Annotated in this window: 56 protein-coding genes, 1 rRNA gene and 1 pseudogene (1 of these 58 running past the window's edge); 19 read left to right on the top strand and 39 right to left on the bottom strand. The window is 65.0% G+C overall.

Annotated elements, in window-relative coordinates; translation table 11 throughout:
• Positions 1 to 362 carry the beginning of a DUF4185 domain-containing protein gene (locus CH291_RS17680; RefSeq protein ID WP_094688184.1) on the bottom strand. 907 nt of this gene lie to the left of the window's left edge, so 362 of the gene's 1,269 nt are visible here — the first part of the coding sequence; its start codon is at positions 360 to 362; the stop codon falls past the left edge of the window.
• Between the two features lie 142 nt (positions 363 to 504).
• The gene (locus tag CH291_RS17675; protein WP_094688183.1) at positions 505 to 918 is read right to left on the bottom strand and encodes a DUF6992 family protein; all 414 of its coding nucleotides are present in this window, start codon (positions 916 to 918) and stop codon (positions 505 to 507) included.
• Between the two features lie 107 nt (positions 919 to 1,025).
• On the opposite strand from CH291_RS17675, the gene CH291_RS17670 reads away from it, so the two are divergent.
• Positions 1,026 to 1,358: a hypothetical protein gene (locus CH291_RS17670; protein WP_094688323.1), complete on the top strand. Its 333-nt coding sequence runs from the start codon at positions 1,026 to 1,028 to the stop codon at positions 1,356 to 1,358.
• Positions 1,358 to 1,798 carry a hypothetical protein gene (locus tag CH291_RS17665; protein ID WP_094688182.1) on the top strand — a complete coding sequence of 147 codons (441 nt, stop codon included), beginning with the start codon at positions 1,358 to 1,360 and terminating at the stop codon, positions 1,796 to 1,798. The genes CH291_RS17670 and CH291_RS17665 overlap by 1 nt, the downstream gene beginning before the upstream one ends.
• On the opposite strand, the gene CH291_RS17660 is transcribed toward CH291_RS17665, so the two are convergent.
• Complete coding sequence (locus CH291_RS17660; protein ID WP_094688181.1) at positions 1,799 to 2,365, bottom strand: peptide deformylase; 567 nt, start codon at positions 2,363 to 2,365, stop codon at positions 1,799 to 1,801. It lies immediately after the preceding gene.
• Between CH291_RS17660 and CH291_RS27235 the strand changes: the two are divergent.
• The 3 genes and pseudogenes from CH291_RS27235 to CH291_RS27225 all read left to right on the top strand — a co-directional run.
• Positions 2,349 to 2,516: pseudogene (locus CH291_RS27235) on the top strand (DUF2256 domain-containing protein); the annotation flags it as partial. The gene CH291_RS17660 and the pseudogene CH291_RS27235 overlap by 17 nt on opposite strands.
• Positions 2,517 to 2,531: 15 nt before the next feature.
• Positions 2,532 to 2,783 (top strand): DUF3253 domain-containing protein, encoded by a 252-nt coding sequence (locus tag CH291_RS27230; protein ID WP_255183390.1) that lies wholly within the window; start codon positions 2,532 to 2,534, stop codon positions 2,781 to 2,783.
• Between the two features lie 45 nt (positions 2,784 to 2,828).
• On the top strand, positions 2,829 to 4,829 hold the full coding sequence (locus CH291_RS27225) for a DUF222 domain-containing protein (protein ID WP_256980887.1): 2,001 nt from the start codon (positions 2,829 to 2,831) through the stop codon (positions 4,827 to 4,829).
• A 7-nt stretch (positions 4,830 to 4,836) separates the two neighbouring features.
• Here CH291_RS27225 and CH291_RS17640 read toward each other — a convergent pair whose 3' ends face one another.
• The gene (locus tag CH291_RS17640; protein ID WP_094688180.1) at positions 4,837 to 6,333 is read right to left on the bottom strand and encodes an acyl-CoA synthetase; all 1,497 of its coding nucleotides are present in this window, start codon (positions 6,331 to 6,333) and stop codon (positions 4,837 to 4,839) included.
• An 89-nt stretch (positions 6,334 to 6,422) separates the two neighbouring features.
• On the opposite strand from CH291_RS17640, the gene CH291_RS17635 reads away from it, so the two are divergent.
• A complete protein-coding gene (locus CH291_RS17635; protein WP_094688322.1) occupies positions 6,423 to 6,962 on the top strand; it encodes a DUF2231 domain-containing protein in 540 nt (179 codons plus the stop codon).
• A 1-nt stretch (position 6,963) separates the two neighbouring features.
• Here CH291_RS17635 and CH291_RS27220 read toward each other — a convergent pair whose 3' ends face one another.
• Complete coding sequence (locus CH291_RS27220) at positions 6,964 to 7,425, bottom strand: hypothetical protein (RefSeq protein WP_256980886.1); 462 nt, start codon at positions 7,423 to 7,425, stop codon at positions 6,964 to 6,966.
• Between the two features lie 173 nt (positions 7,426 to 7,598).
• Here CH291_RS27220 and CH291_RS17625 point away from each other — a divergent pair, with 173 nt between their 5' ends.
• Positions 7,599 to 9,896 (top strand): ATP-binding cassette domain-containing protein, encoded by a 2,298-nt coding sequence (locus tag CH291_RS17625; protein ID WP_094688179.1) that lies wholly within the window; start codon positions 7,599 to 7,601, stop codon positions 9,894 to 9,896.
• A 74-nt stretch (positions 9,897 to 9,970) separates the two neighbouring features.
• Positions 9,971 to 10,897, top strand: coding sequence for an ABC transporter substrate-binding protein (locus CH291_RS17620; protein WP_094688320.1), 927 nt, complete (start codon positions 9,971 to 9,973; stop codon positions 10,895 to 10,897).
• Positions 10,898 to 11,061: 164 nt separating this feature from the next.
• Here the strand turns inward: CH291_RS17620 and CH291_RS17615 are convergent, their stop codons facing one another.
• The 9 genes from CH291_RS17615 to CH291_RS17575 are packed head-to-tail and all read right to left on the bottom strand — an operon-like array spanning position 11,062 to position 20,418.
• On the bottom strand, positions 11,062 to 12,252 hold the full coding sequence (locus tag CH291_RS17615; RefSeq protein WP_068282244.1) for a CaiB/BaiF CoA transferase family protein: 1,191 nt from the start codon (positions 12,250 to 12,252) through the stop codon (positions 11,062 to 11,064).
• Positions 12,249 to 13,715, bottom strand: coding sequence for a dihydroorotase (locus CH291_RS17610; RefSeq protein ID WP_094688319.1), 1,467 nt, complete (start codon positions 13,713 to 13,715; stop codon positions 12,249 to 12,251). Before CH291_RS17610 ends, CH291_RS17615 begins: the two co-directional genes overlap by 4 nt.
• A 20-nt stretch (positions 13,716 to 13,735) precedes the next feature.
• On the bottom strand, positions 13,736 to 15,109 hold the full coding sequence (locus CH291_RS17605) for an FAD-dependent oxidoreductase (RefSeq protein WP_094688178.1): 1,374 nt from the start codon (positions 15,107 to 15,109) through the stop codon (positions 13,736 to 13,738).
• Complete coding sequence (locus CH291_RS17600; protein ID WP_094688177.1) at positions 15,106 to 15,738, bottom strand: hypothetical protein; 633 nt, start codon at positions 15,736 to 15,738, stop codon at positions 15,106 to 15,108. The genes CH291_RS17605 and CH291_RS17600 overlap by 4 nt, the downstream gene beginning before the upstream one ends.
• Before the next feature lie 13 nt (positions 15,739 to 15,751).
• On the bottom strand, positions 15,752 to 16,456 hold the full coding sequence (locus tag CH291_RS17595; RefSeq protein WP_176460542.1) for an ABC transporter ATP-binding protein: 705 nt from the start codon (positions 16,454 to 16,456) through the stop codon (positions 15,752 to 15,754).
• A complete protein-coding gene (locus CH291_RS17590) occupies positions 16,453 to 17,175 on the bottom strand; it encodes an ABC transporter ATP-binding protein (RefSeq protein ID WP_094670779.1) in 723 nt (240 codons plus the stop codon). Before CH291_RS17590 ends, CH291_RS17595 begins: the two co-directional genes overlap by 4 nt.
• Entirely contained in the window at positions 17,172 to 18,215 is a 1,044-nt protein-coding gene (locus tag CH291_RS17585; RefSeq protein ID WP_094639865.1) for a branched-chain amino acid ABC transporter permease, read from the bottom strand. Before CH291_RS17585 ends, CH291_RS17590 begins: the two co-directional genes overlap by 4 nt.
• Positions 18,212 to 19,201 carry a branched-chain amino acid ABC transporter permease gene (locus tag CH291_RS17580; RefSeq protein WP_094670731.1) on the bottom strand — a complete coding sequence of 330 codons (990 nt, stop codon included), beginning with the start codon at positions 19,199 to 19,201 and terminating at the stop codon, positions 18,212 to 18,214. Before CH291_RS17580 ends, CH291_RS17585 begins: the two co-directional genes overlap by 4 nt.
• On the bottom strand, positions 19,198 to 20,418 hold the full coding sequence (locus tag CH291_RS17575) for an ABC transporter substrate-binding protein (protein WP_068051173.1): 1,221 nt from the start codon (positions 20,416 to 20,418) through the stop codon (positions 19,198 to 19,200). The genes CH291_RS17580 and CH291_RS17575 overlap by 4 nt, the downstream gene beginning before the upstream one ends.
• A 210-nt stretch (positions 20,419 to 20,628) precedes the next feature.
• Here CH291_RS17575 and CH291_RS17570 point away from each other — a divergent pair, with 210 nt between their 5' ends.
• Positions 20,629 to 21,417: an IclR family transcriptional regulator gene (locus tag CH291_RS17570; RefSeq protein WP_068051171.1), complete on the top strand. Its 789-nt coding sequence runs from the start codon at positions 20,629 to 20,631 to the stop codon at positions 21,415 to 21,417.
• Entirely contained in the window at positions 21,414 to 22,241 is an 828-nt protein-coding gene (locus CH291_RS17565) for an HpcH/HpaI aldolase/citrate lyase family protein (RefSeq protein WP_094688176.1), read from the top strand. The genes CH291_RS17570 and CH291_RS17565 overlap by 4 nt, the downstream gene beginning before the upstream one ends.
• A gap of 67 nt (positions 22,242 to 22,308) precedes the next feature.
• Here the strand turns inward: CH291_RS17565 and CH291_RS17560 are convergent, their stop codons facing one another.
• Together CH291_RS17560 and CH291_RS17555 are read right to left on the bottom strand one after the other, a co-directional pair.
• Entirely contained in the window at positions 22,309 to 23,736 is a 1,428-nt protein-coding gene (locus CH291_RS17560) for an MmgE/PrpD family protein (protein ID WP_094688175.1), read from the bottom strand.
• A complete protein-coding gene (locus CH291_RS17555; RefSeq protein WP_068051189.1) occupies positions 23,733 to 24,545 on the bottom strand; it encodes a cyclase family protein in 813 nt (270 codons plus the stop codon). Before CH291_RS17555 ends, CH291_RS17560 begins: the two co-directional genes overlap by 4 nt.
• 178 nt (positions 24,546 to 24,723) lie before the next feature.
• Here CH291_RS17555 and CH291_RS17550 point away from each other — a divergent pair, with 178 nt between their 5' ends.
• Complete coding sequence (locus tag CH291_RS17550) at positions 24,724 to 26,091, top strand: MmgE/PrpD family protein (protein ID WP_094688174.1); 1,368 nt, start codon at positions 24,724 to 24,726, stop codon at positions 26,089 to 26,091.
• On the opposite strand, the gene CH291_RS17545 is transcribed toward CH291_RS17550, so the two are convergent.
• From CH291_RS17545 to CH291_RS17530, 5 genes are all read right to left on the bottom strand, one after another.
• Positions 26,088 to 26,618 (bottom strand): LpqN/LpqT family lipoprotein, encoded by a 531-nt coding sequence (locus CH291_RS17545; protein ID WP_179276590.1) that lies wholly within the window; start codon positions 26,616 to 26,618, stop codon positions 26,088 to 26,090. The genes CH291_RS17550 and CH291_RS17545 overlap by 4 nt on opposite strands.
• Positions 26,615 to 27,532: a hypothetical protein gene (locus CH291_RS26845; protein WP_179276589.1), complete on the bottom strand. Its 918-nt coding sequence runs from the start codon at positions 27,530 to 27,532 to the stop codon at positions 26,615 to 26,617. The genes CH291_RS17545 and CH291_RS26845 overlap by 4 nt, the downstream gene beginning before the upstream one ends.
• Positions 27,529 to 28,536, bottom strand: coding sequence for a hypothetical protein (locus tag CH291_RS17540; RefSeq protein ID WP_094688172.1), 1,008 nt, complete (start codon positions 28,534 to 28,536; stop codon positions 27,529 to 27,531). The genes CH291_RS26845 and CH291_RS17540 overlap by 4 nt, the downstream gene beginning before the upstream one ends.
• Complete coding sequence (locus CH291_RS17535; protein WP_082898564.1) at positions 28,533 to 28,832, bottom strand: type VII secretion target; 300 nt, start codon at positions 28,830 to 28,832, stop codon at positions 28,533 to 28,535. The genes CH291_RS17540 and CH291_RS17535 overlap by 4 nt, the downstream gene beginning before the upstream one ends.
• Before the next feature lie 211 nt (positions 28,833 to 29,043).
• Positions 29,044 to 29,718 (bottom strand): GntR family transcriptional regulator, encoded by a 675-nt coding sequence (locus CH291_RS17530; RefSeq protein ID WP_094639859.1) that lies wholly within the window; start codon positions 29,716 to 29,718, stop codon positions 29,044 to 29,046.
• 199 nt (positions 29,719 to 29,917) lie between these two features.
• On the opposite strand from CH291_RS17530, the gene CH291_RS17525 reads away from it, so the two are divergent.
• Positions 29,918 to 31,336 (top strand): MFS transporter, encoded by a 1,419-nt coding sequence (locus CH291_RS17525; protein ID WP_094639858.1) that lies wholly within the window; start codon positions 29,918 to 29,920, stop codon positions 31,334 to 31,336.
• Positions 31,337 to 31,339: 3 nt separating this feature from the next.
• Positions 31,340 to 32,005 (top strand): aspartate/glutamate racemase family protein, encoded by a 666-nt coding sequence (locus CH291_RS17520; RefSeq protein ID WP_068051156.1) that lies wholly within the window; start codon positions 31,340 to 31,342, stop codon positions 32,003 to 32,005.
• Between the two features lies 1 nt (position 32,006).
• On the opposite strand, the gene CH291_RS17515 is transcribed toward CH291_RS17520, so the two are convergent.
• From CH291_RS17515 to CH291_RS17470, 10 genes are all read right to left on the bottom strand, one after another.
• Positions 32,007 to 32,633 carry an SRPBCC family protein gene (locus CH291_RS17515; protein WP_068051155.1) on the bottom strand — a complete coding sequence of 209 codons (627 nt, stop codon included), beginning with the start codon at positions 32,631 to 32,633 and terminating at the stop codon, positions 32,007 to 32,009.
• The gene (locus CH291_RS17510) at positions 32,630 to 33,133 is read right to left on the bottom strand and encodes a (2Fe-2S)-binding protein (protein ID WP_094639856.1); all 504 of its coding nucleotides are present in this window, start codon (positions 33,131 to 33,133) and stop codon (positions 32,630 to 32,632) included. Before CH291_RS17510 ends, CH291_RS17515 begins: the two co-directional genes overlap by 4 nt.
• The gene (locus tag CH291_RS17505; protein WP_256980885.1) at positions 33,130 to 35,496 is read right to left on the bottom strand and encodes a xanthine dehydrogenase family protein molybdopterin-binding subunit; all 2,367 of its coding nucleotides are present in this window, start codon (positions 35,494 to 35,496) and stop codon (positions 33,130 to 33,132) included. The genes CH291_RS17510 and CH291_RS17505 overlap by 4 nt, the downstream gene beginning before the upstream one ends.
• Positions 35,493 to 36,344 (bottom strand): FAD binding domain-containing protein, encoded by an 852-nt coding sequence (locus CH291_RS17500; RefSeq protein WP_094639855.1) that lies wholly within the window; start codon positions 36,342 to 36,344, stop codon positions 35,493 to 35,495. Before CH291_RS17500 ends, CH291_RS17505 begins: the two co-directional genes overlap by 4 nt.
• Entirely contained in the window at positions 36,344 to 37,774 is a 1,431-nt protein-coding gene (locus CH291_RS17495) for an MFS transporter (protein WP_256980884.1), read from the bottom strand. The genes CH291_RS17500 and CH291_RS17495 overlap by 1 nt, the downstream gene beginning before the upstream one ends.
• Positions 37,771 to 39,030 (bottom strand): FAD-dependent monooxygenase, encoded by a 1,260-nt coding sequence (locus CH291_RS17490; RefSeq protein WP_094639854.1) that lies wholly within the window; start codon positions 39,028 to 39,030, stop codon positions 37,771 to 37,773. Before CH291_RS17490 ends, CH291_RS17495 begins: the two co-directional genes overlap by 4 nt.
• A gap of 1 nt (position 39,031) precedes the next feature.
• Positions 39,032 to 40,063 (bottom strand): hypothetical protein, encoded by a 1,032-nt coding sequence (locus tag CH291_RS17485; RefSeq protein WP_094688171.1) that lies wholly within the window; start codon positions 40,061 to 40,063, stop codon positions 39,032 to 39,034.
• Positions 40,041 to 40,934 (bottom strand): carbon-nitrogen hydrolase family protein, encoded by an 894-nt coding sequence (locus tag CH291_RS17480; protein ID WP_179276588.1) that lies wholly within the window; start codon positions 40,932 to 40,934, stop codon positions 40,041 to 40,043. Before CH291_RS17480 ends, CH291_RS17485 begins: the two co-directional genes overlap by 23 nt.
• Complete coding sequence (locus tag CH291_RS17475; RefSeq protein ID WP_094639851.1) at positions 40,931 to 41,563, bottom strand: flavin reductase family protein; 633 nt, start codon at positions 41,561 to 41,563, stop codon at positions 40,931 to 40,933. Before CH291_RS17475 ends, CH291_RS17480 begins: the two co-directional genes overlap by 4 nt.
• A 159-nt stretch (positions 41,564 to 41,722) precedes the next feature.
• Positions 41,723 to 42,757, bottom strand: a complete 1,035-nt coding sequence (locus CH291_RS17470) for a formamidase (protein WP_068051181.1) — start codon at positions 42,755 to 42,757, stop codon at positions 41,723 to 41,725.
• A gap of 112 nt (positions 42,758 to 42,869) precedes the next feature.
• Here CH291_RS17470 and CH291_RS17465 point away from each other — a divergent pair, with 112 nt between their 5' ends.
• Positions 42,870 to 43,925, top strand: a complete 1,056-nt coding sequence (locus tag CH291_RS17465) for a LacI family DNA-binding transcriptional regulator (protein ID WP_094688169.1) — start codon at positions 42,870 to 42,872, stop codon at positions 43,923 to 43,925.
• Here CH291_RS17465 and CH291_RS17460 read toward each other — a convergent pair.
• Genes CH291_RS17460 through CH291_RS17445 form a run of 4 tightly spaced genes read right to left on the bottom strand, consistent with a single transcriptional unit; the run spans position 43,896 to position 48,084 of the window.
• Entirely contained in the window at positions 43,896 to 44,819 is a 924-nt protein-coding gene (locus tag CH291_RS17460; RefSeq protein WP_218829040.1) for a PfkB family carbohydrate kinase, read from the bottom strand. The two genes, CH291_RS17465 and CH291_RS17460, sit on opposite strands and share 30 nt — an antisense overlap.
• Positions 44,816 to 46,282 (bottom strand): purine-cytosine permease family protein, encoded by a 1,467-nt coding sequence (locus CH291_RS17455; RefSeq protein WP_094669253.1) that lies wholly within the window; start codon positions 46,280 to 46,282, stop codon positions 44,816 to 44,818. Before CH291_RS17455 ends, CH291_RS17460 begins: the two co-directional genes overlap by 4 nt.
• A 29-nt stretch (positions 46,283 to 46,311) precedes the next feature.
• Positions 46,312 to 47,313, bottom strand: a complete 1,002-nt coding sequence (locus CH291_RS17450) for an ADP-ribosylglycohydrolase family protein (RefSeq protein ID WP_094688168.1) — start codon at positions 47,311 to 47,313, stop codon at positions 46,312 to 46,314.
• A 33-nt stretch (positions 47,314 to 47,346) separates the two neighbouring features.
• Entirely contained in the window at positions 47,347 to 48,084 is a 738-nt protein-coding gene (locus CH291_RS17445; protein ID WP_218829039.1) for a GntR family transcriptional regulator, read from the bottom strand.
• A gap of 291 nt (positions 48,085 to 48,375) precedes the next feature.
• Here CH291_RS17445 and CH291_RS17440 point away from each other — a divergent pair, with 291 nt between their 5' ends.
• Together CH291_RS17440 and CH291_RS17435 are read left to right on the top strand one after the other, a co-directional pair.
• Positions 48,376 to 50,127, top strand: coding sequence for a pyruvate dehydrogenase (locus CH291_RS17440; RefSeq protein ID WP_094688166.1), 1,752 nt, complete (start codon positions 48,376 to 48,378; stop codon positions 50,125 to 50,127).
• Between the two features lie 117 nt (positions 50,128 to 50,244).
• A complete protein-coding gene (locus CH291_RS17435; RefSeq protein ID WP_094615559.1) occupies positions 50,245 to 50,949 on the top strand; it encodes a TerD family protein in 705 nt (234 codons plus the stop codon).
• Here the strand turns inward: CH291_RS17435 and CH291_RS17430 are convergent, their stop codons facing one another.
• A complete protein-coding gene (locus tag CH291_RS17430; RefSeq protein ID WP_094688165.1) occupies positions 50,950 to 52,017 on the bottom strand; it encodes a DNA polymerase IV in 1,068 nt (355 codons plus the stop codon). It abuts the gene before it with no gap.
• A gap of 34 nt (positions 52,018 to 52,051) precedes the next feature.
• Between CH291_RS17430 and CH291_RS17425 the strand changes: the two genes are divergently transcribed.
• On the top strand, positions 52,052 to 52,480 hold the full coding sequence (locus CH291_RS17425; protein ID WP_217901147.1) for a DoxX family protein: 429 nt from the start codon (positions 52,052 to 52,054) through the stop codon (positions 52,478 to 52,480).
• Here the strand turns inward: CH291_RS17425 and CH291_RS17420 are convergent.
• Positions 52,474 to 53,466: an isopenicillin N synthase family dioxygenase gene (locus CH291_RS17420; protein WP_094688164.1), complete on the bottom strand. Its 993-nt coding sequence runs from the start codon at positions 53,464 to 53,466 to the stop codon at positions 52,474 to 52,476. The genes CH291_RS17425 and CH291_RS17420 overlap by 7 nt on opposite strands.
• An 87-nt stretch (positions 53,467 to 53,553) precedes the next feature.
• Here CH291_RS17420 and CH291_RS17415 point away from each other — a divergent pair, with 87 nt between their 5' ends.
• Both CH291_RS17415 and CH291_RS17410 read left to right on the top strand, forming a co-directional pair.
• Positions 53,554 to 54,222, top strand: a complete 669-nt coding sequence (locus CH291_RS17415; RefSeq protein ID WP_094688315.1) for an SIMPL domain-containing protein — start codon at positions 53,554 to 53,556, stop codon at positions 54,220 to 54,222.
• Positions 54,223 to 54,245: 23 nt separating this feature from the next.
• Entirely contained in the window at positions 54,246 to 54,995 is a 750-nt protein-coding gene (locus CH291_RS17410; protein ID WP_256980883.1) for a YqjF family protein, read from the top strand.
• Here the strand turns inward: CH291_RS17410 and CH291_RS17405 are convergent.
• Together CH291_RS17405 and rrf are read right to left on the bottom strand one after the other, a co-directional pair.
• Positions 54,974 to 55,594, bottom strand: coding sequence for a DUF6188 family protein (locus tag CH291_RS17405; RefSeq protein ID WP_179276587.1), 621 nt, complete (start codon positions 55,592 to 55,594; stop codon positions 54,974 to 54,976). The genes CH291_RS17410 and CH291_RS17405 overlap by 22 nt on opposite strands.
• Before the next feature lie 519 nt (positions 55,595 to 56,113).
• A 5S ribosomal RNA gene (gene rrf, locus CH291_RS17400) occupies positions 56,114 to 56,210 on the bottom strand; the annotation flags it as partial.

Here is a 56,210-nt window from a genome sequence, read left to right as displayed (position 1 = left end):
CAGTCGCCGAACGTGTCACCGAACGCCATCAGGATCTGGCCGGCACCGTTGTCCCAGCTGATGCCGAGGTCGGTGCCCGACATCGCAAGGTCGTTGTAGGTGTTGTTCACACTTTGCGGACCGGTGACCCAAGCGATGCTCTGCGTGTTGCCGGTGATCCGAGGAAGCGGCCCTTGTGGACCCTGCGGGTTCTTACCCGACATGCCCGCGCTGCCCGACGACCCGAACAGCGGAGACGAGCCCGGCCCGCCGAGCCCACCGCACGGTTCGGCCGACACGGTGGGCGCAGTCAAAGCGCTGAGTCCGCTCACTGCCAGCGCCAGGACAGTCCCGACAGCGATCTGCCGACTACGTACACGCATAGACGAACCCACCGTTTCCCGTGTGACCCACGATACTGATGTGACTGATGGGACGAGTGTTACGCAAATCTATTGATCACGCAACAAATCGGACGTGTCGGTACTTGACAAAACGCCTACGGCGAGAATGACACTCGTGTGATTAGCCGGCAATCATGCGGGCGTGAGTGGTGTCCAGCGCGAGCAGCGCAGCGCCCTGCACGACGACGGCAGTGCCGTGACCCACGGCCTGGTCAGCGGTGATCCGGCCGCCGAACCGAGGCTTCCTGACGGCGATGTGCGCACCGGTCGCGATGTAGAGAACGTCGAGACCGGCATTGATCCACAGCAGCCGGCTCAAACTCGCGGCCGTCGGGGGCTTCGAGCTCAGCGCGCCTGCACCCGCGATCGCCAGATCGATCGCGCCCCACCCCGCCGTCTGCAACCCGAACGCCCGCCGGGCAGGCCACGACCCGCGCAACGCCAACACCGTTCCGGCGAGCACACTTCCACCGCCCCACACCGCGAGGCGACGGCCGAGCTGCTGGGCAACGATGGGCGCTTCGAGTGCTGTCATGCACTCCAGTGTGCCGCGCTCGAGGACGAAGCGGTTCGTAACGCGCGGTCGGTTGCGGCCGATCCCAAGAGCACCGGGTACTCGTGCTCGAAACGAACGGAGCCACCATGCTGAAGAAGGTCCTCGCCGGAGTCGCGCTGGTGATCGGCGGAGCGGTGCTTCTGGCGCCCACAGCCTCCGCAGCACCCGACGACAACCCGTTCGGACCCAAGGACTCGACCGCGAACTTCGTGAGCGCCTTCGACCCTGCGGCATACGGTGCAGCGAGCGCCACATCGTTGATCGCCAGCCCGTTCGGCACGAGCCGGCAGATCGATTGCTGGTCGTTTCACGCCCGCGGTTCGTGCTCCCAGAACGGCCGGGTCCTGACGGAGATCCGAATCCCGGCCGGATCGTCGGAATGGGACTACCGGACGCTCCACGTCTACAACCCGTTCTGATGATCGCCGGCCGCGTCCAGTGCGGACTGGCTCTCATCTCCCTCACCGGTTGCGCTGCAACGCAACCCGAGCAGACCATCGAGGCGGCGGTGAACGTTGCGCCGTCGTCGTTCCCGGCACCTCCTCCCTCCGTCGCACCCTCCGCCATCCCGACCCCGGACGAGGCGACGGCCATCTTCCGCACCGTCTTCGACTGGACCGCCGAGCGGTCCGACCGCGCCGACGCGCTCGGGGGATCTGCCGAGGAAAACGCCGCGGTCTTCGACAGCGGTGGGATCATGTCCGAGGCGTCGTTCGACCGCATCGACGTCGTCGCACCCGGCCAGGTCGAGGCGAGCGGAACGTCCGTCGGGCAAGTGTCCTCGATCGGCTTCGTTGTCTCCGAGGGCCGTTGGAAGCTGGAACGCTCGACAGCGTGCGCTGTCACCGGGGTCTGTTAGTCACCGCCCGAACGGATCAGAGTCGGATCCGGGCAGCCAACTGGTGCCGGGTCCGACCCATCCACGCGACTTGATCATCTTCTTCGCTGCGCGCTGATTGCGGCCGATCAGACGGTCGAGGTACAGGTGACCGGCCAGATGGTCGGACTCGTGCTGCAGACACCGCGCCAGGTAGCCGTGACCCTCGACCGTCACCGGACTGCCCTCCACATCGACACCGGTCACGCGGGCCCAGTCCGCACGGCCGGTCGGGTACCTCTCCCCCGGGACCGACAGACACCCCTCACCGTCCTCGGGGTCCGGCATCGTCTCCGGGATCGCCGATGTCTCGAGCACTGGATTGACCACGTGCCCGCGATGCCGGACTCCGCCGTCCTGCAGGTCGTAGACGAACACCGCACGCGGATCACCGACCTGGTTGGCGGCAAGACCGGCACCGTGCGCCGCTGTGTTGGTCTCGAACAGGTCCTCCACGAACGCGGCCAACTCCGCGTCGAACTCGGTGACGGGAGCGGCACAGGTCGTCAAACGAGGGTCGCCGGCAACGAGGATGGGTCGAATAGCCATGCGAGAAGGTTACTGTCGAAGCATGGCTCATTCCCGTCGCTCCCCCACGGCTCACCCCGCGGACAAGGTCTGCGCGTCGTGCGGACGGCGAATCGAATGGCGCAAGAAGTGGGAGAAGAACTGGGATGACATCAAGTACTGCAGCGACGCCTGCCGGCGGCACAAGGTGAGCACCACCGACAAGGAACTCGAAGACAAGATCCGTTCCCTGCTCGACGCCCGGTCCCGCGACTCCACCATCTGCCCTTCCGACGTCGCACGAGCCTTGTCCGACGACAATTGGCGGGAGTTGATGGAACCGGTTCGCCGCGCCGCCCGCCGGATGGTCGACGCGGGAGAAGTCGAGATCACCCAGAAAGGATCCGTCGTCGATCCGTCGACCGCGAAGGGGCCCATCCGCATCCGATGGACGCGCTGACCTGCGACACAGAAGTTGTCGGTGGCTGGGTATAGCTTTCGTGGTGTGAAGGCATGGGGGGATGTGTTCGGGCTCGGTGACCAGGATTTGGTCTCCGAGCTCGCTGGCGTGTCTTCCCTCGAAAACGAGCTCGCTGCAACGCGATTGACGCTGCTGGCGGAAATGGACCGCCGCGGTCTGGCCATGAAGCTCGGGTACTCGTCGGTCACCCGGTGGTACGCGCGATCGGTGCGTATCACCGACGGGTCCGCGGCCCGCCAGATGGAGCTGGGGCAGTGGCTCACCGACCGGCCCAACGTGTTGAACGCCCTCGCAGGTGGTGACATCCACGCCGCGCACGCCTCGGCGATCGCCGACGGCTACGCCACCGTGGTGGTCGCCGACCCCACCCTCGACGAACAACACCGCGACGCTGTCGTCGCCGAACTGCTCGAAACCGCCATACGCAGCACCGCCGGGCAAGTCGCCTCCCGCGCGCAGGCACTGGCGCATTCCGCGGCGGACGACGCCAGAGCCCGCCACGAGCAGGCAGAGAAGCAACGACAAGAACAGGAGCGGGAGCAAGAGCGGGACCGGGCGAGCCGAGCTGATGCAGGTGGCGCGGGTGATTCCGGCGGCACGGGTGACGCAGCTGGCTCGGGTGACGCAGGCGGCGCGGGTGACGCAGGCGGCTCGGGTGAGCCCGAACCTGCTCGGCCCGAACCTGTTCCAGCTGGACCGCCGCCCATACCGGTGTCGGAGAACCCGGAGTTGAACCGCTTCGATGTTCACCCGCTTGCCAGTGGCCGCTTCCAGATGGGCGGCAACGTCGACCGGCTCCTGGCCGAGAAGCTGCTCACCGCGCTGTCGGCGTTGACCGCGCCGCAGCCCGGCCCCGGTGGTGAACGCGATCCACGTGGTGCGTCGAAGCGGCGGGCCGATGCCCTCGATCGGATCCTCGACCGGCACCTGAGCGGTGGTGGCCGCGGATCGGCGGGCGGGTCGCGGGCATCGGTGCACCTGATCGTCCCGCTGCGTGACCTGCTCGCCGACCGCGGACACACGCAATCGAACAGCGCAACAACGGGTTCGACGGCCTCCGGTACCGGCGGCAACTCACGGACCGGTAGTGCCGACACGCGTCCCGACAATGCTGGCGGCGCTCACCACGTCAGCAAGAGCAGTGCCGGTTCCGATGCCAGTTCACCGACCGGCGATACCAACGGCGGTCCCGATCGTGGCACTGGTCGTCGGGTCAGCGAGAGCAATGCTGGTGCCGGCGGCAACTCACGGGCCGGTGATACCGAGGCCGGTCCCGATCGTGGCACTGGTCGTCGCGTCAGCGGGAGCAGTGCTGGTGCGGGCGACAGTTCACGGAACGGCGGTACCGACGCCGGTCCCGACGATGCTGGCGGCGGTCCCTACGCCAGCGAAAGCAATGCTGGTGCCGGCGGCAACTCACAGACCGGGTATGCCGTCACGCCTCCCCTTGCTCGCGCTGACGGCGGGCACCACGTGAGTGGGAGTGTCGGTGCCGGTTCACGGACCGGTGATACTCGCAGCGATCGTGACGGTCCCAGCGCTGGTGCCGGTGACCATCGCGGACAGAAATCGGCACCCGAGCGCGGTGATGCCGACTGGCCGTTCCACTTCGACTGGACCGGGCCGATGAGCCGCGCCTTCGCCGAACTTCTCACCTGCGACGCCGACCTCACCCCGGTCATCGTCGACCACCACGGCGTCCCCCTCGCCCTCGGCCGCACCACCAGACTCGCCAGCGACGACCAACGCATCGCCCTGACCATCCGCGACCGATGCTGCGTGATGTGCGGCCGCCCCGCACAGTGGTGCCAAGCCCACCACGTGAAGTTCTGGGAACACGGCGGCCGCACCGACCTGAACAACCTCGCGCTGGTCTGCGGAGAATGCCACCGCCTCGTCCACCACGGTGACTGGCAATTGCTCATGGGCGACGACGGACACCCCTACGCCATCCCACCCGAATCCATCGACCCCACACGACAACCCATCCCCAGCTACCACCGCCGAAAACGGCGCGCAGCATGACAACAGGTCAGCTGCGCAACTCACGCTTGAGCAATTTTCCGCTCTGATTGCGCGGCAATTCGTCGACGAAGGTGACGGTCTTGGGCACCTTGAACGGCGCTATCCGACCCTTCACGTGGTCGATCAACACCTGCGACGACAGCTCACTTCCGTCCTTGAGCACGACGACGGCCGTCACCGCCTCGATCCACTTGTCGTCGGGCGTCCCGATCACCGCGACCTCGGCGACCGCCGGATGGGTGTAGATCGCATCCTCCACCTCGCGGGACGCGACGAGGATGCCACCGGTGTTGATGACATCCTTGATCCGGTCGACCACGGTGATGAACCCCTCGGCGTCGCGTGTCACCAAATCACCGGAATGAAACCACCCATCCGAGAACGCATCTGCCGTCGCCTCCGGCTTGTCCCAGTAGCCGTCGCACAGCTGAGGAGAACGGTAGAGAATCTCACCGGGTTCGCCGTCCGGCACATCGTTGCCGTCGGCATCGACGACGCGGGTCTCGACGAAGAACACCGCACGTCCACACGACGCCGGCCGCGCCTCGTGCTCCTCGGGCTGCAATACCGTTGCCAATGGCCCGATCTCGGACTGCCCGAAGCAGTTGTAGAACTCGATGTCCGGGTACCGCTCACGCAGCCGAGTGAGAACTGTGACGGGCATGATCGAAGACCCGTACTGCGCCTTCTTCAACGACGAGAGATCGCGCGTCGCCAGATCGGGGTGATTGGCGAGCGGAACCCACACCGTCGGCGCCAGGAACAGAGACTTGATCTTCTCCGCTTCGATGCGGCGCAGGATCTCCGGAACGTCGGGCCTGCGCATCAAGCGGACCGTGGCACCCACCGACAGGTACGGCAGCATGAACACGTGCATCCCCGCCGAGTGGTACATCGGCATCACCAGAAGCGGGTCGTCGTCCTGGGTGAACCCGAGCGCGATGACGCACGAGACGTACTCCGCGACCAGTGCGCCGTGAGACATCATCGCGCCCTTGGGTTTCGACGTCGTCCCGGAGGTGTAGAGCAACTGAGCGAGGTCGGTCGCATCGGCGACGGGGTCGAGTTCGGAGCCGTCGCCGTCCGTGCCCAGCACGTCGGGAAGGGAGACCACGTGCTCGATGCTGAGCTCGCCGCGAACCGAATCGAGCGTGCCCGCCAACTCCGGGTCGACCAATACTGCCCGAGAACCCGATTGCTGCAACAGGTATTGCAATTCGTCGCCCACGAGCGCGTAGTTGATCGGGACGTGCACCAATCCGGCTCGCGCACAGGCGAGGAACGCGACGACGTACGCGTCGGAGTTGACGCCGTACGCCGCCAGGCGGTCGCCCTTGTTCAATCCCAACGCGATCAGCCGTCGAGCGGCGCGGGTGACCGCGGTATCGAGTTCTGCGTAGGTGTGACTGCGTCCCTCGAATGTAACGGCGAGGCGGTCGGGGAATTTCGCGGCCGACCGTCGCAGGACGCCGTCGACGGTGTTCACTCGTGTTCCGCTGCTCATCACCCGACGTTATAGGACGTCCAAGCATCTCGTGCCGTGTTTGGCTGCCCTCAGGGTTCGATCGATGCCATTGGGGCATGCGAGAACGCATGACAACGAAACAAGCCCTCGACAGCCTCGAATCTGCCTCGTTCCTCGACGGAGCGAGCAACGCGATCAACAGTGTCCTGAAACCCGCACTGGACGACACCGCCGTCGGCGCAGGTCTACGCGGCCGGTGGATCGGTCATCCCATCCACCCGGCTCTCGTCAACGTCACCATCGGAAGCTGGACGAGCGCCGTAGTCCTCGATCTGCTGAACCACCAGTCCAGGGCGAGCAAGCTCGTCATCTCCCTCGGGCTGGTGTCCGCGCCGGCAGCCATCGCCACCGGATGGGCCGATTGGTCGACGATGAACACCCGCCAGCGCCGCGTCGGGATGATCCACGCTGCGTCCAACGCGACCGGCGTCTTCCTCTTCCTCGGCTCCTACTTGCGGCGCCGGAAGCAGACCGATGGCATCGCCAAGGCCCTGGCCGCTGCCGGTCTGGCAACGGCGAGCGTCGGCGGTCTCATCGGAGGCCACCTCGCCTACAGCTCGACCGAGCAGGAACCAGCTCCGGCAGGCAAGCACAGCATCAGCCGGTAGATCAACAGTTGTTCGGCTCCCCGATCTTCACCGCGGACAGCAGTGCATCCCCCTCACCGATCAGAGTCCCTGCGGGCGGATCCTGCGCTACGACAATCCAGTTCGAGTCGTTGACCTGCATCCGGCTCGCACCGGACGCATCGACGCTCCGGGAGTAGAAGACACCTGCAGCCTGAATCGCATTCTGGGCAGTCTGCAGATTCATACACACGACCGGAGGCATTGCCACGAGGACCGGCTCTGCGGCGGGCGGTTCGGGCGCGGTGGTGTCCGGAAGGACAATCCTCTCGATCGACGTCGGCGCGGTCGTGGCTGGGGTCGTGGTCGCCTCCACGGTCACTGTCCGCACTTCGGTCCGGACCTCGGGCTCGGCGGAGTCCGTAGATCCGCAGCCTGCGAGGACGAACGCAGGAAGGGCGAGCACGATGGCCGATCGCACGCGGGAACGACTACTGCTCGTCATGAAAACCCTTCGACCGACCGATGGCCTGGCGCAACCGGTACCCATGGGAGATCGTCAGACCGGTAAGTCTGTTACTTCCCGTCCATCGGTGGCGTTTCCGTACACCGTACGGTAAGCTGCGTCGGCCCCGGGCGAACCAGCGTCGGGGGCGGCGAAAGGCGACCGAAGCGCACATGACCCAGGCCCAGCCGACGACACCAACTCAGCCATCCATCGACGAACTGTCCACCATCCTCGTTCGCGGAGCACGCGAGAACAATCTCCGCGACGTGAACCTCGACCTGCCCAAACGCTCGCTCGTCGTGTTCGCGGGCGTCTCCGGGTCGGGGAAGTCATCACTCGTCTTCGACACCATCGCTGCCGAAGCTCAACGGCAGATCAACTCGACGTTCACCGCGTTCGCGCAGACATTCCTTCCGTCCTACGGCCGTCCCGACGCCGATCTCATCGCGAACCTGTCGGCCGTCGTGATCGTCGACCAGAAGCGTCTGTTCGGCGGCCCGCGCTCGACCGTCGGCACCATCACCGACATCGGCGACTGGCTGCGCATGCTGTGGTCCCGCGGCGTCACCCCGACGATCGGGTTCGCGAACGCGTTCTCCTTCAACGACCCGGCCGGCATGTGCCTCGAGTGCGAGGGGCTCGGCGAGGCGAAGGTCGTGGACCTCGGCGAACTGGTGGACGAGTCGAAGTCCTTGCGCGAGGGGCCGTTCAAGCATCCGGACTTCGAGGTCGGCAAATGGCCGTATCGGGTGTTCGCCGACTCGGGCCTGTTCGATCTCGACGTCCCGATCGAGCAATACTCCGCCCGCGAGCGCCACATGTTCTTCGACGCGAAACCCGGCGAGTTCGAGGTACTGAACCCCGATGCCGTCATGAAGAGCTACGAGGGGATCGTGTCCCGGTTCAAGCGCAGCTACCTGGCCAAAGACGCCGACGCCCTGAAGGGCAAGGCCAAGCTCGCGTTCGAGCGCATCGTCACGCGCGGGGTCTGTGAATCCTGCGGCGGCTCCCGCTACAACGAGACCATCCGCGGCGCGACCCTCGAGGGCCTGTCTCTGCCGGACGCGTTCGCGATGCAGGTGTCCGAGCTCGCCGACCGTATCGACGGGTGGAAGATCGACGGCCTGGGCACCGTCACCGCCGAAATCGTCACGCAGCTGCGAAGACTCGTCGATCTCGGTCTCGGCTATCTGAGCCTGGACCGCGCGACGTCGTCGCTGTCGGGCGGTGAATCCCAGCGCATCAAGATGGTCCGCCACCTGGGAGCGACCCTGAACGACATGCTCTACGTCTTCGACGAACCGACCACGGGCCTGCACCCCCGCGACGTCCACCGGCTCGACGACATGTTGCGCGCGCTGCGCGACAAGGGCAACACCGTCCTCGTCGTCGAGCACGACCCCGAGGTCATGGCCATCGCCGACCGCATCGTCGAGATCGGCCCCGGCGCGGGAAAGGCCGGCGGCACAGTCGTGTTCGAGGGAACCTACGACGAGCTGCGCGACGCGGACACCAGGACCGGTGCCGCGTTGCGGCGCGAGGATGTCGTATTGCATACTCCCCGAACCCCTTCGGGCTGGCTGAGCATCACCGGAGCCAGCACCCACAATCTGCGCGACGTCAGCGTCGACATTCCGCTGGGAGTCCTGACCGCCGTCACCGGCGTCGCCGGTTCCGGGAAATCGAGTCTCATCCACGGTCACCTCCGTGAGGCCGCCCCGGACGCCGTCATCATCGACCAGGCACCCATCCGCGGATCGCGGCGCTCCTCCCCCGCGACGTACACCGGTCTGCTCGATCCGATCCGCGCGTACTTCGCCAAGAAGACCGGCCAACCGCCGTCGCTGTTCTCCCCCAACTCCGACGGCGCATGCCCCGACTGCCAGGGCAGCGGCGTCATCTTCACCGATCTCGGGTTCACCGACCCGGTGACGAGCACCTGCGAGACGTGCCAGGGCAGGCGATTTCGGTCGGGCGCGATCCGGCATACCGTCGATGGCGTCAGCATCGCCGACATCTTCGAGATGTCCGTCGAGGACGCCCAGGACTTCTTCGAGGTCAAGAAGATCCGCGACATCCTCCGCCGGTGCCGGGACGTCGGGCTCGGCTACCTCTCGCTCGGCCAGAACCTGTCGTCGCTCTCCGGCGGCGAGCGACAACGGCTCAAGCTCGCCACCGAACTGGTCGGTTCGTCGCCGGTGCTGGTCCTCGACGAGCCGACCACCGGCCTGCATCCGTCGGACGTGTCGAACCTGATCGCGCTGCTGTCCGGGATGGTCGACGAGGGCAGGTCGGTGATCGTCATCGAACACAACCTCGACGTCATCGCCGCTGCCGACTGGGTCATCGACCTCGGCCCCGACGGCGGGCACAACGGCGGTCTGATCACCTTCACCGGAACCGTCGACGAGTTGGTGGTCTCCGACACCCACACCGGCACGTACCTGGCACGGAGCCTGGGCCGGTGACCACCACCCGATAGTGTTGGCGCTCCAGGGGCATCGGACACACAGGAGTGGCAGTGCAGCGTCGATCGGCACGAATGATCTCAGCAGGGTTCGCGGTCGTCGCGCTGGTCGCGACCGGCTGCGGCAGCACGACGACCGACTCCCCGCCGGCAACCACCTCGGCCGCGGCGTCGACCGGGGAGTTCCCGAGGACGATCGCGTCGGGCTCGGACGGCGGAACCGTCACCATCGACGCGATGCCTCGTTCGATCGTCTCGCTGAGCCCGACGGCGACGGAGACCCTGTACGCCGTCGGGGCCGGCGAGCAGGTGGCGGCCGTCGACGATCAGTCGGACTATCCCGCCGACGCACCGAAGACCGGGCTGTCGGCGTTCACGCCGAGCCTCGAGGCGATCGTCGCGTACGACCCCGATCTGGTGATCACCTCCACCGACCTCGGCCTGGTGACGTCCACTCTGGCCGAGGCCGGTATTCCGACGCTGCTCGTCCCGGCCGCGACGAGCCTCGACGACGCGTACTCGCAGATCGAGCTCGTCGCGGACGCGACCGGGCACGACGCCGAGGGCGACGCGGTGGTCACACAGATGCGCGACCGAATCGATGCCGCCGTGGCGAGTGTCCCCGCGCGCGACGAGCCCCTGACGTATTTCCACGAACTCGACGACACGCTGTACACGGTGTCGAGCGCGAGCTTCGTCGGCCAGATCTACGGTCTGTTCGGCCTGACGAGCATCGCCGACGGCTCCGGCGCAGGCGACTACCCCCAGCTGTCCGCCGAATCGGTGATCACCGCGGATCCCGATGTCGTGTTCCTGGCCGACGCCCAATGCTGCGGCGTCACAGCCGAATCGGTTGCGGCTCGACCGGGGTGGGGATCGATGACCGCCGTCCGAGACGGCAGGATCTTCCCGATGGACGAGGACCTGTCGAGTCGGTGGGGTCCCCGCATCGCGGACCAGGTGGAAGCCGTCGCCGCAGTGGTGCAGCAGATTCCGGCGTGAACCCAGCAACGATGGGGTAACGCGCCAGCCGGCCACGGCGGCCTTCCGTCGTCGTGCAACAGATTTCAGTGTTAACCGAGGACCGGCCCGATGGCGGGTCCATCGGCAACGGTGCCCCTCGGCAGTGCTGCCGAAGGGGACCGTTGCCGGGCACTGGCCGTGCTCTACACGACGCTGTCGCGCCGCATGGCCTCGATTTCGTCGGCGCTGCAGCCTATTTCGGTGAGCACCTCGTCGGTGTCGGCCCCGTGCTTGCGGCCGGTGTACCTGATGCGGCCGGGGCTGCCACCCATCCGCCACATGACGTTCTGCATCCGGACGGGACCGAGGTCGTCGTCCTCGACGGTCGTCACCATCTCGATGGCGTTGACCTGTGGATCGGACAACAGATCGCTCGGCTTGTAGACGGGAGCGACTGCGGCCCCTGCCTTCTCGAACTCGTCGATCACCACGTCCTTCGTCCGTTCGCCGATCCAGCCGCCGACGTACTCGTCCAACAGGTCCGCGTGGGCGGCGCGCTGACGCCCGGTGGCGAACCACGGTTCGTCGAGCACTTCGGGGTGACCCACCAGCACCAGCACGCGTTCGGCTATCGAATTGGCGCTCGTGGAGATGGCCAACCAATGCCCGTCCGCTGTCTTGTACAGGTTGCGGGGCGCATTGTTGCTGGACCGGTTCCCGGTTCGCTCCTGATCGATCCCCAGCTGGTCTGCGTAGATGACGCCCGGTCCGACCGCGGCCATGATCGGGCTCAACAGATCCAGATCGATCTGCTGGCCGATGCCGCCGTTGTTGGTTCGGTGCAGCAGAGCCATCGACACCGCCGACGAACCGGCGATCCCGGCGAGGGAATCGGCCAATCCGAACGCCGGAAGTGTCGGCGGCCCGTCGGCTTCACCGGTCAGGTGCGCGAACCCGCTCATCGATTCGACGAGCGTGCCGAAGGCGGGCCTGGTGGCGTACGGTCCGGTCTGACCGAAACCGGTGACACGCAACAGGATCAGACCCGGGTTGAGCTCGGAGAGCACGTCGTATCCCAGCCCCCAGCGTTCGAGGGTCCCGGGCCGGAAGTTCTCGACCACCACGTCGGCCTCTGCGGCGAGGCGGCGAAAGAGAGCTCCGCCCTGCGCGCTTCCGAGGTCGAGGGTCATCGTGCGCTTGTTCCGTCCGATCATCGTCCACCACAGTGGGTGACCGTCCTTGTCCAGACCGTGTCCGCGCATGCCGTCCGGCTTGGTGGGGTGCTCGATCTTGATGACCTCGGCCCCGAAGTCGCCCAGGATCTGCGCGACGAGGGGGCCGGCGAGGATCGTCGAGATGTCGAGAACCTTGATGCCCTCCAGTGGGCCCGTCACAGGTACGGACGGTGCAGGTAGCGGCCTGCGGGGGCACCGGCGACGGTGCCCTCGGCGAGTACCCGCTGACCACGGACGAACGTGTCGGTCACCTTGGCACCGAGCTCGAATCCCTCGAACGGCGTGTACTCCTGAGCGGACTCGGAATCCTCCGGTCGCACGGTCCAGGTGTGATCGGGGTCGATGAGGGCGATGTCTGCGTCCATGCCGACGGCGATGTCTCCCTTGCCCGGCAGGCCGTAGCGTCGGGCCGGGTTCAGTGACGTGAGCTCGGCGATACGACGCCAGCTCAGGCCGCGCTTGCGTCCTTCGCTGACGAGACCGGGCAGCAGGTATTCCGCACCACCGAAGCCGGACTTCGCGGCGAAGATGTCGCCCCGGTCCTCGGCGAACTTCTTCTCGTCCTTGCAGCAGGCGTGATCACTGACGACCCAGTCGATGTCACCGGCGAGCAGGTGCTCCCACAGTGCTTCGACGTCGTCGCGCGGGCGCAGCGGCGGGTTGACCTTGCCGCCGAGTCCGTAGGCGGTGTCGATGTCGGCCAGCAGGTGCCCGATGGTGACCTCGCGGCGGAAGTCGACGTGCGGGAACGCCTTTGCCATCCGCATCGCCGCGGTCAACGCCTTGCGCGAGGACAGGTGCAGCAGGTTGATGTTGGGCAGCTGCGTCTCGTCGGCGAGGAACGACGCGATGGTGACGGCGAGCCCCTCGGAGTGCGGCGGCCGCGACGCACTGTAGGCCGCGAGGCCCTCGAGAGTGCCTTCCTCTTCGACGATCTTGGTGTACGCGCTCATGATCTCAGCGGTCTCGCAGTGCAGCGACAACGAGATGTGATCGGCCTTGTCGCCCATCTGCTCTCGGGCAGCCTGGATGCCGCGCATGACGAACTCGAAGTGCGCCAGGTCGTATCGCTCGCCCTCGGGTGTCATGAGGAATTCGCTCTGATCGGTGGACCGGCCGTGCAGCCCGTGGCTGCCGTAGAACATGAAGATCTTGAACGACGTGACGCCGTGATCTGCGATGAGCGCGGGGATTTCGTCGATGTGTTCCTTCGACATCGGCGCGAGGTGGTACGCGTAGTCGACGTAGGGGCGTCCCTCGGTGGCCTCCAGGACCTTGGGGAACACATCCGCGTAGGAACCACCGGTGTTCATGTAGTACTGCCCGGTCCGCATGTAGGAGAGCGACGTGGTGACGCCGCCCTGGACACACGCCCGCGATTCGGTCTCGGCGTCGTCACCGAGGGAGTTGTAGATGCCCCAGTGCTGGTGTGCGTCGACGACACCCGGGAAGGCGACCTTGCCGGCCGCGTCGATGACGGTATCCGCTGCCGAGGCATCGATACTCGCTTCGATGCGAGTGAACTTGCCGTCTTCGATCAGCAGGTCCAGAAACTCGCCCTCGTCGGGGGCGTCGGATCCTGGTCGAACTACGCGCGCATTGGTGATCAACAGCGTTGACATGGTGGTCCTTTCGAATTTTTTCACAAGAGTTGGGTTGTTCGAAGCGAACTTGCCGCGAGGTATGCGAGCCCGAGCGCCGGGAGCAGTCCGTTCCCCGCGAGATACCCGGCAGCACCGTGGCCGGAGATGCCCATTGCGGCACCGCCCGAGGCGAACAGACCGGTGATGGCGGAACCGTCGGTGCGGAGAACACGTGCGTTCTCGTCGACGACGAGCCCGCCCTGGGTGTGGAACAACGCGGGCACGATCTTGATGGCTGCGTACGGTCCGGTGAGCGAATGCTCGAAAGAGTTGCGGCCGAACGGATCCGACACCTCTCCCCGCGAGTACTTTTGCACAGCGGCGAGCTCCTCCGCCACTGCCGCAGGTGGGAGCCCGGTTGCGGCAGCAAGGCCGTCCGTGTCGTCGGCCCACACCACGGCTCCCGAGTCGACGGTCTGCTGGAAGTCCTTGAACGACAGGCACTTGTCGTAGATCTCGCGGTCGATGACGACCCAGCCCTCCGAGCCCGGCCTCGCGGCCAGAATAGCTGCGTATTCGGAGTACCCGGTCGTCTCGTCACCGAACCGGCGACCGGATGCGTCGAGCACGACGCCGCCGTGCATCACCGTCGCCCATCCGACGAGAGTCGTCGCCTGCTTCGAGAGTGCCGCGTGTCCCTGGTACGCATCCAGATACGCCGAATCGGCACCGAGACGGCGCCCGATGGTCAGCGCGTCACCGACGGAATGCTCACTTCCGTGATAGCGCGCCGCGGATATCTCCGGCACGTGCTCCGCCACCAACTCTGCGTTGGCACCGTAGCCGTTGGTGGCCAACAGGACTGCGCGCGTCGGAACTCGGTCGACGCTGCCGTCGGGCATCGTGATCGTCACGCCGTCGACGGCCCCGTCGGAATCGACGGACACATCGGTCAGCCGGGCGGGCATCAGCATGTCGATGCGCGGCTCGGCGGCGACCGCTCGCGCGAGGTGCTCGAGCATCCCACTGCCGTGACGGCCTTCGACCGTGTGACAACGCAACTGCGAATGGCCGGGGTATGCGAAATCGGTGACGAGCGTGAGGGGCAGCTGCACGTGATCTGCGAGCCATTCCACCAGCGGCGCACTGACATCGGCGAGGGTGGACGCCAGCCGCAGATCGGCAGTGCCCTTCGTTTTGCGCAGGACGTCGTCCAGGAACTGTTGCGGCGAATCGTCGATTCCGGCCGCTCGCTGCCACCGTGAGCCGGCACCGGGGATCATGGCCGTGGACATCGCCGTGTTGTTGCCCCGCTTGAAGTGCGCACTGGCCTCGACGACCAGCACGTCGAGTCCGAGCTCGGCTGCACGCAGAGCAGCGACGAGGCCACCGCCCGCGCCGGCCACCACCAGGTCGGGTCCGTCCTCGCTCACGCGGAGACCTGCAGCTCGGAACGCAGACCCAGCAGCCGCAACGCCGTGCCGGTCGGGTCCACCACCTGCGGTGACGTCGGTGGATCGACGAGATCGACTGCAGAGCAAGCATTGATGGCGATGGTGCAGCGGAGCTTGCCCGCGTGTTCGGAGACCGCTCTCCCCCAGGTGCCGGTGTCTGCGATGTCGTGCACACCGAGCCCGAGTACTTCGGTGGCCTCGGCGACGATCCCGTAGAACCCGAGTCGGCGGTCCAGTTCCGCAGCGATCGCGTCGTTTCTCGCCAGGGCACCGATCCGGTGCCCCTGGGAGGCATAGAACGAGGCCGTCAGCCGGGTGAGGCCGTAGAGCGGCCGAGCGAACGAATCCGCTTCCTCGGCGCAGGGGTCGAGCACGCAGTCGGGCAGGAACCCGTCGGCGTGCGTGTCCGGCACGGAACGAAAGGCCTGTGACAGCACCTGTTCCGACCGTCTGACGTCGAGTTCGGTATCCAGTGCGCTCGGCGCGTCGGGCCCGATGTTGCGGAGCTCGACGGTGATCCCCGCGGGCGAAAGGTGGTCGTACCGATCCTGCCGGCGCTGCAGTTCTGCCGCGTCGACGTCGATCGGGGTGAAAGCCAAGAGATGCATGTGAGGTGAACTCCTAAATACCGAGGTAGGCAGCTTTGACCCGCTCGTCGTGTGCCAGTTCGGGCCCGGTGCCGGTCAGCACGATGGACCCGCTCTCGATGACGTAGGCCCGATCGGAGATCGCGAGTGCCTGCGCGGCGTTCTGTTCGACGATCAGTACGGTCACACCCGAGTCGCGGATACGCACGATCGCCTCGAGCACTTGAGCTGCCAGCTTGGGAGCGAGCCCGACGGACGGTTCGTCGAGTGTCAGTACTCGCGGCTTGGACATCATGGCGCGGCCGATGGCGAGCATCTGCTGTTGACCGCCGGACATGGTGTCGGCCCGCTGCTCTCGTCGTTCGGCGAGAATGGGGAACAGGGCGTAGACCTGGTCGAGGGATTCCCTCACGCCGCTGCGCTTCTGGGTGTACGCGCCCATCTCGAGGTTGTCGGCCACGGTGAGGCTGCCGAACAACGCCCGATCCTGGGCGACGTGCACCAGCCCGGCTCGCACGATCCGGTCCGCCCGCATCCCGTGAATCGCGTTGCCATCCAGCATGATTCTGCCACCGGACGTGGACACCATGCCGGAGAGCGCACGCAGCGTGGTCGTTTTCCCCGCGCCGTTCGCGCCGATCAGGGAGACGATCTCGTGCCGATCGACCGAGAGGTTCACCCCGTGCAGGATCTCCAGACGGCGGTATCCAGCGTGCAGGTTGTCGATTTCGAGCATCATGCTGTCTTCTCCTCACCGAGGTATGCCTCGACGACGCGGTCGTCGGCAACCACCGTGCGTGGGTCGCCCGAAGTGAGCACCGCCCCCTCGTGCATGACCACCAGACGTTCGGACAGGGCCATCACCGCAGCCATGATGTGTTCGACGAAGAGCACCGTCTGGCCCTGCTGATGCACCGTGCGCAGCAGTTCGATCATCGGTGCCCGCTCGGCCGGGACGAGCCCGGCGAGAACCTCGTCGAGGAGCACGACGCGTGGCTCCATGGCCAGGGCGCGAGCGAGTTCGAGTCTCTTCAATCCTGCCGTCGACATCGTCGAGACCTTGCCGCCGACCTGGTCGGACAGTTGCACGCGGTCGAGGACGTCGAGGGCATGCTGCCGGGCGTCTTTGCGTGACTTGCGCTTCGACAGTGCGGCGATGGTGACGTTCTCGAGCACCGACATCGACTCGAAGGGGCGCATGAGCTGAAACGTACGTACCAGCCCGGCGCGCGCGATCTTGCTCGCCGGCCATCCGGTGATGTCCGTACCGTCGAAGATCACTCGGCCTGCTGTCGGGGGCTGCTCACCCGACAGCAGGGAGAACAGGGTCGTCTTGCCTGCCCCGTTGGGGCCGATGATGCCGAGGAATTCGTGCTCGGGCACGTCGAGGCTGACCTCGCGTACCGCGTGGATTCCCGAGAAGGATTTGCTCAGGTTCTCGATGCTCAACAAGCTCATCGGTTCCACCTCTCACGGATCGTGCCGAAGATTCCTTTGGGCAGGAAGATCACGATCGCGATCAGAATCACCGAGTACGCGGCGACGTCCAATCCGATTGTCCCCTGCAGGAATTCGAGGAAGACGGGTGGGTTTCTGAGCAGTTCGTTGATCAACTCCGACAGCGGCCCGATCACGGCGGCACCGATGACCGGGCCCCAGATCGTTCCGATGCCGCCGATGACGGCCGGCACGATCGCTTCGACGGAAACCGCCGAACCGAAGGCCTGCTCGGGACCGACGAAGAAGTAGTACTGCGTGTAATAGACCCCGGCTACGGCGGTCAGCGCACAACTCGCCGCCACGGCGATCAACCGATACTTCATCGTGTCGATACCGAGCGAGGCTGCAGCGGTTTCGTCGTCACGGGTGGCCTGGACGAACTGCCCTGCGCGGGAGCGGGTGTAGAAGATGGTGCCGAGAACCGCGAGCGTCAGAATGACCAGAGGAATCCAGACGTAATTGGGGCTGCCCTTCTCGAACTGCAGCATCCACCACGAATCACGCGGCAGGATGGGCACATTGAAGCCCTCGGTCTTGTTGAACACCTCGAGGTTCTGCACCAGCAGCAGAAACATCTGCGCGAAGGCGAATGTCGCCAGTGCGAAGTACGACCCGGCGAGTCGGTAGCGCAGGCACAGGTAGGCGATGAGTGTGCCCACCGTGGCCGAGAGGACTGCCGCGACCACCATCGAGATCCACGGGGAAATTCCGTGCTCGACCAGAAGATACGCACCGGAGTACGCACCGATTCCGAAGAACGCGGCGTGGCCGAAACTGAACATGCCGCCGAACCCGCTCATGATGTTCCACGCCACGGCCATCACGGCGAAGATGAGCGTGCGCACGGCAACCGTCTGGGCCTGCTCGCCGAGGAGCAGCGGCAATGCCGCCACGACGACGAATCCGATGACCAGCGTGATCAATTGGCGGCGTAGCCACGTGTCCTTCAACCGCGGATCGTGCTGCACCGGTGTGGGTGCGCTTCTTGTCGTAGTCATCGGCGCGCTCCGTACAATCCTTCGGGCTTGAGAAACAGAACGAGAACGAACACCGCGAATACCAGGATCAGCGAACCCGTTCCGGGGAGGTACAGCGCGCCGACGGTCTGCACGAGGCCGATGACGAGGCCACCGACCATGGCTCCGACGACACTTCCGAGCCCGCCGAGAACCACGATGACGAACGCCAGGATGGTGAATTGTTCTCCGACCGACGGCGTCAGGCTGGTGAACGGTGTCATCAACCCGCCTGCAACCGCGACGCAGGCTGCGCCGATACCGAAGGTGAGCGCGTAGACCCGACCGATGTCGACGCCGACGAGCTTGGCTCCCTCGGAGTTGGATGCGACCGCGCGGATGGACAATCCGAGCGGCGTCCGCTTCAGTACCGCGGTGAGCGCGACGGCGACCAACGCGGCCCCGATGAACGCGATCACTCGCGGCCACGACGCGACGGCACCGAGTACGTCGAGGGAACCGTCGATCGGAGCCTGCACCGATTGCGGCCGCCCTCCGAAGATCATCAGCAGCACGTTGATGATCAGCAGCGACAGGCCGAGGGTGACCAGGAGCGGGCCGTCGTGACTGCCACTGATGGTCAGTTTCGTCAACAGTGTCGCTTGGACGACCATGCCGAACAAGAACATCACCGGAACGGCGACCAGTGTTGCAACGTAGACCGGCAACCCGGCGGTGGACAGCGCGTAGACGATGTACATCGCCATCGTCAGCATCGCGCCCTGGGCGAAGTTCACGATTCCGAGGACACCGAAGATGAGCGTCAGGCCGACGGAGATCAGTGCGTACACACCGCCGAGAAGGAGTCCGGAGACGACCGACTGCGTGACCAGGCCCTGGTCTTTTCCACCGACGAGGTAGATCACCGCCATGATGACGACGATCGCTGCTGCGACCGGGATACCGGGGTTGAGCCCCGCGAGACCTTTGTTCCCTGCCTTCTCCGCGGTCGAGGTAGCGGCCGTCACTGGCCGGCTCCCGCGGGGAACTGGATTGCGTCCGTTGCGAACTCCTCGGGGAAGACCTGCGCGACTGCACCGTCGCGAACCTGCATGACGATGACGGTGGCGTTCTTGTTCTGGCCGGTCTCGTCGAACTCGATCGGTCCGTTGAACGCGAGAAGCGGATCCTCGATCGAGACGCCGGAGATGGCGTCGCGCAGATCCTCGGGATCACTCGACGCACCGTCGTTCAGTCCGGCCGCGATGACCTCGACTGCCTGGTAGGACAGCATCGCTGCGGTCTCCATCGGGCGTCCGTATTCGGCCTCGAACCGCGAGCGGATGTCGGTGACGCGGTCGCTGGTGGCGTCGAAGTGGTAGTTGGCGCTCAACACGCCCTCCCCTGCGGCACCTGCGTCACTGGGGAACGAGCTGTCGTCGAACGCGCCGTTGGCAATTCCGTAGACGCCCTTGACGTTCAGGTTCAGCTGCTCGACCGCACGTGCGATCAGCAGCCCGTCCGGGTAGTAGCCGGTGGCGACGATGACGTCGGGGTTGGACACTGCAGCCTCACGCACCTGAGTGGTGGCGTCGGAGAAATTCGTTGCCGGGTAGGTGATTTCCTGCACCGACGAGATTCCTTGGTTCGCGGCCTCGGCCTCGAATGCGTTGAAGACGCTGTCTCCGAAGGATCCCTCGATGTGCAGGTAGGAGACGCGGTCGATCGGCTGACCGGTCTGCTCCTCGATCGCGGCGAGCGCCTTGGCACCGTCGGTTCCCATGCTGGACGCATTCGGCTGCATACGGAAGGAGTACTGGTAACCCTGGTCGAGGATCTTGTCGTCCACCGCCACATCGATCACGAGCGGAACCCGAGATCGCTCGGCAACCGAGGCGACGTTCTGTGTGACGTCGCTCTGGTACGTGCCGATGAGCGACACCGCGCCGTCGTCGATCAGCCGCTGCGCCTCACTCTGTCCGACCTCTGCCTTGCCCTGACTGTCGCCCGACACCAACTCCAACTGCCGACCGTCCATGGACGAAATGCCGCCTGCTGCATTGATATCGGCCACGGCGAGGGCAGCACCGTCGTTCATCAGCCCGCCCACTCCCGCCAGAGCTCCGGTGGTGGGATGAACCGATCCGATCTTGATGGGGCCGGAGTCGTCCGAGCCGGTGGAGGAGCCACATGCTGCCGCACCCACGACTGCAACGGCTGTCAGCACGCCTACGAGCTTCTTCATTGTTGAGTCTGCCTTCCGCGCCCATCGGCGCCGAGTCGAACCACTGGGCGGAACCTACCGTTCCGCTGAGCGCACCATCAGATTGATGATTGATCTCGCTGAAATCGAGTATGGCACGCATCACGGCCTCAGAACAGGCTCTTCCGTCAATTTCTTGTTACGGGTATGGTTCGCTCAGCGGAACGCACGCACATCCGAAAGGTGACACTTATGGTCAGCAGGCCTGCACTGGAGACGTCGACGGGAACAGAGTCCGCCGATCGTGTCGCCGATGTGCTCATCGCCTTCGCACAATCCGATCGGGCACTGGGCGTGTCCGAGATCGCTCGCACTCTCGACCTGAGCAAGGCTGTGGTGCACCGCATTCTGCAGTCGCTGGCATCGCGGTCGATCGTGCAGCCGGTTGCGGGCGAGTCGACGTATTCCCTCGGCCCGGCGGCGATCGGACTCGGCACCAAGGCGTGGAGCCAGCTCGACGTCCGGTCGATCGCGGCTCCCGTGCTGCGCGCGCTTCGCGCGAACACACGCGAGACCGCAACGCTGTCGGTACTCGTGGGGCACCGTCGGGTCTATCTCGATCAGTACGAGAGCCCCCAGGAGGTGAAGATGGTGGTCGAGATCGGCCCTCAGTACGCGTTGCACTCGGGAGCCTCGAGCCGAGCGATCCTGGCGTTCCTCCCCGATCGATTCGCGGACGAGGCCTTCCAGGAACTCCGCAGCAGTTCCCCCGACGCCGACGAGACCCGCTTCCGCGCCCGCCTCGCAGAGATCCGCACCAACGGATACGCAACCTCGACGAACGAGCGAAACACCGGTGCAGCGTCGATCGCCGCGCCGTTCTTCGACGCCGCAGGGCACGTACTCGGATCGGTCAGCTCCTCGGGCCCCGCTTTCCGCTACTCCTCGTCCGCGGACGACGAACACATCGTTCACGCAGGTCAGGTCGTCGCGGCGGCCCAGTCGATCACCACCATCCTGGAAGCGCGTGCAGCTCGATGACCCCTACCTCCGCCCGGTCGTTCCTCTACGTACCGGCAAACAAGCCCGAGTTGTTCGACAAGGCCGTAGGCGGTGCCGCAGACGCGGTGATCATCGACCTCGAGGACGCGGTTCCGTTGGCGGACAAAGACCGAGCGCGTGCCGACCTCGCGGGGTGGTTGGCCTCGACGCCGTCGACCGATACCCAGATCTGGATTCGCATCACCCCCGAATTCATGACGCAGGACCTCGCGGCCGTCGCCGGAGGCGGTGTCACCGGCATCATGGTGGCGAAGTGTTCGGTCGAGTCACTCACGCGCGCAGACCGATTGCTCACCGAGCACAGCCTGCCCGAGGTAGAGCTCATCGGGCTGATCGAGACGGCGCACTCCTTGCGTGCTCTGCCGGAAATGGCTCGATGCAACAGAGTGCGAACATTCGGGATCGGTGAAGTCGACCTCCTCGCGGACCTGCGCATCACACGTTCGGAATCGACGGAAGCGATGATCGACGCGCTTCGGCTGAACGTCGTGATCGATTGTGCTGCTGCGGGATTGGCAGCACCGATCGCCCCGACGTCGACCGATTTTCGCGATCTGGACGGGTTCGTCGGCACCACGGCCCGCTTCGTGCAGATGGGTTTCCGTGGCCGGACGGCATTGCACCCCAGTCAGGTTCCGATCATCAATGCCGCGCTCACCCCGTCCTCGGACGACATCACCACAGCACGTCGACTGGTGGAGCTGTACGAGGTGTCTCGGGGAGGACCGACCGTCGACGACAACGGACGATTCGTCGACGAGGCAGTGGTGCGGGGCGCACGGGAAATCCTCGCCCGGGCCTGAACCGACCGAACTGCAGCTCGGGCACCGCCACACGAGTGACAGTGCCCGAGCCGGTGGGACAACTGTTCTATTGCTGCGTGGTCGATTTCAGGTCGGTCAACGGTGCGAGCAGTGTCCCGATGTCGGTCAGGTCCCCGAGAGAATCGCATCGGCCGGCCAGTTCCTTCAGCTCGACGTCGGAGAGGAACGGCCCCGCATTGCTGGTGAACTTGGTCGAGACCTCGCCGAACGACAGCGGCCGTTCGGGTCCGCCACGAGTGGTGAGCACCTCTTCGACCACTACTGTTCCATCGGTCAGAGTTGCGGTCAGCACCGCCGGGAACTGGTGCGGGAAGATGGCGTCGCACTTCGGGTTCGGAACGACGTCGACCTTGGCCATCAGAGCTCGCCGATCTGCCGACTTCGCCAACTCGTCGGTGTAGTCATCGAGTGCTGCGCCGAGCCCGCCCCCGCCGAGCAAGCCGACGACAACGGCGTACGGTCCGCTGAACTGCGCCATGTACCCGGTCTCGGGCGTGCGTTTGACGTCGATGGGTTCGCCGATGGTCCGCAGGTTCGCCGCGGGCACTCCCAGCTCGAGCTTCTCGATCTGCTCCGGCCGGATTCCTCTCGCCCGCAGCGCTGCTCCTGCGTCTATTGCCGCGTGGGTGAAGTGATTGGCTGGGTACGGCTTGAAGAAGATTCCGGGAACGGCCCACTCGGAGCCGAGTCCGTCCAGAATCTCGTTGGCTCGGCCAGGCTCGTGCAGCCAGGCCTGGAAGAAGCCGAACCGTCCTTCGAGGACCGTCGGCGGCCCGGTGATCCCATGACGCGCAAGGCCTGCCGCCGAGAGCGCGGAATGCGCAGCCCAACCGCAGTGCATGCGCTTGACGGTGCCCCCGGTGCGGTTGGCCTCGATGATGCCCGACGCCATCGACGCCGCAATGCCCATCGTGTCGACGATTTGTTCCTCCGACGCACCACCGATGACAGCGGCAGCCACAGCGCTACCCATCGCACCGCAGATGGACGTCGCGTGCTGTCCGTGCTCGAAGAACACCGAGTTCTTGGTCTCCGGGTCGAACCCCGCCATTCCGATGCGCACACACACTTCCAGCCCGATCGCGATGCCGCGGACGAGTTCTCGACCGTCGGCACCGTGCTCCTGAGCAGCCGCGAGAGCCGCGGGCACGACACTGGCGCTCGGATGCAGGATCGATGGAAGATGCGTGTCGTCGAAATCCAGCGAGTGTGCGAGTACTCCGTTGACGAAAGCGGCGAGGGCCGGAGGAAGGGCGATGCCGAGGCCGACCGCGGATGCCGTTGCTGCCCCGCCTTGTTCGCGGGCCCATGCGGTCGCGGCCTTGCTCGTCTCGAGATCGGTGGCCGCAACCGCGATCCCGAGCGTATCGAGCACCCGCATCCCGACCGAGTTGACGACGGCGTCGGGTAGATCCTGATAGTGGGTGGTCGCGGCGAAACGCGCCAGGTGCTGCGCGAGCGTACGTTCGCTCATGCGGACGTCACCGCCAGCGGCCGTACCGGCGAACCCGTTGCGCCGAAGATGTTCAGGGGAACGAGAACGAACGTGAACTCGAACAGTTCCTGCTGGGAAAGCTCTTCGAGGTCGAGTGCTTCGATGATGTAGATACCGCTCTCCACCAACAGAACTCGGTGCGCGGGGAGCAGGGCGTGACCACCGCCGGGGGCGAGCCGCTCGAACGCGATGGTGTCTGCGCCTGCAGCGTGTACACCCTTGTCCGCCAGCCATTGCGCGCCTGCTTCTCCGACTCCGGGAACTCCGGACGGGCCGCCGACGTACGGCGATCCCTCGGCGAACAACTGCCCCCATCCGCTGCGAATCAGCACGACATCGCCGCGTTCGATCTCGATTTTCTCTGCAGCACATGCCGATTGCAGATCATCGACAGTGATCTCGTACCCGCCCTCGCAGCGACCGACACCGAGGAGCCTCGGGATGTCGAGCAGCACGCCGCGGCGGATCATGGGTTCGATGGTGTGGACGCCGTGTTCGACATACTTGCCGCCCAGGCACGACTGCCCGGCATCGGCACCGCCGTGCAGCTTTCCGTCGTGGCTGACGTGAGCGAGAGCGTCGATGTGAGTGCCCACGTGCGTTCCGGTGGTGATCATGTCGTTTGCGGCGCTGCCACCGTCTGCTCGAGTCACGTCGCCGTGTCTGCGCGGCAGGGTGTGCCAGAACTGAGGATGATTGGGCGACTGCGGCATCCCGACCCTCAACTGTCTACCGAGATCGACTGCGCGCACGCCCCCCTGGACTGCACGAAGAAGTTGATCGGACATTGCTTCGTCTCCTCGTTCGACGCTGCGTGCGTACCTCACACCAGCGTTGTTTCGTTTCGCTAGCCGGAACGGTTCCGAGCGGTATGGACTCGCACCGGCGGTAGGCCGAGCCTAGCAGTCGGCAGGTTGCACGTCTCGATCATTGACTCTTTCTTTCCGGTCCTTCTACAGTCCAGTCATGGACGGTTCACCATCGTTTCGCTCAACGGAACGCACACATGCGGTCGACGCCTTGGCCACCGCGATGGTCGAACTACGGAAGTCACCCCTCCCGGCGCCGCTCGGCGACCGAGCGCGGTTGATTCTGTTGGACCTGCTGGGCGTCACCCTTGCCGGTGCCCGCACCGCCGAGATGGTCGAACTACGGAAGAAGTGGGACGCGGAACCAGGATCGACGTACCCGATAGGCGGAAGCACCGGCACCACCATCGAGACTGCGGCCGAGCTCGACGCCATCGCATCGTGCTGTCTCGAACTCGACGAGGGCAACAAGTACGCCGCCGGACATCCTGCTGCGCATGTGCTTCCTGCAGCGATCGCCGCGGCCAGGCTGGCATCGACGCCGACCTCGGGCCGGGCCTTCTTGACCGCCGTCGTAGCGGGCTACGAGGTTGCCGCTCGATTCGGCTGGGCATTGACCCGGCACAGTGCGTGGCACACCCATGGGCACTGGGGTGCCACGGGCGCGGCCACAGCAGCCGCGTCGATTCGTGGTGCCGATGCGAACGGGGTTGCCGCGGCGATCGACTCGTCGTCTGCGTTGATTCAGGTAGCGCCCTGGGCGGTGGTTCTCGACGGCAATTTCTCGCGAAACTTGTGGATCGGCGGTGCCGCACGGGCGGGCGTGACCGCGGCCAGGCTCGCCCGATCCGGGGTCGTCCACAACTCGGGGGCCATCGAGCACACCCTGGGCGCTCTGGTCGGGACCTTGGACACGTCCCGACTGACCGAACATCTCGGCGAACGATGGCTCACGCTGGAGGGCTACACGAAACAGCACGCCAGCTGCTCGTACACACACGCCGCCGTGGACGCTGTACAGAGCCTGCGCGTCGGTGCCGAATGGTCCGCTTCCGACATCGAACATGTTCGCGTGCGAACACATTCGTTGGCGGAACCTCTGTTCCGCCGACATCCGTCGAACAGGTTGGGCGCGATGTTCTCGCTGCCGTTCGTGGTGGCCGCCGCGTTCGTGTCCGACGCGATAGACGTCGACTCTCTGGACCCCCGAGGTTCGGGCTTCTCGACGGCCGAATCGTTCAGCGCCCGAGTCGACGTCGCATCGTCGAGCGAGCTCGACGCGCTGCTACCCGAGCGCCGAGCCGCCGAAGTGACGATCGAATTTCGGAACGGCACCACACTTTCGGCGACTGCCCCGAATCCGCTGGGCGACATCGACCATTTTCCGATGGATTACAGCGCGGTGCGCGCCAAGATCGCCCGATTGGTCGGCGAATCCGATACCGCGGTCATCGAGGACATCGTCGACTCCCTCGGCGATACGGAGGACGTTGCGGCGCTGTTGCGCGCACTACCGATTCGCTAGCGTCGACCGATACGCAGCTCGTCGACGAACTCGTCTGCAGCACAGGACAATCTCTGTCGTAGCAAATCCGGCACGGTGACCGTCACCTGAACCAGGTACTGGTCGACGATGTGGTGGACGACGACGTACCGGGTCCGGGCGAAGAGCAACCGACCGGCGCAGTCGTAGCGACCCGCGATCGAGACGGACGGTAGACCGCAGAACGAACCTCGGTCGTGACTGATCTCGACCCAGCCGGGCAGTGCCCGCGCGTCTCCGAAGCCGCACTCCAGTAGGGCATCCGGGTCGACCGACCGTGCGAGCTTCCCGACCAGAACCACCGCATTCGGTACGAATCCGTCGACTGCGTTCGCCGGCGAGCAAAGCACCGCGGTGGCGTGTGGAAAGTGAAGCTCTGAAACAGCCTCCCAGTCCGGTAGCACCGGGAGCTCGAGCCCGAACCTGTCGCATTCGTCGCGATGCACCGGTGCCAGTTCGACACCCTGCTGCTGGAGATAGGTGTATACCGTCCTTTGTCGAACCGTCACTGGACAGTGTTCCTTCCACCGACAGTGGATGCGGCACGGTCGGCGCGGATACGCTCGCGCAGCCTGGGTGGGCGCAGCAACTCCCGCGCATCGTCGTGGCCCAGTTGCGCACGAGCCCAGGGATTGTCTCGACACCACAGAAGCAGCGCGAGCAGCGAATTCGGTTCGACCTTCTTCTCACACGCCATGATGACCAGCTCCGGTTCGTCGGTCTCGCTCGATCGGCGCGGGACTCTGATCACCGGCAGGTCACCTCGGTGCGGTACTGCTGGATTCGGATGCTCCTCCAGGCGCAGATCCGCAACGTCGCTCCAGGGCACGACCTTCACGTCGTTCGACACCTTCCACCCACGACGTCGATAGATCTGTTGGACAATACCTTCGGGGTGCAGAGAGATCCTGGTGCGGTTGACGATGACGAACCCGAGCACGAACCACACCAGGCATGCCGGCGCGCCTATCGCCGTCAGCAACTCGGCCCTCTCTTGACGAGGGTCCGGTCCGTCATCTCTGAATACGAAGTAGGACAGCCCCACCACCGACGCGAAGGCGAGTAGACCTGCCCGGACCACGAAGTCCCCGCGCCCGGGCACCGACAGACCTGCGCCGACGCCTGCAACGTCGACCCGCCGCACGAAACGTGACAATCGCGCAGCTCCGATGCCGGACATCGGCACCGCCATCCCCAAGGGAAGGAGCACGAAGAACGCGAGCCACAACAGTGCCAGGAGGCCGCCTACGCCCGTCCTGGCAACCACAGGGACAGCGGCAACCAGCAGTCCCACCACTGCCGTACAGATGCCGAAAACTGCTGCGAGCCAGCCGAGGTGGACACTGCGCCACCTCCGCACCCACACAGGTCCCGGATTCGCTGTCGCAGGCGTGTAAGCGCCTGTGTCCTCACGATCGGTCATCGCAGTGTCCATTCGAAGACCTTCGATACGCCGTGGCTGACGGAGCCCCCGACCAGGGCACCCAACGCGACGCCTGCGGCAGCACCGACAACCGTGCCCGGCCCGGGAAACACCGAACCCGCGGCACCACCGACTCCCACCAGGGCACCGGTCACGTAGCTCGCAGCTGCGAGGCCGGCGGCGGTACTCGCCGTATTGACCGCAATCGCCTCAGCGGGGCTCACCCCCTCATCGATATCGTGGCCAATCGAGGGCACCGTTCCCGCCACCGCGCCGAACGCCCCCAACCCCCGACCGATGTTCTTGGCAACATCGTCGACGGAACCGACACCCGGAAGTTCGAGAGTCCTCCTCGTCACGTCGGTCATACCACCGATGACGGTGGCTGCAACGGTCGTCGGCCAATCCGGCATCCACGAGAAGGATCCGTCCGGGTTCTCGACGAGCTGCCCGGTCGGGTTGGTGAGCGCAATCTCGGTCAGCAGCTTCGTGGGCTCGGCCAACTGCTGCGCAGCGTCGAGTGCGGCCCTGTCGGCCTGTCTCAGAGCTCCCTGAATATCCTCGGTCAACTGCGCTGCAGCAGAGCGTAGTTCGTCGGCCTTCCGTATCTTTTCTTCACCCAGGACGTCCGGTATCAATGCGATCATCCCGTCGGGATCCACTACACCGTCGGCCCGAACGGCGAACCCGCTCGCCGTCGCCGCCGAGACCTGCGCCTGCAGGTGGGCCTTCGCAGCATCGACCATTCCTGCTGCGGTCTCGAATGATCTACCGAGTGAATCGATTTCACTGCACACCGAGCTCATCCGAGAACATTCGCTCACCACACGCTCGGCTGCGGCATCGGCTGCTTCACCGGTCCACGTCTCGGCCAGTACGTCCTGCTCCTCCAGCACTCCGGAGCGCTGGCCGTTGACGCGCTCGACGATCTCCGACAACTCGATCATCGTCTTGCGCATCGACTCCGGCTCCCAACCCGCGACGTGCGGGACCGTCGGGGTCATTTCGGCTGGTCCATCGCTGCGAGGCGGCGGGCGAGTTCGTCGTCGGCGATCTCGTAGTTCTGCGCGACGCCGCGGGCGATGTCCGCGACGCATTCGGCCCGCCCGGCCAGAGCTGCAACAGCTCCGGCCGCCGCAGCTGCCGCCGCCGCACATGCTGCGTGAAAGTCACTACCCTGCAACGCATTCTCCGACGCACGGAACGGAGCAAGAGCATCCACCTCACGGATCACCCCGCCAGTTGCCGACAACACATTCGAGAACTGCCGCAGGATCGCTGGATCCACATTCACTGTCATGACGCTCCCCCGAGTTGCACCGTGGCGACGCCCGGTGAATCGGCGTCATCGGGTTTGACGCGAGTGTGCCCCGATCGGTTCCCTCCGGCCGCTTCGAGAAACGTTCATGGGCATCACGGTGATGAGCACCGCCCCGTCATCGCCCAGTCACCGCCCATTGGACCTACCGCGGCAGGACTGCCCGCGTCGCGCTGAGTAGCGCGGACTCGGCTCAGTGCTGTGGGTCGTAGCCCGGAACTTGCGCCAGAGTCTCGAACGTTCGCGCTCGGCCCCATTCGACGTGTGCGAACGCAACAGCGGCAGCCAATTCCGTGTCCCCCTTGGCGATGGCGTCGACGAGGGAGACATGCTCCCCGTGGCGCAGCGACGGGTCCCGTTCGAGATTGGCCATGTTGAGTCGATTGCTGCGCTCCCGCAACGGTTCCATGATGACCGGGAACAGCCGGTTGGCGGACAATGCCTCGATCCCCGAGTGCACCCCCGAGCTCGCGTGATGGAATTCGAGCAGATCACCCCGGTCGAGCGCTGCACCTGCACGGGACACGGCGTCGACCAACGACGACGAGTCCGCGCCCGCCGCCACAGCGGACGCTGCCCGGCGAGCAACGAGCGGCTCGAGCGCGGACCTGATGTCGTACAACTCGTCGACGGAACTTCTGGTCACTCCTGTCACCACGGCAGGGCGTCGCGGCGACAGCGTCACCAACCCTGCTGCTTCGAGCAATGGAAGCGCCTCGCGAATCGGGACCCTCGACACTTGCAACTCGGTTCCCAGATTGCGCTCGCTCAGCGTTTCACCAGGCCGGAGGCGGCCGTCGAGGATGCGTGTTCTGATCGCGTCGAACACCGATCGCGACAGCGATTCGCGACCTTCCGTGGATGCCATGATGCTTGTATACCAGCGAACTGTAGGTATACCGCGCATCCGCCAGCGTCATCGGCAAGCTTTGTCCAACGAAGACCTAGACAGCAAGAGCCAGGTGAGAGGACCTGGAAACACAAGCGTTACCGCCGAGAAACCATTCGCGGTCCAATGCTCCGTAAATTCTCCGTTGTTGGTATACCACTTAGTGAGAGGCACTGGGATGAGCGTCCCGACCAGGAACGAGAAGCCGTCACCGATCGACCCACCGCCCGAGGCCGGCAGCCTCAGTGAACAGATCGAGGCGTCGTACTCGAAGATCGGCCTCACCACAGCGCACTTCGGCATCGTCGCCATGGTCCTGTTCGGTGTGTTCTTCGATGCCATCGAACAGAATGCCGTCGGCATCACCGGACCGCTCCTGCGTGAATCCTGGGGCCTCGGCGGAACCGAGATCGGACTGCTGAACACCGCGACGTTCACCGCCGTCGCCCTCGGGCGCATCCTGGCCGGAGCGGTGATGGACCGTTTCGGTCGTCGAACCCTCCTCGGCGCAAACCTTCTCGTCTTCGCGTTCGGCTCGCTACTGTGCGCATTCGCACCCAACTACGAGGTGCTGGTGGGCGCTCGATTCCTGGTCGGGCTCGGACTCGGCGGTGAGATCGCCGTCGCGGTGATCATGCTCTCCGAGTTCTTCTCCGCCAAGCATCGCGGTACCGCGGTCGGCATGATCAACGTCGCAGCCGCAGGTCTGGGCAACATGCTCGCCCCACTGTTCGGGGTCATCGTCTTCGCCATCTTCACCGGTGACGACCGCTGGCGTTGGCTGTTCGGTCTGCTGGTACTGCCCGCACTCGCGGTCGTGTTCTATCGCCGCTCGCTTCCGGAAACACCTCGCTTCCTCGCAGCGACGGGCCGGGTGGCCGAGGCCAACACCGTCATCAACCGCCTGGCGCAGGGCAAGCTTCGCGGCACCCTCGACTCCGAGGTTCAGTACTTGAACGTCGACACCACGGTCGATGATCACGCCGCACCGCGCGCACGGTGGACGGAGATGTTCGGGCAGCGTTACCGCAGAAGCACTCTCGCCCTCGGCATTGCCGTCTGCATGTCCTACGCAGCACAGATCTCGATGCTCACGCTGATCCCCGTCATCCTGACCGAGCGGGGAATGTCGATCTCGAGTGCGCTCTGGTACACCCTCGTGATGCAGTCCGGGTCGTTGATCGGCGCGCTGACCGCCGCACTCATCGCTCGCAAACTCCCCCGCAAGGTGACGCTGACCGGTGGCGCAGTGCTCGGTATCGTCGCCGGGCTCGGATTCGGCTTCTTCGCAACGTCGATCGGCCTCGTACTGTTCTTCGGTGCCCTGTTCAACTTCTCGGTCATCATCCTCAACACGACGATCTGGCTCTTTGCACCCGAGCAGTACCCCACACGAATCCGTGGCCTCGCGACGTCGGTGATCCTGGCGTTGGGCTCCCTCTCCGGCGGACTGTTCCCTCTCATCGCCGGAGCCGTACTGGACTCGTCCGGCGTGGGTGCCATGTTCGCGATGCTGGCCGGCCTGTTCATCGTGTGCGGAATTGCCGTGCAGTTCCCGAAAGAGACCTTCGGACAACCCATGCCGGAAGATGGCTGAGCAGTGAAGATTCTCGTGATCAACCCCAACTCGAACACTGCAACGACGCAGCTGCTCGTCGACGTCGCGCGAAGTTGGCTCCACGACACAGAATTCACCGTCGTCGGGGTCACCGCGGGTAACGGACCGGCGATGATCACCGGCACCGAACAGTTGCGTGCTGCCGGACCGGATGTCGTAACCGCGGCCCTCGACGCGATCGAGCACCATGGCCCGGCAGCGGTGATCGTCGGCGCGTTCGGTGATCCCGGTGCCGCCGAACTCCGAACCCTCGTCGACATTCCGGTCGTCGGGATCGGCGAGGCAGGAATCCTGCACGCTGCACGAGGTGGTCGGCGCTTCGCGATCGCCACCACCACAGCCGATCTCGCCGCCCAACTCGATGCACTGACCCGTGCCACCGTGCCCGACGGCGATTTCGCGGGTGTGTTCCTCACCGCGTCATCGCCGTTGGTCCTGGCCGAGGACCTCGCATCGAGCGTCGTCGAACTGGGAGCAGCGGTCGATGCAGCAGTCGCCGCCGGAGCGACGGCGGTCGTCATCGGCGGCGGTCCGTTGAGCGATTCGGCCCGGCGGCTGGCACTGCGCACCGACGTGGACGTCATCGAGCCGGTTCCGAGTGCCGTTGCGATGGTCGTCGACAGAATCTCGAACGCGGTACGCAGCTGAACTATCGACGTCCGAAGGCCCTGGACACCAGCCAGCCCTCGACCATTCCCGCGAGGAAGATGCCCGCGATCGGTGCGTACTTGCGCACCGGTTCGGGCATCAGGCTCATCGCGTTCAATTCGCCGCCCATCGGGCTCGCAACAGCAGCCTTCACAGCTGCAGGCGTGGTCGATTCGGCCGTGGCCGAACCACTGAGCAGCGCACCGAGATTGACGGCGAACTGTTGCAGGACCTTGTTCGACACCGCGACGATCGCGCCCTTGCCGAACGAGACTATCTTTCCGCTGATCACCAGATCGGTATTCAGGGTCAACCGCGAACGATCACCGAGCGCCTCGACCGCCAGATCGACCTGGGCCTCGGCGTCGCCGTTGCCGTGCGAGTCCGCCCCCTTGGCTTCGAGTGTGAGCGTGCGGGTCTCCGCGTCGACCTCGAGGAACCGAATCGTGCCGGCGTACGACGCGCTGATCGGGCCCACTTTGACCTTCACACCGCCGAGGTAGGTCTCGCCGTCCTTACCGGTGATGGCCGCCCCCGGTACGCAGGTCGCGACTTTCTCGACGTCGTTGATCAGCCGGAACACGTCCTCGGCGGACGCGTCGATATCGAGTGTATTGGTCAGTATCACTTGAGAACTCCGTTCACACAGCCGGCGCAGCGTCGCTGCTCGGCGCACGAGTCGATGGCCTCGACGATGGTCTGGTACCCGGTACAGCGGCAGTAGTTCGACGCCACCACCTCGCGGATCTGTTCCTTGGTGGCATCGGGGTTGTCGGCGAGGTAGCCCTCGGCCAACATCAGGAACCCCGGTGTGCAGAATCCGCACTGCAGACCGTGGTGGTCTGCGAAGGCCTGCTGCAGATCGTTCAATTCACCGTCGATGCCGAGTGATTCGACGGTCTCGATGTCCGAGTTCTCCACCTGCGCTGCGAACGTCAGGCACGCGCGGGCCGGCTTGCCGTCGATCAGCACGGTGCAGGCTCCGCACACGCCGTGTTCGCAGCCGACATGGGTTCCAGTGAGCTGGAGATCGTGGCGCAATACGTCGACCAGAGTGCGGCGTGGTTCGGTGATCACCTCACGGACGGTGCCGTTGACGTTCAGTTCGATCAGTTGTTTGTTGCTCATGGCCTGCCCTTCGCCAGTGCTGCCTGTATTGCCACGGGGGTGATCGGTGTGTCGTTCAGTTCGACTCCGGTGGAGCGCAATCCGTCGTTGACGGCGTTGAGCACGGCGGCGGGTGCACCGATCGTTCCGCCCTCACCGGCTCCCTTGGCTCCGGATTCGGTGAACAGGCAGGGAGTTTCGAGGTGGTGGATCTCCATGTCCGGGATCTCGCAGGCAGTCGGCACCTTGTAGTCGATGAAGCTGGCACACAGTGGATTTCCGTGATCGTCGTACGACACCTGCTCGAACAACGCCCCGGCGATGCCCTGGGCGATCCCACCCCGGCACTGGCCCTCGACGATCTTGGGGTTGATGGCGACGCCGCAGTCCTCGACGCACACGTACTTGAGGATCTCCACTCGGCCGGTGCCCTCGTGCAACTCGACCACAACGCCGTGGGTGGCGTTGGAGAAGGTGCCGTCGTTGAACACGTCGAAGCTTGCCGTCGCGGACAATCCGGGTTCCACGCCCTTCGGCAGCAGCTGCGCCTTCAGATACGCGACGTCGGCGATGTCCCGGTAGGTAACGTACTTCGAGTGGTCGTCTCGCTGACGTACGCGCCCCGATGCCAACTCGACGTTGTCGTCGCGAGTCTCCAGCAGGTGCGCTGCGATCTCACAGAGCTTGTCTCCCAGCTTGTTCGACGCCAACGCCACCGCACTGCCGCCGATGGTGATGGAGCGAGAGGCGAACGAGCCGAAGCCGTAGGTGATCCGATCGGTGTCGCCCTGCACGATCTTGACCTGTTCGACGCCGATGCCGAGGCGATCGGCGACGATCTGCGCCATCGTGGTCTCGTGGCTCTGCCCGTGGCTCATCGTTCCGGTGGTCACGACGACCGTGCCGGAGGTGTCCATCCTGACCTCCGAAATGTCGAACCCGGGCACCACGTTCATCTTGCGCGCCGCGAATGCGCTGCTGCCGTAGCCGGTTCGCTCGCTGAAGCACGAGTATCCGATGCCGATGTGCCGGCCTTCGGCGGTTGCCCGGTCCTGGAGGTCGTACCAACCGCCGTCACGGAGGGTCTGCTCGCACAGGTTCAGCGCCTCGAGGTACGAGCCCGGGTCGTAGGTGATGTTGTTGACGCCCGTGTACGGGAAAGCGGTGATGACGTTGCGCCGCCTGATCTCCACCGCATCGAGGTTCAACTCACGGGCCGCTCGCTCGAACAACCGCTCCATCACCATGACGTACTGCGGGCGGGACACCCCGCGGTACGGCGCAGTCGGTGCCTTGTTGCTGAACACGGAACGGCCCCGCACCCGGTACGCCGGAACCTGGTACACCCCTGGCATTTCCGCCGAGGCCATCAGCGGCTCGATGCCGGCGGTGAACGGGTAGCAGGAGTACGCGCCCATGTCGCACACGACGTCCGCGTCGAGGCCGAGGATGTGTCCCTCGGAATCGAATGCTGCTCGCACGTCGTACTGCTGTTCGCGCGCCAGGAACGACGCCGTCAGTGCATCTTTGCGGTCCTCGATCCATTTCACGGGACGGCGGAGCTTCAACGCAGCTGCGGCGACGGCGATCTCCTCGCGTCCGACGACGCACTTCTGCCCGAAGCCGCCGCCCATGTCGGGTACGACGACGCGCACCTGGCGCTCGTCGAGCCCGATGCACTGCGCGGTGACGGTACGAACCTGGTGCGGAACCTGCGTACAGATGTAGATGATCAGCTGCTCGTCGCGATCCTCCCAGTACGCGATGCATCCACGGGTCTCGAGCGGAAGCGCGTTCTGGCGGCCGGTGCGTGATCGCACGGACACGACGGTGTGCGCGTCGTCGAAGATCTCGTCGACGCCGTCGGTGGCGAACATCTGCACGTCCACGACGATGTTCTTCGGAACCGAATCGTGAACCAAAGGCACGCCCTCGGACATGGCCTGATCTGCGGAGGTGACGGCGGTGACGGTCCGGTACGACACTCGTGCCGCCTCGAGCCCATCCTCGACGCTGTAGGCATCGGCGGCGACGACGATGGCCAGTGGCTCACCGACGTAGCGCACCACGTCGTGCGCCAGCACGGGCATGTCGGTGGGCACGAATTCGCTGAGCGGACGCGACAATTCGGCGCGGATCGGCTGCAGGTCCAGGTCCGCCGCGGCGAATACGCCGCGCACTCCTTCGACTCCGGCGACATCACCGACGTCGAGATCGGTGATCGATCCGGCCGCGACGGTGCTGCGGACGAACTGAGCGTGCAACATTCCCGGCATCGCGATGTCGTCGACGAATCTGCCTCGACCGGTGAGCAACCGCGGATCCTCGCGGCGTGCGACCGAGGTGCCGACGAATTTCGGCGTGAGAACCTGATCGACGCTCACGTGGGCACCCCCTGCGATACCAGTGCGTCGCTGCACGCTTCGGCGACCAACGTGCGCACCAGGGTGCGGCGGTACTCGGCGGTGACCATGCCCTCGTCCTCCAGTTCCAGTGCTTCGGCTGCGGCGTCCGCGCAGTCCGCGAAGGTCCCGCCTGCGGCCAGGACGGCTTCCCCAGCCGGCGATCGCACGGGAGTTGCTCCCACTCCCGCGAGGGCAACCCGCCCGCCCACCACGGCCACGCCGTCGAGATCGAGGGACACCGCTGCGCCCACGATTGCGAAATCTCCCTGTCGCTCGGCGTATTCGGTCACCGCAGCGTGCGGTGCCGGGTTCGGGAACACGATCTCGACGATCATCTCGTCGAACGCGAGATCGGTGGAGTAGTACCCGAAGAAGAACGAGTCCGCCTCGACGGTTCGCCGCCCCCGCACGCTCTCGACGACGATGCGGGCGTCGAGCAGGATGGCCAACAAGCACCATTCCGCGGTGGCGTCCGCATGGGCGATGCTGCCCCCGACGGTCCCGCGGGTACGGATCGGGTAGTGCCCCACCCACCGCATCGCCTCGCGAAGGACACCGAAGTCCGTTCCCACGTCGCCGCATTCGACGTCGTGGTGGGTGGTGAGTGCTCCGATGTGCAAGCCGTCGGATTCTCGGCGGATGTACTGCAGAGTGTTCAACCCACCCACGTCGACCAGGTGCCCGGGCCGGGAGAGGCGGAAGTTCATCATGGCGACCAGGGACTGGCCTCCGGCGATGATCTTCGCGTCCTCGCCCAGCTCGGACAGCAGCCGCACTGCACCCGAGACATCGCGCGCCCGGTGGTAGTCGAACTGTGCGGGCTTCATCAGACCCGAGCCTCGCCTGCGACTACCTCGGTGGGTTCGTCGACGAGGGTGTCGAGTTCGCGTCCCTTGGTCTCCGGTGCGAAGTACGCCATCCAGATCACCGCGAACAACACGAACGCGGTGACGATGCCGAAGGTCAACGGCAGACCGAGGATCGGCCACATGACGGAGCCGAACAACAGCGGCGCGAAGCCGGTTGCGACCCGGCTGACCGAGGACGCGTACCCGAATCCCGAGGCGCGGATGTTGGTGGGGTACAACTCCGAGACGTAGCAGTACAGGACCGGGATGGTCAGCTGAATGACGAATCCGAAGATGCCGAGCCAGATCAGCGCAGCCGACTGGATGTCGAGCATGACGGCGAACATGACCAGCGCGCTACCCGCGATCGGGCCGGACAGTCCGATGACCCACTTGCGTCCGAAGATCTCCACGATGAACGCCGACGTGAGCACACCGACGATGCCGACTCCGGTCATCAGCGTCGTACCGGCGAAGGCTGCGAATTCCCCGTAGCCCTCGGCCCGCAGGATCGACGGCATCCAGCTCAGCGCTGCGTAGTACAGCAGCATGATCGATACGAACAACATCCACGCGGCGGCGGTGATCCGGGGGCTGTACCGCCAGACCGACTTCAGCTGCGTCAGAGCTGCTTTCATACCGCCCGGTCCCTTCGGAGCAGTGTCGGCGACGATGACGTAGTCGACGGCCTCGGATCCGGTACGGGTCACCATGTCGTCGATGACGGCGCGGGCCTCGGCCTCACGACCGACCTTGGCCAGGTAGATCGGTGACTCGGGGATACCGCGTCGAACCCAGAACAGCAGCAGCGCAGGCAGAACCATGAACAGCAGCATGTAGCGCCAGCGAACGTCGCCGTCGATCGGGACGAGCAGCGTGGCGACGACACCGCAGACGGTGGCACCGATCGGCCACCAGACATCCATGGCGGAGAGAATCTTGCCGCGAATGCGACGCGGTGAGAATTCGCTGACCAACGCGTAGTCCACCGGTATGCAGCCACCGAGGCCGAACCCGGCGAGGAACCGCAGAATGATGAAGATCTCGAAGCTCGGTGCGAACGCTCCGAGGACCGAGAACAGCGCAAAGATCAACAGCGTCAACGAGAATGCACGCTTACGTCCGACTCGGTCGGCGATCGTGCCCCACACGACGGCTCCGACGGCCATGCCGATCAGGTTGCCGGTGGCGACCAGACCGCGCTCGGCTTGGGAGAGGTCCCAGTAGCTTCCGAGCAGCGGGGTCAAGAAGCCGTTCAGCGCCACGTCCCAGGCGTCGAACATGTAGCCCAGCCCACCGATGATGAAGATCTTGCCCTGCACACCCCATTTCCAGGGGAGTTCCTGTACTACCTGATCACCAGTCTTCATCGCAGCCTCCGGCGCGGTGTTGTGGTCCGAGGTCGTCATCGGACGAACGAGTAATGGAATTTCTCGTCGTCGCTGTCGTCGAGCGGGGTACCGCTCCACAGCCAGTCGTACGAGATGTCGGATTCCCCATCGAACGACGCCAGTGTCGCGTCCCGCTTCTGCTGCTCGGGTCCATCGGGTATGTGATAAAAAGTCTTGTTCTGCAGGCTCGCGTCCTGCACCATCCGCGCGTGCCTGGCCCGCCGAAACACGTAGCGCGCCAACGCCTCGTCGATCCCGCTCGGGGTGACCTTCGCGAGCTCCTCGGCCAGCACTGCCGCGTCTTCCATGGCCTGCGAGGCCCCCTGTGCCTGATACGGCAGCATGGCATGGCAGGCATCGCCCAGCAGCGCGACGCGGCCGTCGGTCCACCGCGGGTCGGGTCTGCGGTAGTAGAGCGCCTGACACAGCACGTTCTCGTCGGCTTTGGAGAGCATCGCGTGGGCGCGATCGTCCCAATCCGGGAATGTCCCCATCAGTTCCTCGGGTCCGACGAGCCGTGGTCCACCGTCGCGGACCTCGTCGGTACACGGGGCCAGCGCAACGACATTGAGGTATTCGCCGTTACGAATCATGTAGTGCACCAGGTGCCGGTCCGGTCCGTACCAGATGGTGCTCTGGTATCGGTCGACGAGCCAGCGAGTAGCCGGATCCTTGACGATGCGATCACCCGGAATGAGTGCGCGATAGGCCATTTCGCCGGAAAACACGAGCGTATCGGGTAGACCGATGAGATCGCGTACCGTCGAGCGGATTCCGTCGGCTCCGATGAGCAGATCCGATTCGTACCGACGTCCCGCTCCGGTGACCGCGACGGGCCGCATCGGGTCGGTGCGATCGACCTCGACGACCTTCGCATCGGTCTCGAACACCACGACCGGGCCGGGGCCGTCGGGGTCGAGACACTGAGCGTGGATGGCAGAGTGCAGGTCTGCGCGGTGGTAGTGCCAGTACGGGGCGTTGAACGTCTTCTTGCAGTACTCGCCGAGCGCGGTGAGCGCGATGACCTTGCCGTTCTCCCAGCGCCTGCGCACCTGATCCATCGGCTCGGTCTTGATCGCTTCGAGCTTCTCGCGCATCCCGAGGGCGATGAGGATACGGCTGGCGTTGGGAGCGGTCTGAATTCCCGCGCCCACCTCGCCCAGCTCGGCAGCGGCCTCGAGTACCGTCACCTGAATTCCTCTGTGCCGCAGCGAGAGCGCCGCGGTCAGGCCGCCGAGGCCACCGCCTGCGATCACCACTTCGATCGGTGCCATGTCAGCTCTCCACCAATCGACCCTCGGTGACGACATCGATGCCGTCGATGGACACGGTGCAGGCGCGCATTCCGATGTCGAGGTGTGCGTAGGAGTCTCGGCCGAGGACAGGGTGCGGGCCGGTGGACCACAGGAAGCTGCCGGCGAACGCGCGGGCGTCCATGCCCATGATGTCGTCCTTGCCGTACATCGCGGCCGCGAACCAGTCGCCGGTCTTCATCAGTCCCCAACCCATGTGGGACAGGTAGCGCGCCCACTTGTCGTTGGAGTCGGCGAAGAACATGTTCAGCAGCGCCGCCTCGCCGCCGCCGGTGACCTCGTCGATGTGACCGTTGGTGACAGTCAGCGTCGTCTCGTCTCGGACGTACTCCTTGAACGGCAACAAGATGTCGCCCTCGGACAGCACGATCTTTCCGTTGGAGATCTCCGGCCAGCACAGCACCATCGTCGACGGCCAATGATCCCAGCGGCCCTTGTCGTCGGCGAAGCCCACCTGGAACTCGGGCTGCGAATTGCTCAGTTGCACGGTGAGATCGGTGCCGGCATCGTTGGTAATGCGCATGGTCGAACCGTTGCGAATCAGATCGACGCCCGCCTGCACTCGCTCCTTGTCGCCGTCCTGGGGCATGTTGCGGATCAACACGTCCGGGGCGTCGCAGACGAAGATGATGCGCGTTCCGGCGGCCAGGATCTCCTGCTGGATGGGCGCGTGGATGAAGCCTTCACTGGTGAGGTCGACCACGAGGTCCGCGCCCTTGAGCATGTCCTGAGCCACCGAACTGTTCATGACCGACACCAGGCCGGGGCCTGCCCCGGTGTGGGTGCTCGGCATCGGGGCGGGACTGCCGCCGGGCACCGTTGCCGCGAGCACCTGGGCACCCAGGCTCTGGGCTGCACCGAAGGCAGCCGAGATGTAATCACCGCGGCTCGACGGTTCCGCGAGAATCACCACCTGCTCTCCGGGCCGAACTTTGCACAGCTCGAGCTGACGGGTGAATGCGCGTAACAGATCAGCTGATCGCAGATCGAACATCTCGGTTCCTCTCGTGATCGTTCTCGGTCGTACGTGTCTCGGTGATACCGCCCAGTCGGGCAAGGTCTTTCAGATAGGGCACTTCGTCGCGTGCGTCGAGCAACTCGCGTCGAGTCACTGTGGCCGATACCGATCCGACGCCCTCGTCCATCTCGACGATGGTGCGCCCCTGCGGTCCGACGATGACGCTGTGACCCGCGAACCGTGGGCCGTCGCCGGCCTGTCCGGTGAGTCCGGCGGCGGCGACGACGACGCCGTTCTCGAGTGCTCGGGACCGGGTCAGCAGCTTCCACACGTGCAGGCGAACGTGCCCGAATGCGGACGGCACAGCGATGACATCTGCTCCCCGCTGCACCAGATCGCGGACCGTCTCGGGAAAGCCTGCCTCGTAGCAGATCACGACGCCGATGGTGCCGAACGGAGTGCTGACCAGCAGTCCGCTCTCCGCGCCAGGAGTGAACACCGATTTCTCTCGGTCCCAGAGAAAACGCTTGTGTCCCACAGCCAGCAGGCCGTCCGGACCCACGACGAGCGAGCTGTCGAAGACGACTCCTGCGGAGTCACGAAACACGATGGCCGTCACCAGAACCGTGTCGGTCTCGTCGGCGAGCGCTCCGAGCGCGATCGATGTACGACCGGGTACCGACTCGGCCATCGTATCGAGGTCGTCGAGATCGTAACCGCTGGCGAACAATTCGGGTAGGACGATCAGCTTGGACCCGGCGGCGGCGAGTGTACGCACTTCTGCGGCCACTGCATCGATGTTCTGCTGCCAGGCACCGGTCCGCGAACCGGTCTGCACCACAGCGATATCGAACGTGTCGACGACCGGCTGGGTGTCGACGCCGCGCAGGCGGGCCGACGTGGTCATTGCGCCACCCGGTTCATGTCGGTGGTGTAGAACGGGCCTGCCAACCTGCCGAGGAATCGGTGTTGGAGTGTGTCGACATGTAGGTCGCTGGTGAGCAACCCGGGCCTGCTGGTCACCGTCGTCACGGTCCCGAGCACCAGGGTGTCCGAGCCGAGCGTGATTTCCTGCAACGTTCGGCATTCGAGCGATACCAGGGATTCGAGGACCGACGGAGCCGAGACCGACACCGACGGCACCGCGGTCATCTGCGAGAGCTCGAACTCGTCGATCTCCGCATCGACGGTGGCGAAACTCGCGGTCACCGCATCCACGGTGTCGGCGGACGGGATGTTGACGACGAATTCGCCGGTGTCGCGAATGTTGACCAACGTGTCCTTGAGCTCTCCGGGGGACCCGATGCGCTCGCCGATGGAGATCATCAGCGTCGCCGGATTGCGCGAGGCGACGTTGAAGAAGCTGAACGGTGCCAGGTTGCGAACGCCGTCGCCGGAGACGGTCGAGATCCACGCGATCGGACGAGGTTGCACCGCGCAGGACAGCAATTTGTACACATCCCCCGACGACATCGAATCGATGTCGTGGCGGGTGCGATCCGTGAGCTCCAGAGAGTCGCCTACCTGGGAAGTCATCGAAACGAGCCTTCTTTCGCTTGCTGTGCAACCGGTCGTGCAACCGATTGCGTTGCTCTGACGATAGAGGGGTTTCGAGCTCGATGTCGAGCTTTGGGCGACAAATCCGGAACCAATTAATGGCACCGTTACACGGGCACCGGCCGCGTAACCTCCGCCTTACTCGCCGCGCAGACCGGCCCGCGCCGAATCGATCGCACTGTCGGGTCTACGCGGGGGCCCGTACCCCTCCGACGTCCCGTCGACGATGCGCACCTCGTCCTCCCACGGCAGTCGATAGGTTCCGTCGGCCAGGTCGCGAACGTAGGTGTACGGGCAGTCCTGCGCGCCACCGGCCAGGGCCGTGAACCCGCGATGTCCCAGTTGGTAGATGTTGTTCTCGACTCCCCATTCTCGACGTGCCGCATCGGCCCTGGCCGGTTCGATCGACACGGTCACCACTCGATCGGGTGTCGAATCGCCGCGCTCGACGATGGTTCCTTCGTAGTCGCACACCATCGCCTCGCCCATCGACGGGATGCCGTTGCCGTCCTCCCCCGCCAGACACACCGATGCCGTGTACGCCAAGTTATGAAAGGCATTGGCCTCGTTGGTGATACGCCAGGACTGCCGCAGCGGAAACTTGTACCCCGCCGTGCGCAGCAGCACGTTCGCACCGCGGTAGCTCGCCTCCCTGGCGACTTCGGGGAACATCCCGTCATGACAGATCAACAACGACAGAACGGAACCCTTGGGCCCCGGGCAGACCGGCAGACCCATATCGCCTGGCTCCCAGGGCTCCTTGGGCGTCCAGGGATGGAGTTTGCGGACGTACAGGGCTATGTCGCCTCGGTCGTCGACGATGATTCCGGAGTTGAACGGCGCTCCGCCGGGGTTGCGTTCCATGATGCTGAAACACCCCCACACTGCCGACTCACGGCACGCGTCGCGCAATCGCTCCACCTGCGGACCGTCCATATCGCACATCACCTCGTCGGATGCCCACGAGGACTTGCGTAAGCCGTGCAGCGAATACTCCGGGAACACCACGAGATCCAGGGCCGAGAAGCCGGCCTTCGCCTCACGCAACTGCCTGCACACGCGATCGGTCGTCGCATCCACGTCGGCCATGCTGGTGATCAGCGGAACCTGCTGTTGAACCAGGCCGAGCGTGAGCGACGTCGGCGATGGATTGAGACCACCCAAACCTGTCATCGAATGTCCGTTCCTCGAGAGCAACTTGTTGCGCAAACGATTGCGCACGGTGCTAGCTTAGGGGTCATCAGGGGTCGGGGCAGCGCCGACGGAGGATCGAGGGGAACCGCCAGTGGACAGCACTACGTCGGGAAGCGTCACGCTCAAAACGGTCGCAGCTGCTGCGGGAGTGCATGTCTCGACCGTTTCCCGTGCTCTACGACGCGTCGCGCTCGACCCGGCCGGTGCCAGCGCCGGAGACCTGCGATTGTTCGAGCTGGCCCGCGAGATGGACTACGTCCCCAACCCCAACGCGGCGAGCTTGACCACCAAGAAGTCCACCGCGTTCGGAGTCCTGGTCCCGCGGTTGACCGACGTGGTGCTCTCGGCGATGTACGACGCCATCGAAGAGACAGCGAACCGTGCCGGGTACGAGACCTTCGTCGCCAACACCCACGACGATCCGATTCAACAGCGTCGACGCATCGATCTGCTGCTCGGCCGCAACGTCGACGGCCTGATCTTCGGTGATGCTCGCCTCGACAGCGAGAACCTCGAGGACCTTCACCGCCGAGGGATCAAGTTCGTACTCATCAGCCGTAGATACCCGGGGATGACCTCGGTGACGTGCGACGACCATCGGGGCGGCTACCTTGCCGGCGAGCACTTGGCCAGGCTCGGCCACACCCGAGTGGGGATCGTGTCCGGACCGGCGTGGGCCAGCACCGGAATCGACCGATCGGAGGGCTGCCGAGCTGCCCTCCGCGATGCAGGCATCGACGTTCCGGACGAGTACGTACGGGAAGAGGGCTTCGATCCCGAGGCCGGGCGTCGCGGGGCCACAGCACTTCTGGCGTTACCGACACCTCCGACCGCGATCTTCGCGACCAACGATTTCAGCGCCATCGGAGTCCTCGGTGTCCTGCGCGAAGCGCAGTTGCAGCCGGGACGCGACATCGCCGTCGTCGGGTACAACGACATCTCGATCTGCAGCGAACTGACGGTGCCCTTGACGACAATTCACAGTCCCCACCGCGAAATCGGCACACGCGCAGCCGAAATGCTGTTGGCCGTCACCCACGGGCTGCCGGTGTCCTCGGTGGCACTCACACCGACGCTGGTCGTCCGCGACTCCACGGTCCCGGGGCGAACTGCGCCCTCACTCTCCGACCAACGCGTCGGTACGTGATCGAAGCGGGGCCGTCGCGGGTCCACGCTCGGTGACGGCAAGCGCCGCAGCAGCATTCGCCCGCAACGACGCCTCGTACAGGTCGAGTCCGCGCGAAAGTCCCGCCAACAACACACCGGCGTGCGCATCGCCTGCGCCGTTGGAGTCGACCGCCTGCACCTCGAACCCCGGCACCGACTGTGGGGATCGCCGCCTGCCCGCAATCCGACAACCGTCAGGCCCGGTACGGAGCACCACCGACGCCTCGGGCCGCAGCCTCGCCGCCAATTCGGCTGCGATGGAATCGAGATCGACCTCGCCTGTCATGAGCGTGCCCTCGCGCAAGTTGACACTGACGATGTCGGCCCGAGCAAGTACGGCGTCCACGACGCGTCGGTTCAAAGTCGCGATCAGCGGAGACGGATCGAACAGGACCACAACTTCGTCCGGGAGCGAAGGGAGCCACTCGGTCAGTGCCGCGGCGTTGCTCTGGTGTGCCAGTCCATAGCCGGTGACGTAGACGAGATCACCGCCTCGAACTGCGGTTGCCTCCAGGTCCGCAACGCTCAACTCGGCCTCGGCTCCCGGGTACGTCACGAATGTTCGCTCGGCATGCGCGTCGACGAGGGCGATGCAGAATCCCGAGTCCTTCGGCAGTGGTCGGTTATTGACCACGAGCGCACCGCTGACGGCGAGCGCGTCACGCACGATCGAGCCGTAGTGTCCCGAACCGAATCTACCGGCGAACACCACCGGAAGGTCATCACGAATCGCGGCGACCATGACGTTGAGGCCACCGCCCGCTGTCTCGTTCAATGACGTCGCCACGACGTCTCCGCCCGGGGTCGGGACCTCGGGAACGGCCATCACGACGTCGACGATGACCTGGCCGGTGTGGATCAGCCGCGGACTCACCGCGCTACGGTCTCGATGCGGCGGGCTCCACCGGTGGCGAGATACAGACCGGCCGCGACCACGAACGACGCGACCCAGCCGAGGCCATTGTCACCGATCCAGCTGCCCGACAAGGGCCCGGTGTAGATGACGTCGCCATCCACAGCGATGGCAGTGAACAGGAACCCCACGACGATGCCCGCTGCCCAGCTGACGAACGCATACCAGTTGACTCCTGCGGAATACCAGTAGCGGCTGGTGTTCCCGATGTTCATGATCGATGCCGCATCGTAGGTCTTGCGCTTGATCATGTCGGACATGAACACCCCGAGCCATGCTGTCAGCGGAACCGCCAGAACCGAGATGAACGTGATGAACGGGCCGTAGAAACCGTCGGAGATCAGCATGAAGTAGATGGCACCGACAAACGTGACGAACACGTCCACTCCGACCGCGTAGACCCGCTTGATTCGGAATCCGAGTGTCAAGGTGGTCAGACTGGCCGAGTAGACCGAAAGATGATTGGAGAGAAGCAATCCGCCGAACGCGGTGATCAGGTACGGAACGGCCATCCAAGCCGGAAGAATCTCCCGGATAGCCGCGACCGGATCCGACGCGGACGCGAGGCTGTTGTCGCCGGCCGAGAGCAGTGCGCCGAGGCCGATCAGCAGTACGAGCGGTATGCCGGCACCTGCTGCGCTGGACAACACCAACGAACCGGCTCCGACGCTCTTGCGCTGGTAGCGCGACATGTCGGCTCCGGCGTTGGCCCAGCCGATACCTGTTCCGGCAGCGATGGTTCCGACACCGATCACCATCGCACTGATCGATCCCGCCGGGGTACTGGTCACGGCGGTCCAATCGACCGTCGCGATCAAGAAGACTGCAACGAAGATGTTCAAGGCACCGAAGATCCACGTCGACCAGCGCTGAATGACGAGAATGGCCGAGTGCCCGAGCCCGCTGACGACGAGCGTGAGCACGATGAAGATGACGATCGACACGATCGTCACGACGGGATGATCCTTGGCTGCACCGGATCCACCGAAGATCAGAGTGAAGATCGACAGCAGCACGAACGCTGCGGTTGTGGTGTTGACGGTTTCCCAACCGAGCCTCGACATCAACGACACCAGGGTGGGTCCGATGTTGCCTCGGACCCCGAACGTGGCCCGCGACAGTGTCAGGCTGGGGGCACCACCGCGTTTACCCGCGATCGAGACGATGCCGACGATGGCGAAGGAACCGGCGGCACCGATCAGCGCCACGATCAGCGCCTGCCAGATGTTCAGCCCGGTGAAGACCACGAGGGTGGCACCGAGCGGTAGCCCCAGGATGGAGATGTTCGCGGCGAACCACACCCAGAACAGCTGTAGTGGATTACCGTTGCGCTCGTTGTCCGGGACGGGCTCGATCCCGCGAGTTTCCAGCGAGAGAGCGTCGGCCGCGGTGTCCGAGACGGGGGCGGAGGCGGAAGAGGTCATGGTTGTGCTCCAAAGTGAGTCGAACTGTGTCAGTTCGTATTACGGAGAGCGAGCAGTCGATCGACGAGGGGCTCGAGATCGAGCGAGTTGACGTCGGTGACCGTTCGTATCGCTTCGCCGGGCCACGCTGCCATGCCACCGACGGCACCGCGGACAGCACCTGCTATCGCTGCGATGGTGTCGGTGTCGCCGCCGATGGTGGCGGCTGCCAGTACGACGTCCCACGGGTCGTCGTACGCAGCGGCCAGAGCAAAGGCCGCTACCACTGATTCCTGTGACGCAACGGACGTACCGACGATGTCGGCGACCGTATCCGTGATGTGTTCGTCGGTGGTGTTGCCGACCAACTGGACCGCCCACCGGATTCGGGTCGCGATGTCTCCACCGGCAACCCAGTATCCGCGGGTGGCACCCTCGGCCGCAGCAGCAACACCGATGTCGACTGCTTCGGGTAGGTCCGCGCCCGCGATGCCGGCACTGATCGCGCCGGCAACCGCTGCGGCAGAGGCTATTCCGAGGGAAGTATTGTGGGTGACGAAGCTGCATCGGAAGATCGCATCGACGAACGAGCTCATGCCGCCGTCCAGCGAAGCTGCGATAGCCGCAGGGGTAATACGCATGGCCGCACCGTTGGTGCTGCCGAATCTGCCGGCTTCGGTCGGATCCGATCCGTCGAGAATGCGTTCGACGGCACGCTTGGTCGACGGACCGAGAAGGTCGAGCGATCCGCGTGCATTCATGCCCGCTTCCCAGGCGATCAGGGCGTGCGCGAACGACGTCGGGTCGACGACACCGCTCCCGTCGATGATCAACTGCGCCAACATGATCGCTTGCTCGGTATCGTCGGTGATCGAACCGGCAGGCATGCCGTGTGCGATGAGCTGACGTGGGCCGGCGTCGACGAACCCTGTCAACTGGCCGTAGTCCTCGGCGATATCCCTGCGACACATCGACTGTGTCGGCATTCCCAGCGCATCGCCCAGGGCTAGCCCGTAGAAGGCCCCGAGGGCGCGATCGCGTGAAGCAGGCATCGAAACAGTCCTTGCCGAGAGTGGGGTGATCGATCATGAATTGAAAGTGAGGTGGAGCCGAAAACGTTCGGGCGCGAGCAGACTGACGACCTTCTCGACGAACTGTCCCGACGCGTCTCGGCTGACACGGATGCTGTGCAGGTACGGGGTGCCCACCGGCACTTCGAGAACGGCAGCGTCGGCCGCGTCGACCGGAACCACCGAGACCCATTGCTCGCCACTGGCAGCCACGAGCCCCGCGAACCTCAAGGTTGCCGTCAGTGAGTCCTCCACCAATCCGTTCTCGGGCAGGTCCGTGAGCGGACCGAGTGCGGGAATACGGCTGCGCTCCAACGACACAGGTCGCCCGTCGACCACGTGTCGCACTCGGTCGACGGCAACGAAGTTCAGTGTGGAAGTACCGGCCTCGGCTGCCAACTCGGGATCGACGATGCGCTCGATACGGAGAGTACGGGTGTGCATCTCGACGCCCGCAGATGACAGTGCCCGTGCCCACCCGTCGGCCGTCTCGATCTGATGGCCATCGAAGGTGACGAGTGATCCTATGCCACTGCGCTTTTCGATGAGCTTCTGATCTTCCAACTCACTGAGTGCAGAACGAATGGTTCCACGACTGACCGAGAACTCGCGGGCGAGTTCGTTCTCTCCTGGCAGGAACGAACCCGAGGGGATGTCGCCGGACTCGATGGTGTTCTTGAGTGAGGCGAGCACCTGATGGCGCTTGTGCCGCGCACGCTCCGATGTGCGCTGAGTCATAGCAGGCTCGGTCATGCCAGCACCGTACATCGAAAAAGTGAACCTGTACAGAGCCTGTCCAATTTACTGCCCGCCTGTAAAAATTTATTGCCCGCCCGTAAATAGGGGCAGTCCCGGTCTCCCATGGGAACCACGGAAAGATCGCTACGTGACGCAGATCGCTACAGTCCTCTACCGGCACGTTCACCGTGACAGCCCTCCGTTGCGTTCACTTCGATGTTTGGCAGACCCTCGGTCCAGGGAAGGCGTCGAGAAGACGCAGCCGAGGCACATCGGTGCGTCACCGAATTTTGAGGAGACAGTGAAATGCCCACCACAGTGGCCGATCAACTCGTTCGAGGACTCGTCGACGCCGGCGTTCAGCGCATCTACGGCATCGTCGGCGACAGTCTAAATCCGGTGGTCGACGCGGTGCGCCGTACCGGTGGATCGGCCAAGGGCGGCATCGACTGGATTCATGTTCGACACGAGGAGGCCGCAGCGTTCGCTGCTTCGGCCGACGCGCAGACCACCGGCACGTTGGCCGTCTGCGCGGGTTCGTGCGGGCCCGGGAACCTCCATCTGATCAACGGCCTGTACGACGCACACCGTTCCGGCGCACCGGTTCTGGCGATCGCGTCGCACATTCCCAGCAGCGAGATCGGCTCGGGCTATTTCCAGGAAACGCACCCCGACCGCCTGTTCGGTGAATTCTCGCTCTACAACGAATTCGTCTCCACTGCCGACCAGGCTCCCCGGGTGTTCCGCGCGGCGATCAACGCCTCCATCACCGGCGGCGGGGTGTCGGTCGTGACACTCCCCGGCGATATCGCCGAGCTGTCGGCGTCCGGCACGATGGATCCCATTGCCGTTCCGTCCACACCGGTCGTCACACCTCCTGCGGCGGACATCCAGAAGCTGGCCGACGCCATCAACAACGCCGAGAAGGTTGCCATCTTCGCCGGCTACGGCGTCAAGGGTGCCCACGACGAAGTGGTCGCGTTCGCCGACACGATCGGCGCTCCCGTCGGACATTCGTTGCGTGGCAAGGAGTTCATCCAGTACGACAACCCGTACGACGTCGGAATGACGGGCTTGCTCGGGTACGGCGCAGCCCATGCGGGCATCCACGACGCAGATCTGCTCATCCTGCTCGGCACCGATTTTCCGTACCAGCAGTTCCTGCCGGAGGACGTCACCACCGCACAGATCGATATCGATCCGACGAAGCTCGGACGCCGAACCTCGGTGCAGTACCCGATTCACGGTGATGTTCTCGCGACGTTGAATGCGTTGCAGCCGTTGGTCACTCGCAAGACCGACCGCCGGTACGTGGAGAAGTGGGTGGACAAGCACAACGACCTCATGGGCAAGACGATCGGCGCATACACCCGCAACGCCGAGAAGCTCGTTCCCATCCACCCCGAATACGCCGCGTCGGTGCTCGACGACCTTGCCGCCGACGACGCGGTGTTCACCACGGACACCGGCATGTGCAACGTGTGGACCGCGCGCTACATCAACCCGACCGGCAGAAGGGCCTTCGTCGCGTCGATGCTGCATGGCTCCATGGCCAATGCCTTGCCGCACGCCATCGGCGCGCAGTTCGCCAACCCGGACCGCCAGGTCGTCTCGATCTCAGGCGACGGCGGGTTCTCGATGCTGCTCTCCGAACTCCTGACCGTCGCGATGTACAAGCTGCCCGTCAAGATCGTGCTGTTCGACAATTCCACGCTCGGCATGGTCAAGGCCGAGATGCTCGTCGACGGTCTGCCCGACTTCGGCGTCGACGTGCCGCAGGTCGATTACACCGGCATCGCTGCCGCCGCCGGCATCCACGCACAACGCGTCGAACAGCCCGGTGACATTCGCAGTGCACTCGAAACCGCTTTTGCGGTCGACGGTCCGGCACTGGTTCAGCTGATCACCGACCCGATGGCGCTGTCGGTGCCGCCGACCATCACCGGGGAGCAGATCAAGGGATTCGCTCTCGCAATGAGCAAGGTCGTGCTCAACGGTGGCGTCGGCGAGGCGGTTCGGATGGCCAAGTCGAATCTGCGCAACGTGCCACGGCCGTAGCAACGTCTCGTACGCAGCGGTGCGATCATCGAGGCGATCGGACGGGCGGTTATTGTCGACACACCGCCCAAACCGGACACCTCGATCCGGTAACCGACCGTTCCGGAAGGCACAACCATGGCCATCGACTACACCCGCAAGCCCTCGACCGGGCAGAACCCAGCGCAGCAACCCGGAGCTCCTGTCAGCCTGAGCAAAGTGACGCTGTCCAAGGCGTCACCGACGATCAGCCTCACCAAGTCCGGCGAGAAGCAGGGTTCGATGCGGGTCAACCTGAACTGGTCGACCGGCGCACCCGCGGCACAGCCGAAGAAGAAGGGCTTCCTGGCCAAGTTGGCCGCGGCGTCGTACGGCTCCGGCGGTGTCGATCTCGACCTCGGCTGCCTCTACGAACTGCGTGACGGTTCCAAGGGCGTCGTGCAGGCGCTCGGCAACAGCTTCGGTTCACTGCAGGATGCCCCGTTCATCGCGCTCGACGGTGACGATCGCTCCGGTTCGGTCAGCGGCGGCGAGAACATGCACATCAACCTTGCCCATCCCGAGAAGTTCGCTCGAATCCTGATCTTCGCGATGATCTACGACGGCGCACCGAACTGGGCAGCGGTGGACGGGGTGGTGACGCTGTACCCCACCAGCGGACCACAGGTCGAGGTACGCCTCGACTCGGCCGAGAACTCCGCTCGAATCTGCTCGATCGCATTGTTGGAGAACACTTCTGCGGGGATCACCGTCACCCGCGAGGTCGAGTACATCCAGGGCAGCCAGGCCGACCTCGACAAGAAGTACGGTTGGGGACTGCGCTGGGCGGCGGGTCGCAAGTAGTCAGAGAGGTTGCGGCGGAGTCATTTCCAGCCGCACGCCGATCAATCGAACCTCGCGAGTGTGGTCGAGGCGATCGACGAGGGCCACCGCAGCCGAGGTCAGAATCTCGGGATCGAAGGTCGGCGCACCGACGATCGGTGCGCTGACGGTATGCGTCTCGAACGGCGCGTAGCGGATCTTCAGTGCCGCCCGAACTGCCGGCCGGTTCTCGGCTTCGATGTCGGCCAACACCTTCGACGTCAAGCCGGCGATCTCGTCTCGGATGACCGCCCAGTCGGCGACGTTGGTCTGGAACGTGACCTCACGGCTGTGCGACCGTGCAACCCAGGGCTCGGACGTCACCGGCGCGAGGTCGATGCCTCGCCCTTTCGTGCCGAGCCACGGACCGATCTTCGGTCCGAACGCGGCGGCGAGGTCCGCGTCCTCGGCATCGGCCAGTTCTCGGACTGTCGTGATGCCGAGGGCAGCCAGCCTCTTCGAGATCTTCTTGCCGATCCCCCACAGCGCGTCGGTACCGCGCTCACCCATCACCTCGAACCAATTGTCCTGCGTCAGGCGATAGATGCCCTGCGGTTTGTCGAAGTCGGTGGCGATCTTGGCTCGTAACTTGTTGTCTCCGATGCCGACCGAGCAATGCAGCCCTGTCGCGTCGAACACGGCGTCGTGCACTGTCTTCGCCGCACCCTCGGGGTCATCGGTCTCCACACCGAGAAACGCCTCGTCCCAGCCGATGACCTCGACCACGTATCCCAACGTCCGCAGGGTGTCCATCACCATCGCCGACGCCTCGTCGTACGCCGGCTTGTCCACGGGCAGGAAGACCGCGTCGGGAATCTTCTTCGCAGCGACGCGCAGTGGCATTCCGGACCCGACGCCCATCGCACGCGCCTCGTAGGAGGCGGTCGAGACCACCCCGCGTTCGGTGGGATCTCCCCGCCCTCCGACCACCACTGCCTTGCCCACCAGATCGGGGTTGCGCAGCACTTCCACGGCGGCGATGAACTGATCGAGGTCGACGTGCAGTACCCATCGGCGACGCGCGATGTCGGTCGAAGCGCTCCCGGTCATGGTGTTCAGTGTGCCCGTGGTGTCTCATGACGCCATGACGAAATCGATTTCTCGCACCATCGGGCGGGTCGTGTTGGGGGCGTTCCTCGTCTTCGCCGGGCTCAGCCACCTCTTCTGGGCGCGCAGCACCTTCGCCGCTCAGGTGCCGACGTGGATGCCGATCAGTGTCGATTTCGTGGTGCTGGCATCGGGCGTCGTGGAGATCGTGCTCGGCCTGGCGCTGCTGTTCTGGACTGCTCGCGCGCCGCTCGTCGGTTGGGTTGTTGCCGCGTTCTTCGTCGCGGTGTTCCCCGGCAACATCTCGCAGTTCTTCAACCACACGAACGCCTTCGGCCTCGACTCCGACACGGCACGAGGAATCCGATTGCTGTTCCAACCATTACTGATCGTGTGGGCACTGTGGTGCACCGGGGCATGGGCGCAGTACCGACAGTCACGACATGGACGCAGCAGGCGTCAGTAGGTCGACCGTTGCTCTGCTGGGGCAATGCCGTGGTGCAACTGCGCCACGTCAGGGTGCGCTCGCGTTCGGGACTTCCACGCGTTTTCGCCGTAGGTGCGATAGATGGGGTTGTCGGGATCGTTCTCGACGCCTCGTGACTGCAGCGCCAACTCCGGTGGCAGTTCGATGACAGGTACGACGGCATCGAGGGCGGGGCTCAGGAAGTGGGGCACGGAGACTCGATCGGTGCCGGGCCCGGGCGCGACCACCCGATGCCGCGTCGCCCGTAGATAGCCGCCGGTCGCCACTTCCAACAGCTCACCGATGTTGACGATGAACGCCCCGTCCAGCGGCGGCACATCGATCCATGTGTCGGGCGTCGTCTCCACCTGCAGCCCGGTCGAGTCCGGCTCGACGAGCAGCAGCGTCAACACCCCGGAGTCCTTGTGCGCACCGACGCCCTGCGAATGATCGGGAGTGCCCGGGTAACGCACGACCTTCATCAGTGTCGCGGGCGCGGTGGCGAAAGCGTCGTCGAACACGTTCTCGGGCGCTCCCAGGGAATGTGCCCAATGCCGAAGCAGCCGGAGTCCAAGACCCGACACCGTCCGTTCCCACTGCTCGAACGTCTCTCTGAATCCTGCGGGCTGCGAAGGCCAGAGATTGGGGCCCTGAAGATTCCAGTAGCCCGCCGCACCCTCGATCGCCGGACGTTCGGGACCGATGTCGATCTGCTCCCGCCAATCCACCCGACCGTTGGTCAGCTCGCCGCCCACCCGCGAGTAGCCGCGGAAGTGCGGGCTCTTCAGCTGACTGATCTCGTCCTTGACATGCTCCGGCACGGCAAAGAACTCACGCGCGAGACGCAGCACCTCGTGCATTCGTGCGTTCTCGATCCCGTGTCCGACGAGATAGAAGAATCCGTGCCCGTGAGCCGCTTCGCGCAGTGACAGCTCGAACGTGCGTGGGTCGTCGTCGGCCAGACCGAGATCGAGAACGGGAAGCATGCTCGCAATTGTCCTCCCCACCTGACGCGTCGGCCAGCACTGTTCAGGTTCGGTGAATATCGGCGCGTGGATGCCAGACTGGACGCCATGAGCCCTGAAGCACTCGACATCACAGTCGTCGGTCACGGCGCAGCGACCTACCCGCCCGAACAGTGCACACTCTCGCTCACCGTTCGCACCGACGGCCGCACGGCGGAGTCCGCGTCCGAACCCGCTCAGCAACTCGTCCGCGAACTCACCAGACTGGTCGAGCCGCTCTACAACAGCGACGGCGGACCGATCGATCGTTGGTCGGTGGACCAGGTGCGCCACTCGCGCCACCGCCCGTTCAACAACGACGGAGAACAACTCCCTTACGTCTACCAAGCCGAAGCGTCGGTGGAGGTGCAGTTCAGCCAACTCGATCTGGTGGACGCGTTCGTCTACGCAGCCTCTGCACTGGAGGGAGTGTCGATTGACCACTTCGACTGGGACCTCACCGAATCCAGCAGAACCGCTCGTACTCTCGCGGTCCGAGAACTCGCTGTGCGCGACGCTGTCTCCAAGGCCGAGGCCTATGCATCGAGCCTGGGCCGTACGGGCGTGAACGCTGTGGCGATAGCCGACCCGGGCCTGCTTCCTGGGATCACCGAACATGGTGGAGCCGAGCCCTCCGCTCGCATGTTCGCCGCGCAGTCGACCCCTGCCGGATTCGCACTGAAACCCGAGAACATCACGATCTCCGCGAGCGTGCACGCCCGGTTCACGGCCTCCTGACGCGTCGCGCCTAGGCTCGAATCATGAATCGAGACGATGCCCGACGCCTCTGGCCGCGGCCGCCGCTGCTGCCTCGTCCGATCCTGATGGATCAGCGCTGGGAACGGCTCGTGTTTCTGCATTGGCGAGTTCCGAGTTCGGCCGTCGCCCCGCTGTTGCCTCGCGGGTGCACGCCCGACGAATTCGACGGCTCGTCCTGGGTCGGGCTGATCGGCTTCCACATGGTCGGTGCCGGCCTCGGTTACCGTCACCCCGTTCCGTACTTCGGCACGTTCGGTGAGATCAACGTGCGCCTGTACTCGATCGACGCGGAGGGTCGACGCGGCGTCGTGTTCCGATCCCTGGAAGCAACCAGACTCGCAGTCGTGTTGGGCACCAACGCCGCTCGAATTCCGTACCGCTGGTCGTCGATCGATATCGACGACAACAGTCGAGCCATCGGCTACCGCAGCCGACGCCTAGCACCACCCCACCGCGGCGCAACAACGGACTTCGGCGTCGTCAGGGGATCACGCGACATGTCCGAGGATCCGCTCGCTGTGTTCCTCACCGCGCGTTGGGGATTGCACACCTCACTCGCCGGACGCCTGCTGTACGTCCCCAACGTGCACCGACACTGGCCACTGGTCGATGCTGAGCTCACCCACTGCTCCGACGAACTCGTGGCAGCGGCGGGCCTACCCGATGTCAGTACCCGGCCACCGGACTCGGTGCTGTACTCCCCCGGTGTCGAAACTCAGTTCGGCAAGCCCTACACGGTGCGCGGTCGGTAGAAGATCACGTGACCCGAGGATAGTTCGACGACCCAGTCTCCCTGCGTTGCAGCAGCACTGTCCGAGTGGGAGCTCGACGTCACGCTTTCCCGCAATACGAGGTACCCGGCGTCGAGGGCGAGGTCGAACAACAGCTTGGTGCCGTCCGAAAATTCGACGGCAGGGTCATCGCCAGTCGAGAGCCGGACCACAGTGGCACCGATCGAAGGAAGCCTTTCGACGGTCGGGGGCTCTGCCTTCTGATGCTCGGGTGCGGGCCACGATTCGACGGCCCCTCCCGGTCCACACAACACGGTCGAACCGTCCACCGCGGTGTACTCCCAGGATTCGACTTCGTCTCGCGGGGCGGCCACCACCCTTTGCCTGCCCTCGAACGTCAGACGGAGAACACCGGATTCGTCGTAGTCTGCGTCTTCGCAGACAAGACCGTGCAGTGCTGCGAAGGCTCGTAGGCCCTCGAACTGATTGTCTTCATCGACAGTGAGGCCATCGATCACTACCTCACTGAAAGCGATGCTGGCACCGTTGTCGAACTCGATACTCAGATCGAAATCGAGCAGAATTCTGCTGATACGGCGCTGTTCGACGGGGAGTTTCATCGACAACGACTGTGCCACAGAATCTCGGCGACACCCACAAAGCCTCGCCGGGGAGAGGATGTTCGACCTGGCGGCGAGCGAATGCGCGCGCGTTCGTCGGGTGCGCGGGAAATGGGGACTGGTCGGGGCACGAATCCGCGCGCGGATAGCGAACGCGCTCGCGTCTGCGCCGGGGCAAACGCTCCGGAGCAGTTCGGGGCAGCGGTGTGTGCGCCTGGGTCCAGGGCCCGGCCGCCGCGAATGCGCGCGCGTTCGTCAGGTGCGCGGGGAATGGTGAATGGTCGGGGCGCGATTGTGCGCGCGGATAGCGAACGCGCGCGCGTGTGTTTCGGACGGGGGGTGGGGCTGGGGTGCCGGGCAGCTCGGGGGTCCGTCAGCGTGCGAGCCGGCCACCAGGGTCCAGGCCCGGTTCGTGGCGAATGCGCGCGCGTTCGTCAGATGCTCGTGGGTGTGGTGATGGGTGGTTTCGAAATGCAGAATGGCCCTCGACCGTGGTCGGGGGCCATTCTGGGATGTTGTGTTCGGCGGTGTCCTACTCTCCCACACCCTGTCGAGTGCAGTACCATCGGCGCTGGAGGGCTTAGCTTCCGGGTTCGGAATGGGACCGGGCGTTTCC

Origin of the sequence: Rhodococcus sp. 14-1411-2a, from assembly GCF_002259485.1 — a bacterium.
Taxonomy (GTDB): Bacteria; Actinomycetota; Actinomycetes; order Mycobacteriales; family Mycobacteriaceae; genus Rhodococcoides.
Note: the sequence above shows the minus strand (reverse complement) of the source record. Positions and strands in the feature narration are given on the sequence as shown.

What these genes read in the sequence shown, in the direction of transcription:
- CH291_RS17675 (WP_094688183.1), bottom strand. Translation starts at nt 918, where the DNA reads ATGACAGCACTCGAAGCGCCCATCGTTGCCCAGCAGCTCGGCCGTCGC.
- CH291_RS17670 (WP_094688323.1), top strand. Translation starts at nt 1,026, where the DNA reads ATGCTGAAGAAGGTCCTCGCCGGAGTCGCGCTGGTGATCGGCGGAGCG.
- CH291_RS17665 (WP_094688182.1), top strand. Translation starts at nt 1,358, where the DNA reads ATGATCGCCGGCCGCGTCCAGTGCGGACTGGCTCTCATCTCCCTCACC.
- CH291_RS17660 (WP_094688181.1), bottom strand. Translation starts at nt 2,365, where the DNA reads ATGGCTATTCGACCCATCCTCGTTGCCGGCGACCCTCGTTTGACGACC.
- CH291_RS17640 (WP_094688180.1), bottom strand. Translation starts at nt 6,333, where the DNA reads ATGAGCAGCGGAACACGAGTGAACACCGTCGACGGCGTCCTGCGACGG.
- CH291_RS17635 (WP_094688322.1), top strand. Translation starts at nt 6,423, where the DNA reads ATGACAACGAAACAAGCCCTCGACAGCCTCGAATCTGCCTCGTTCCTC.
- CH291_RS27220 (WP_256980886.1), bottom strand. Translation starts at nt 7,425, where the DNA reads ATGACGAGCAGTAGTCGTTCCCGCGTGCGATCGGCCATCGTGCTCGCC.
- CH291_RS17625 (WP_094688179.1), top strand. Translation starts at nt 7,599, where the DNA reads ATGACCCAGGCCCAGCCGACGACACCAACTCAGCCATCCATCGACGAA.
- CH291_RS17620 (WP_094688320.1), top strand. Translation starts at nt 9,971, where the DNA reads ATGATCTCAGCAGGGTTCGCGGTCGTCGCGCTGGTCGCGACCGGCTGC.
- CH291_RS17610 (WP_094688319.1), bottom strand. Translation starts at nt 13,715, where the DNA reads ATGTCAACGCTGTTGATCACCAATGCGCGCGTAGTTCGACCAGGATCC.
- CH291_RS17600 (WP_094688177.1), bottom strand. Translation starts at nt 15,738, where the DNA reads ATGCATCTCTTGGCTTTCACCCCGATCGACGTCGACGCGGCAGAACTG.
- CH291_RS17595 (WP_176460542.1), bottom strand. Translation starts at nt 16,456, where the DNA reads ATGATGCTCGAAATCGACAACCTGCACGCTGGATACCGCCGTCTGGAG.
- CH291_RS17590 (WP_094670779.1), bottom strand. Translation starts at nt 17,175, where the DNA reads ATGAGCTTGTTGAGCATCGAGAACCTGAGCAAATCCTTCTCGGGAATC.
- CH291_RS17585 (WP_094639865.1), bottom strand. Translation starts at nt 18,215, where the DNA reads ATGACTACGACAAGAAGCGCACCCACACCGGTGCAGCACGATCCGCGG.
- CH291_RS17575 (WP_068051173.1), bottom strand. Translation starts at nt 20,418, where the DNA reads ATGAAGAAGCTCGTAGGCGTGCTGACAGCCGTTGCAGTCGTGGGTGCG.
- CH291_RS17570 (WP_068051171.1), top strand. Translation starts at nt 20,629, where the DNA reads ATGGTCAGCAGGCCTGCACTGGAGACGTCGACGGGAACAGAGTCCGCC.
- CH291_RS17565 (WP_094688176.1), top strand. Translation starts at nt 21,414, where the DNA reads ATGACCCCTACCTCCGCCCGGTCGTTCCTCTACGTACCGGCAAACAAG.
- CH291_RS17560 (WP_094688175.1), bottom strand. Translation starts at nt 23,736, where the DNA reads ATGAGCGAACGTACGCTCGCGCAGCACCTGGCGCGTTTCGCCGCGACC.
- CH291_RS17555 (WP_068051189.1), bottom strand. Translation starts at nt 24,545, where the DNA reads ATGTCCGATCAACTTCTTCGTGCAGTCCAGGGGGGCGTGCGCGCAGTC.
- CH291_RS17550 (WP_094688174.1), top strand. Translation starts at nt 24,724, where the DNA reads ATGGACGGTTCACCATCGTTTCGCTCAACGGAACGCACACATGCGGTC.
- CH291_RS26845 (WP_179276589.1), bottom strand. Translation starts at nt 27,532, where the DNA reads ATGACCGATCGTGAGGACACAGGCGCTTACACGCCTGCGACAGCGAAT.
- CH291_RS17540 (WP_094688172.1), bottom strand. Translation starts at nt 28,536, where the DNA reads ATGACCCCGACGGTCCCGCACGTCGCGGGTTGGGAGCCGGAGTCGATG.
- CH291_RS17535 (WP_082898564.1), bottom strand. Translation starts at nt 28,832, where the DNA reads ATGACAGTGAATGTGGATCCAGCGATCCTGCGGCAGTTCTCGAATGTG.
- CH291_RS17530 (WP_094639859.1), bottom strand. Translation starts at nt 29,718, where the DNA reads ATGGCATCCACGGAAGGTCGCGAATCGCTGTCGCGATCGGTGTTCGAC.
- CH291_RS17525 (WP_094639858.1), top strand. Translation starts at nt 29,918, where the DNA reads ATGAGCGTCCCGACCAGGAACGAGAAGCCGTCACCGATCGACCCACCG.
- CH291_RS17510 (WP_094639856.1), bottom strand. Translation starts at nt 33,133, where the DNA reads ATGAGCAACAAACAACTGATCGAACTGAACGTCAACGGCACCGTCCGT.
- CH291_RS17500 (WP_094639855.1), bottom strand. Translation starts at nt 36,344, where the DNA reads ATGAAGCCCGCACAGTTCGACTACCACCGGGCGCGCGATGTCTCGGGT.
- CH291_RS17495 (WP_256980884.1), bottom strand. Translation starts at nt 37,774, where the DNA reads ATGACGACCTCGGACCACAACACCGCGCCGGAGGCTGCGATGAAGACT.
- CH291_RS17490 (WP_094639854.1), bottom strand. Translation starts at nt 39,030, where the DNA reads ATGGCACCGATCGAAGTGGTGATCGCAGGCGGTGGCCTCGGCGGCCTG.
- CH291_RS17485 (WP_094688171.1), bottom strand. Translation starts at nt 40,063, where the DNA reads ATGTTCGATCTGCGATCAGCTGATCTGTTACGCGCATTCACCCGTCAG.
- CH291_RS17480 (WP_179276588.1), bottom strand. Translation starts at nt 40,934, where the DNA reads ATGACCACGTCGGCCCGCCTGCGCGGCGTCGACACCCAGCCGGTCGTC.
- CH291_RS17475 (WP_094639851.1), bottom strand. Translation starts at nt 41,563, where the DNA reads ATGACTTCCCAGGTAGGCGACTCTCTGGAGCTCACGGATCGCACCCGC.
- CH291_RS17470 (WP_068051181.1), bottom strand. Translation starts at nt 42,757, where the DNA reads ATGACAGGTTTGGGTGGTCTCAATCCATCGCCGACGTCGCTCACGCTC.
- CH291_RS17455 (WP_094669253.1), bottom strand. Translation starts at nt 46,282, where the DNA reads ATGACCTCTTCCGCCTCCGCCCCCGTCTCGGACACCGCGGCCGACGCT.
- CH291_RS17450 (WP_094688168.1), bottom strand. Translation starts at nt 47,313, where the DNA reads ATGCCTGCTTCACGCGATCGCGCCCTCGGGGCCTTCTACGGGCTAGCC.
- CH291_RS17445 (WP_218829039.1), bottom strand. Translation starts at nt 48,084, where the DNA reads ATGACCGAGCCTGCTATGACTCAGCGCACATCGGAGCGTGCGCGGCAC.
- CH291_RS17440 (WP_094688166.1), top strand. Translation starts at nt 48,376, where the DNA reads ATGCCCACCACAGTGGCCGATCAACTCGTTCGAGGACTCGTCGACGCC.
- CH291_RS17435 (WP_094615559.1), top strand. Translation starts at nt 50,245, where the DNA reads ATGGCCATCGACTACACCCGCAAGCCCTCGACCGGGCAGAACCCAGCG.
- CH291_RS17430 (WP_094688165.1), bottom strand. Translation starts at nt 52,017, where the DNA reads ATGACCGGGAGCGCTTCGACCGACATCGCGCGTCGCCGATGGGTACTG.
- CH291_RS17425 (WP_217901147.1), top strand. Translation starts at nt 52,052, where the DNA reads ATGACGAAATCGATTTCTCGCACCATCGGGCGGGTCGTGTTGGGGGCG.
- CH291_RS17420 (WP_094688164.1), bottom strand. Translation starts at nt 53,466, where the DNA reads ATGCTTCCCGTTCTCGATCTCGGTCTGGCCGACGACGACCCACGCACG.
- CH291_RS17415 (WP_094688315.1), top strand. Translation starts at nt 53,554, where the DNA reads ATGAGCCCTGAAGCACTCGACATCACAGTCGTCGGTCACGGCGCAGCG.
- CH291_RS17410 (WP_256980883.1), top strand. Translation starts at nt 54,246, where the DNA reads ATGAATCGAGACGATGCCCGACGCCTCTGGCCGCGGCCGCCGCTGCTG.
- CH291_RS17405 (WP_179276587.1), bottom strand. Translation starts at nt 55,594, where the DNA reads ATGAAACTCCCCGTCGAACAGCGCCGTATCAGCAGAATTCTGCTCGAT.